The sequence below is a fragment of the Methylobacterium persicinum genome (genome assembly GCF_022179525.1).
GTDB classification, from domain to species: domain Bacteria; phylum Pseudomonadota; class Alphaproteobacteria; order Rhizobiales; family Beijerinckiaceae; genus Methylobacterium; species Methylobacterium persicinum.
This window is the reverse complement of the sequence record NZ_BPQX01000013.1, coordinates 1-46,632: the sequence shown is the minus strand read 5'-3', so window position 1 is coordinate 46,632 and position 46,632 is coordinate 1. Positions and strand designations below refer to the sequence as shown.

The window sequence follows — 46,632 nt, the reverse complement described above, 5'->3', positions numbered from 1 at the left end:
GAAGGCCTCATCCTGAGGTGCGGCGAAGCCGCCTCGAAGGAGGGCTCCAGCCTGCCGCGCGATCCCTGGAGGGCTCCTTCGAGGCCCGCTGATGCGGGCACCTCAGGATGAGGAGGAGGGAGGGATCGCCTCAACCTGATCGACACCGGCCCTAGGCCGTATTGGGAAGGGACCAGGACATGACTCAGATGCGCATCGGCTTCATCGGCCTCGGCATGATGGGCGCGCCGATGGCCCGGCGCCTCGCCGAGGCCGGCCATGCCCTGGTCCTGAACGACGCCGACGCGGAACGGACCCGGACCCTGTGCGACGCCCTCCGGGCCGAGCCGCTCAGCCCGGAGGCCGCCGGGTCCCTCGATGCGCTGATCACCATGCTGCCGAATTCGGCGGTGGTGGAAGAGGTGCTGATCGGCCGGGGCCTCGCGGACGCGCTGCCCCGCGGGGCGACGGTGAGCGACATGAGCTCCTCCGAGCCGGTGCGCTCCCGGGCCCTGGGGGAAGCCCTCGCGGCCAGGGGCCTCGGCTACCTCGACGCGCCGGTCTCCGGCGGGGTGAAGCGGGCCGTCGACGGGTCGCTCGCCATCCTCGTGGGCGGCGACGGCGCCCTGCTCGAACGTCTCCGCCCGGTGCTGGAGGCCATGGGTCGCTCGATCCTGCATATCGGCGCGGCGGGAGCCGGGCACGCGGCGAAGGCCCTGAACAACTTCGTCTCCGCCGCCGGCCTCATGGCCACGGTGGAGGCCCTGCACGTGGCCCAGCGCTTCGGCATCGACCCGGACGTCATGACCGATGTACTCAATGCCTCGACGGGTCGCAGCAACACCTCCGAGAACAAGGTGAAGCCGTTTATGCTGAGCGGCAGCTTCGCCTCCGGCTTCTCCCTGAAACTGATGGACAAGGATCTCGGCATCGCTCAGGCGCTGGCGCGGTCCGTCGACTACCCCCTGACCTTCGGCCGGCACGGCATCGGCCTCTGGCATGCCGTCGCGGAGAAAGCCGGCGCGGCCTCCGACCACACCGAGATGTACCGCTTCCTGGCGGACGAAGCGGACTTCGAATGAGCCGCCAGGTCTCCGCCCGCTGCAAGGCGTCCTTTGTCGGCGGTGCGTGCGCCGCGAAGCGATCCGGGGCTGCGCCACCTTCGCAAAAATCCCGCTGTCTGGATGGCTTTGCTGTGCTCGCAAGGACGGCCGTCATCATAAATGAAGAAAGTCGACCCGATGAGCGATGAGACGATGTTCCAGAACGGCTTCGAGAACCGCAAGACGGTGCTCGGCGCCGCCCATGTCGAGAAGTCATGGGCGAATGCCGACGATTTCAACCGTCCGGTGCAGCGCCTCGTCACCGAATATTGCTGGGGCGAGGTGTGGGGCGACGAGCGCCTGCCGTTCAAGACCCGTAGCATGCTCAACATTGCCATGTTGACGGCCCTCAACCAGCACCACGAGCTGTCGGTCCACGTGAAGGGCGCCCTGACCAACGGCGTCACCAGGGACGAGATCCAGGCGGTGCTGATGCAGGCCCTCGTCTATTGCGGTGCCCCGGCGGCGCTGGCCGCCTTCCGCACCGCCTCGGCGGCCATCGCCGACTGGGACAAGGAGCACCCGGCCGGCTGAAGGCCGGGGCACGGACAGGCCGCGGAGGCGCCCGTCAGAGGCACCCCGCGGCACGATCGACGTCCATTCGGAGGAACGCCTTGACATCGACATCCGCCGCGGCATTGCCGGGCCGGGAGGCAAGAGCCGCCCTCGCCGACGATCACGGGGAGAAGCGCCGCAGCGCGATCCGCGGGGCGTTCTTCTCCGAATACATCGACATGTTCGACATCTACCTGCCGGTGGTGGCGCTGGCGCCGGTGATGTTCCTGTTTCAGCCGAAGGGCCTCTCGCCCCAGGTCGAGACCGTGCTGGCCTCCCTGGTCTTCATCACCACCCTGCTCGGGCGTCCGGTGGGGGCGCTGATCTTCGGCATCGTCGCCGACAAGGTCGGGCGGAGGGCGGCCTCGATCTACTCGGTGGCCGGGTTCGGCGTCATCACCCTCCTGATCGGCCTCCTGCCCACCTACGAGACCCTGGGGCTCGCCTCCTACCTGCTCCTCGTCTTGCTGCGCTTCCTCGACGGCGTCTTCCTCGGCGGCGGTTATACCGGGGCGATCCCGCTGGCCATCGAGTATTCGCAGAAGGAGCGGCGGGGATTCGTTGGCGGGTTGATCCTCGCCGGGTTTCCGGCGGCCTATGTGAGCATCAACCTCATCACGATGCTGATGTTCACGCTGTTCCCCCTGGCCGGCCCAGGCTCGCCCTACACCGTTTGGGGCTGGCGCATCCCGTTCCTCGTCGGGGCGGCCCTCGCGGGGCTTCTCGCCCTTTACTACATCCGTAAGGTCTCCGAATCCGAAGTCTGGAAGACGAAGACCAGGGACGGCACGGCGCAGGCCGAGACGCTGCCCCTGTCGAGTCTGCTCTCGGGCAAGGGCGGGCGCGACCTGCTCCAGGTCCTGCTGCTGATGACCGGTTTCTGGACCACGCAGAACCTCGTCACGATCTACATGCCCACCGGCCTCCTGGTGAAGACCCTGCACCTGAGCGGGATCGCGCTCACCGCGACGCTGATGATCTGCTACACGGTACTGTTCTTCAGCTATATCGGCGCGGGATTGCTGGGACAGGCGATCGGGCGGCGGCGCTTCTTCGCCATCATCGGCCCGGTGATCGCGACGGCGGGCGCGGGGATCCTCTACGTCCTCACCGTCACGCCCGACCTTGCCTTCGGGCCGAGGGCGCTGCTGGTGACCCTGCTCGCGGTGATCGTGACCTCGCCCTGGGGCGTCATCGTCACCTACATCAACGAGCGCTTCGCCACCGACGTCCGGGCGACCGGCTTCGGCATCGGCTTCAGCCTGTCGGTGGTCATCCCATCCTTCTACGCCTTCTACATGGACTGGCTGAGCGCCCTCATGCCGCTCGCCCTGACCCCCGTGGTGCTGATGATGATCGGCGGCCTCGTGGGCATGGTCGGTGCCCTGATCGGCCCCGAGACCCGGGACGTCGATTTCGGCCCCGGCCACTGACGGCCCCGCAGCGGGAGGATCGCCATGAGCATGGATCGGATCGGCTTCATCGGCCTCGGCAACATGGGCGGGCGCATGACGCGCCGCCTCGTCGGGGCCGGGATCCCGGTGACGGGCTACGACGCGGATTCGGGCGCCGCCGCCCGGTGCGGCGCCGGGGCGGCGGCCTCCGCGGCGGAGGTGGTGCGGGGTTCCGACATCGTCCTGATGTCCCTGCCCGACAGCCGGGTGGTCGAGGCGGTGGTCGAGGGGGAGGGCGGGGTTCTTTCCGCCTGCCGGGCGGGGCAGGTCGTGGTGGATCTCAGCACGGCCTCGGCCAGCTCAACCCGGCGGCTCTCGGCGCTCCTGGCGGAGCGGGGCGTGGCCTACGTGGATGCGGGCATCTCGGGCGGCGCCGCCGCCGCGGAGAAGGGGAGCCTCACCCTGATGGTCGGCGGCGATGCGGCGGCGGTGGCCCGCCTCGCCCCGGTCTTCGCGCCGATCGCGGCCAAGGTCGTCGTCATGGGCGGCAGCGGCGCCGGCCACACGACAAAGCTCCTGAACAACTTCCTGAACGCGGTGAGCCTCGCCGCCACCGCCGAGGTCATGGTCGCCGGCAAGAAGGCCGGGCTCGACCTGCACCGGCTCCTCGAGGTGCTGAACGCGTCGAGCGGGGTCAACTTCGCCACCCTCAACCGCTTCCCCCGGATCGTCGATGGCGACTACCTGGAGGGCGGCCTGACGGGCAAGCTCATGACCAAGGACGTCGTGCTCTACGCCGACCTCCTGCACGAACTCGGCGTCGCCTCCCTGAACGCCTCCGGCCCACTCGCGAGCTTCGGCCTCGCCACGGCGCTGGGCTACGGCGACGTCATCTCGAACCGGGTCGTCGATGCCATCGGCGACGTCTCCGGCGGCATCCGCCTACACGAAGGATAGACACCATGCAGATCTTCCACGGCCGCGCCCCCGATGCGCCTTCCGAGAGCCGCGGGGCGACCTTCACGGGGCAGGTCTGGGCCGATCCGGTCATGCCTGCGACCGGCGGGGTCATGGTCAACAACGTGTTCTTCACGCCCGCCGCCCGGACCCACTGGCACACTCACGGCCAGGGGCAGGTGCTCCAGATCCAGGCCGGGAAGGGCTGGGTCTGCGTCGAGGGTCAGGCGGCGCAGGCCATCCGGCCGGGCGACACGGTCTGGATCCCGGCGGGCGAGCGCCACTGGCACGGAGCCGCCGCCGACAGTTTCCTCCTGCACACCGCCATCTCGGTCGGTGGCACGACTTGGCAGGATGCCGTGACCGACGAATCCTACCGGAGCGCGACGGAATGAGCGACGACCTTCGCCGGGACGTGGAATCGCAGCACGGCTACTGGGAGGAGGGCCAGGAGGCCCTCGCCGAGCTGTCGCCGGGCTTCCTGGCCGCGTGGCACCGCATGGCGGGCGTGCCCGTGCGCGGCAACCATCTGGGCGACAAGGGCCGGGCGCTGATCGGGCTCGCGGCCTCGGCCGCCGCCACCCACCTCTACGCCCCCGGCATCCGCCGCCAGATCCGCAACGCCCTGGCGGCGGGGGCCTCGAAGGATGAGGTGATGGAGGTGATCGCCCTCACCGCGACCCTGGGCATCCATGCCTGCAACATCGGTGTGCCCCTCCTGCTCGAGGTGCTGGACGAGGCCGGCCAGCGCACCGGTCCCGCCCCCCTCAGCGAGCGCCAGGAGAGGCTGAAGGCCGACTTCACCCGCGACCGGGGCTACTGGCACACGTTCTGGGACGGGTTCCTGGAACTCGATCCCGACCTGTTCGAGGGCTACCTCGACTTCTCCGCCTATCCCTGGCGGCACGGGGTGCTGGAGCCCAAGATGAAGGAGTTCGTCTACTGCGCCTTCGACGCCGCGGCGACGCATCTCTACGTGCCGGGGCTCAAGCTGCACATGCGCAACGCCCTCGGCTACGGCGCGACCCGGGAGGAGCTGATGGAGGTCCTGGAGATCGTCAGCCTCATCGGCATGCACGGGGCCGAGATGGCGGCGCCGATCCTGCGCGAGGAGCTGGCACGCCAGGGCGCCGCTCGGGCACGCTCCGTCCCTTCCCCGTCGTCGTTCTGAGGGTCCGCCGGGCCAGTCCGGCAGGCCGGACTGGCGGTTTCCGTCCGAGGCCTCCGTGGCCTTCGCGAAGACGGCCACCTTGCCGCGACGCCGGGAGCTATGCCAACGCTGCCTCCACCCTGCCCGAACCGCTCCCCATGGCCAAGATCAGCCTCATCCAGCCGGACACCCTGCGCCAGAAGGTCGAGAACGCCGTCCGACAGGCGATCACGTCGGGGGTCTACGCCCCGGGCGAACGGCTGATCGAGCGCGAACTGTGCGAGGGCCTCGGCGTCAGCCGCGCCTCCGTCCGGGAGGCCCTGCGCCGGCTCGAGGCGGAGAAGCTCGTGCAGATCGTGCCGCATCGGGGGCCGATGGTCGCGGCGATCTCGGTCGAGGAGGCCCGTCAGCTCTACGCTCTGCGCGCCGTGCTCGAGGGCTACGCGGCCCGGGAATTCGCGGCCAAGGCGAGCGAGGCGGCGGTCGGCGACTTCGCGGCAGCCGCCCGGGACCTCCGGGAGGCCGCCGGCAGCGGCGAGACGGAGCAGGTCCTCCAGGCCAAGAGCCGCCTCTACGACGTGATGCTCGGCCAGTGCGGCAACGACCTCGTCTGCGAGATCCTCCGGGGAATGCATTCGCGGATCAACCTGCTGCGGGCGACGTCGCTGATGCATCCGGATCGCCTGCCGCAGAGCCTCGCGGAGATCGACGCGCTGGCGGATGCCTTCCGTCGCCGGGACGCGGCGGCGGCTGAGGCCATGGCCAATCTGCACGTGACCAATGCCTGCGAGGTGGCCCTTAAGCAGCTCCGGCTGCGGGAGGAGCAGGGCCGCCGCACGGCCAGCCGGTAGCGGCGCCTGCCCCTGCGATCAGCGCCTCCACCTCCGCGACGATGCGGTCCTGGTGGAAGTGGTGGAGCATGTGGCCGGTCCCCCGCAGCCACGCGAACCGGGCACCGGGCATCAGGGCCGAAGCCACGGCGCCGTGCAGGGCGTTATTGACGACGATGTCGGCCGTGCCGCCCAGGATCCGCACCGGCACCCGGCAGGTGGGATAGGCCGCTGCGGCCCGCCCCATGGCTGTCCAGATGCTCACGGCATCCTCGCCCTCGGCGATCATGCGTTCCGGGCCTGAGGCGTAGGCCCAGGGGAAGCGTTCCGCGAAGCCGGGAGGCACCGCCTGCGGCAGGAAGATCGCCCGCCGGAGGAGGGGCAGCATCCCCCGGTCCAGGGTCCGCGCCAGGATCGCCGCGAGTTCGTCCCCGGTCCCCGGGACGGCGCGCGGGCCGAACAGCACCTGTTCCAGGCGGGGCTCCGGGAAGCAGAGGGGCGCCAGCGCCACCACGCCCGACACCGCCTCGGGGGCGGACAGGGCGAGGCACAGGGCCACGGTGCCGCCGAAGGAATGGCCGACCACCACCGAGCGGCGGATGCCGAGCCGGTCCATGGCCTCGCGGATCGCCTCCGCCTGTCGCCAGGGCGAGGCATCAACGAACCGCCGCCTCGCGCTGAAGCCGTGGCCCGGCCGGTCGAAGGCCACGACCCGGTGCCTCTCCGAGAGAAACGGAGCGAGGGGCAGCCAGACATCCTCCAGGGCCATCAGCGTGCCGTGGATCAGCACCACCGGCGTCCCCGTTCCTGCCTCGACGTAGGCGATGTCGCCCCCCGTCACGGGAACGGACCGGCGCGCCACCCCGCGGCCGGCGGTGTCTCTTTCGGGAGCTGCGTCCATAATCAGTGAGGCCGCCCCCGGCGCCCCGGCGAGAGCAGCGCGGCCGCGGCGAGGCCGAGGCCCACCACCGCCGAGGCCGTGGCCAGGGGGTGGAGGCTCGCCCGCGTGTAGGCGCTCGTCCGCAGCACCGGGAACGGCTGGTCGCCGTGAACATGGCCCGTGTCGTCCTCCTGGGGGGCGTGGAGCGCCCCTTCGGGCCGGCGGGGCTCCATGGTCCGCTTCTGGAGGGCGGCGATCTGCCCGGCGAGGTGATCGTAGGCCCCGGGTGCGAATTCCTTCCCCGCGACGAAGAGCTTGCCGGCCCCGCCGACGACGATGTCGCGCTGCGGGTGAACGGCGGCGTGCAGGATCGCGTGGGCCACTTCCTCCGCCCGGTAGACGGGGGGCGGCAGCATGGGCTCCCGGTCCATGTAGTTGCGGGCCCGCCGGGGGAGGGGCGTGTCGATGGAGGTGGGCTTGACCAGGGTCACCGAGATCGGCGCATCGGTGAGGCGAAGCTCCATGCGCAAGGCGTCCGTGAAGCCCTTCACCGCATGCTTCGAGGCCGAATACATGCCCTGGTAGGGGAAGGCGAGATCGGAGGCGACGGAGCCCACGTTGATGAGCGCGCCGCCACGGCGGTTCATGCGTGCGACGGCCACCAGCGATCCGTTTACGGTGCCCCAGAAGTTCGTGCGCATCAGGCGCTCGTGATCCTCCTCGCTGACCTCGGCGAGGGGGCCGTAGATCGTCAGCCCCGCGACGTTCACCCAGGTGTCGATGCCGCCGAACGCGGCGACGGCCCGGGCAGCGATCTCCTCCACCTCCGCCCGCACGCCGACATCGGCCCCCACGGCGACGGCCTGCCCGCCCTCGCGGACGATGTCGTCGGCGATCCGGTCGAGGGCGGCACCGCTACGGGCGGCCAGGACCACCCGCGCCCCCCGGGAGGCGGCCATCCGGGCCGTGGCGAGGCCGATCCCGGACGAGGCGCCCGTGACGACGATCGTCTGGTCGGCGAGGGGTTTGTGCTGCATGGCGTGTCGGGCTTTCGACCGGGCGGAGAGGCTCCGCGTCCTTTCGCTATCTCCAGGGAGCCGCCGAAGTTTCCCCCGCGCGGATTTCGCGCACCGGCCTGGGTCCGGCGGAATCGCGATCCCACTGCGCCGGCCGGGGACGATCCCGGTATTGGAGCCGGATAGGTTCTCCCCCCTCCCGGCCCGAAAGACGCGGCGGATACACGCGACGTTTGCATCGGCGCCGGTATGAGATCGATGCGGCTGCGTGTATCCCGCCGTGATATCGGGACGATTCGGCAATTCGGTCACGGGGGGTCCAGGTGGGCCAAGCACGTCGGGTCCTGCTCACCGGAACGCTGCTCGCCATCCTGGCGGCCGGCGCCCTGGCCGTGACGCAGGCGGGGGAGCGCACCGCCGGACTCTCCGCATCGCTGGCCGGCCTGCGGGAGTCCCTCGAGGCGGTCATGCCCGGCCGGGGGGGCGCCCCGGAGGCCCGGCTTCCGGCTCCGCGCACGGCGATCGAGGATGGCCGCACCGTCGTGCATCTGACCGAGGCGGAGCGCGCCCGGATCGGCATCGTCACGCAGGTCCGGAGGGCCCTGCCGCATCCGCGGGAGGCGACCGCCTTCGGCAGCGTCCTCGACCTCGCCCGCGTCACGGAGCTGACCAACAGCTATGCGGGCGCGGTGGCCGCCCTGCAGACCGCCCGCGCCCGGGCGGAGGTGTCGGTGAATGCGGCCCGGCGCCTGAAGAGCCTCGGGGCGGCGGCCATCGCCACGGCGCATATCGAGACCGCGGAGGGAACGGCCCTCACCGACCAGGCCGCGGTGACGGCCGCCGAATCGCAGGTCCGCACCCTGGCCGCCACGGCCCGGCAGGAATGGGGCGCGGTGCTGGGCAAGGCGATCATCGAGCGCGGGCCGCCGGTGACCCGGCTGATCGAGCGCGACGACTTTCTGATGCAGGTCACCCTGCCGCCGGGCGAGAGCCTGTCCGACCCGCCCGCCACGGCCTTCGCGGAGGTGCCGCCCCAGAGCGTGCGGGTGCCCCTGCGCCTCGTCTCGCCCGCGACGCGGACCGATCCCCGGATCCAGGGGCAGAGCTTCTACTATCTCGTCTCCGGCGACAGCGGGCTGCTGCCCGGCATGAGCGTCATGGCCTTCCTCCCCACCGGGCGGGGGGCGACGGGCGTGCTCGTGCCGGAGGACGCCCTGGTCCATGCCGAGGGCGGCACCTGGGTCTACAGGGGGCTCGGCGGCGACAGCTATGTCCGCCACCCCGTGCGGCCCGACGCGCCGATGTCCGCCGACAGCTTCGTCGTGGAGGACCTGCCCGACGGGAGCGAGATCGTCCTGTCCGGCGCGCAGGCGCTCCTGTCGGAGGAGCTGCGCAGCCGCATCCGCGTCGTCGGCGACGACGATGACTGAGCGCCCGGCCGAACCGTCCTCCGGCCTCCAGGGCGCCCTGGTCGGGTTCTCGGTGCGGCTGCCCCGGGTGGTGCTGGCGCTGGCCTGCGCCCTCATCGTCTTCGGGCTCTATGCCCTGGCGGGGGCGCGCTTCGACGTGTTCCCCGAATTCTCGCCGCCCACGGCAACCATCCAGACCGAGGCGCCGGGCCTCGACCCGGAGCAGGTCGAGGTCCTGGTCACTCAGGTCGTGGAAGGCGCCGTGGCGGGCCTGCCGGGGCTCGAGACGCTGCGCTCCTCCTCGATCCAGGGCCTGTCGGTGGTCACCGCCACCTTCCGGGCGGGCAGCGGGGTCGATCAGCTGCGCCAGCGGGTCAACGAGCGCATCGCCGCCCTTCCCGGCCGCCTGCCGCAGGGCGTCTCGGCGCCTTCCATGACCCCGCTCACCTCCTCGACCCTGACGGTGCTCCTCGTGGGCCTCACCTCGGATCGCCGGGACGCCATGGCGCTGCGCACCGTCGCGGACTGGACCGTGCGCCCGCGTCTCCAGGCGGTGCCGGGCATCGCCCAGGTCTCGGTTTATGGCGGGGCCGTGCGCTCGCTGCAGGTGCAGGTGCGGCCCGACGACCTGATCCGCTTCCAGGTCGGCCTGAACGACGTGCTCGCCGCCGCCCGCAAGGCGACGGGCGTGCGCGGGGCGGGCTTCGTGGACACCCCCAATCAGCGGGTCGTCCTGCGCACGGAAGGGCAGTCCCTCACCCCGGAGGCGCTCGGCCAAACGGTCCTCGCCAACGACGGGGGCGCCAGCGTGGTCCTGTCCGACGTCGCCACCGTCACCGCCGCCCCGGAGCCGGCCATCAGCGGCGCCCTCGTGGACGGCAAGCCCGGCGTCCTCCTCATGGTCGGCGCGCAGGTCGGCGTCGACACCCTTGCCGTCACCGCCCGCCTCGAGGCCGCCATCGACGAGTTGCGCCCGGCCCTGGAGCGGGAGGGCGTGAGCGTGCGGCCCGACCTGTTCCGCCCCGCCGACTTCGTGGGCGTCGCCACCGGCAACGTCCTCCAGGCGCTGGCCTTCGGCGGCGTGCTGGTGGTGATCGTGCTCCTCGTCTTCCTGGCCGACTGGCGCACCGCCCTCATCAGCGCGGCGGCGATCCCCCTGTCCCTCGTCGCGGCGGCGCTGGTGCTGCAGGCCTTGGGCGAAAGCCTCAACACGATGACGCTCGGCGGCCTCGCCCTGGCGATCGGCGAGGTGGTGGACGACGCGGTGATCGGCGTGGAGAACGTCACCCGCCGCCTGCGGGAGGCGGGGCGGACCACGCCGGGGGCCCGGGCGCGGCTGGTCCTCGCCGCGATCCTGGAGGTCCGAAGCTCCGTCGCCTACGCGACCCTGGCCGTGCTCCTGATGTTCCTGCCGGTCCTGGCCCTGACCGGCGTGGCCGGGCGGCTGTTCGGGCCCCTGGCGATGGCCTACATCGCCGCGGTCGTGGCGTCCCTCCTCGTGGCCCTGACGGTGACGCCGGCCCTGTCCCTGCTCCTCCTCGGCGGCAAGGCGGGACGGGGCGGGACGGTGGCCGATCCCCCGGCGGTGCGCTGGAGCCGGGCGCTGTATCTCGCCATCCTCCGCCGGGCCGGGCGGGCCCCGCGCACGGTCATGGCCGCGGGCCTGCTGGCGACGCTCGCCGGGGCGGCCCTGGTGCCGACCCTCGGCCTCTCGTTCCTGCCCGACCTCCGGGAGGGGCACCTGATTCTCCACATGGTGGCCGCGCCGGGGACGTCCCTGCGGGAATCGCAGCGGCTCGGGACGCTGATCACCGCCGATCTGAAGGCCATCCCGGGCGTGCGCTCGGTCGCCTCGCAGATCGGCCGGGCCGAGGCCGGCGAGGATACGGCGGGACCCCATTACAGTGAGATCCATATCGATCCCGGCCTCGGCGGCGCCGCCCAGCGGGCGATCGAGGGGCGGATCCGCGAGCTGATCGCCGGGTTTCCGGGGCCGGCCTTCTCCCTCAAGTCCTTCCTGACGGAGCGGATCGAGGAGGTCATCTCGGGCTTCACCGCCCCCGTCGTCGTCAACGTGGTGGGCAACGACCTCGACCGGATCGAGGCCACCGCCCGGGCGGTCTCCCGGGAATTGGCCGAGGTCCGGGGCGCCCGGGACGTGCAGCAGGCGGCCCCCGCCGGGCTTCCGCAGGTGACGGTGGCACTGCGCTCCGTGGACCTGCGCCACTGGGGCCTCGACGCCGTCGAGGTTCTGGAGGCGGTGCGCACCGCCTACCAGGGCGACACGGTGGGCCAGACCTACCGGGGCAACGCGGTCTTCAACGTGGTGGTCATCCTCGACGGGCGGACCCGGGAGCGCCTGAGCAACATCGGCGACCTGCCCCTGCGCACGCCGGGGGGGCGCTACGTCCGCCTGTCGCAGGTGGCCGACGTCTACGAGAGCACGGGCCGTTATCAGGTGCAGCACCAGGGGGCTCAGCGGGTCCAGGCGGTGACCGCCAACGTGGTGGGGCGGGACGTGGCGGGCTTCGTGGCGGCGGCCAAGCGCAAGATCGCCAAGGAGGTGCGGCTGCCGGCGGGGGTCTACGTCACCTTCGCGGGCGCCGCGGAGGCCCAGGCGCGGGCGCGGCGCGACCTCCTGTTCCACACCGCGTTGGCCGGGTTCGGCATCCTCGTGCTGTTGGCCATCGTCACCGGGTCGGCGGCGAACCTCGTCCTCGTGCTCGCCAACCTCCCCTTCGCCTTCGTGGGGGGCGTCGCGGCGGCGGTGCTGGCCGGCGGAACGCTCTCGCTGGGCTCCGTCGTCGGCTTCGTCACCCTGTCGGGCATCTCCCTGCGCAACAGCGTGATGATGATCGCCCATTACGAGCAGATGGTTTCCGGCGAGGGCCGCCCCTGGGACGCGGCCACGGCCTACGAGGGCGCCGCCGACCGGATGGTGCCGATCCTGATGACCTCGCTCGTCACCGGCCTGGGGCTTCTGCCCCTGGCGCTGGGGGCGGGCGAGCCCGGTCGGGAGATCGAGGGCCCGATGGCTGCCGTGATCCTCGGCGGGCTGGTGACCTCGACGGTGCTGAACCTGCTGATCCTGCCGCTCCTCGCCCTGCGCTATGCCCGGTTCGGGCGGGAGGAGGGGGTTCGCGCGGCGGCGTGAGGGGGGGCGTGGGATCAGGGCCTTCCCTAAGAACATTTGTGAAAATCGCTTATTGAGGATAGTCGTCACTCTGACGGCGAGGTCCGCTATGGCGACGATGACCATTTCCCTGCCCGATCCGATGAAGGAATGGATCGAAGCGCAGATCAAACAGGGCGAGTACGCCAGCACCAGCGACTATGTCCGCGACCTCGTGCGCCGCGATCGGGAGCGGCGGGCCAAGCCCGACCTGACCCTGGAAGACCTGCGCAGGATCGTGGATGATTCCCGCGCGAGCGGACTGAGCGGGGCCAAGGTCTCCGACATTCTCGCCCGCGCGAGGATGAAGGTGGAAGGCGCTACGCCGCAGGATGAGTGACTACACGCTTACGCGGAAGGCGGAGGCGGACCTGTTCGAGATTGCTGTCCACGGGTACCGGCAGTTTGGCGTTCGCCAGGCGGAGGCCTATGCGGCCGGCCTGGACCAGACCTTCGCACTCCTCGCCGACAATCCCGGCATGGGCCGGAGAGCCGACGCGATCCGGCCGGGCGTGCACCGCCACGAGCACGCCTCCCACGTCATCTTGTATGAGAGGGTGGAGGGTGGCGTCCTGATCCTCGCCGTGGTCCACCGCCGAAGCGTGCGGCGTCTGTCAGACCGGGCGCTCGGAGGTCCCTAGCGCCCCCGCCACGGCCCGCGCGATCATCTGCGAGACCCGCACGTTCGATTCCACCGTCACCCCGGCGATGTGCGGCGTGAGGATCAGGTTCGGGCAACCCGCGAAGACCGCCCCGGCTTCCGCCGGCAGGGGCTCCCGGTCGAACACATCGAGGGCGGCACCGCCGAGGTGGCCCTCCTTGAGGGCCTCGGCCACGGCGGCCTCGTCCGCGACGCCGCCCCGGGCCGCGTTGATCAGGATCGCTCCCTTCGGCAGCCGGGCGAGCATCGCCGCATCGATGAGCCCCCGCGTCGCATCGGTGAGCGGAACATGAAGCGAAAGCACGTCCGCCCCCGCGACGAGGTCGTCCAGAGGCAGGCTCGCGACCCGGCCCCAGGACGGCGACCACGCTGGATGCCCGGCCGGCAGGAACGGATCGTAGGCCGTGACCTCCATGCCCAAGGCGGCGGCCCGCTGGGCGGTCTCCCGGGCGATGGAGCCGTAGCCCACGAGGCCGAGGCGCTTGCCGGCAATCTCCCGGCCCATCAGCCTGCCCCGGGGCCACGCTCCGGCGGCGACGTCCGCCGTCGCGCCGTAGGCCCCGCGCAGGAGGAGCATCGCCGTGGCGATGACGTACTCGGCCACCGAGACGTCGTTCGCCCCCGTCGCCGGGATCACCGTGATCCCCCGATCCCGGCAAGCCCCCTGATCGATGTTGTCGAGGCCGACGCCGAGGCGGCCGACCACCCGCAGGGCGGGCCCGGCGGCGAGGAGGGCGGCGCTCACCTGCGTCCGGTTGCGGACAATCAGCCCCCGCGCCCCGGCGAGCGCCGCCCGGAGGTCGTCGGGCCGGTCCACCAAGCCGGGGTCGTAGGCCACGTCGAAACCCGAGAGGGCCTCGCGGATCGCATCCTCGTCCATGAACTCCGTGATGACGATGTCCGGCATGGGAGGATCCTCTCAGGAAGATTGGCCAAAATCGTCATTGCGAGCGTAGCGAAGCAATCCAGGGACACGCCACAGTCGGAAGTGGCCCGCCCGCCCCTGGATTGCTTCGCTGCGCTCGCAATGACGGCGCAGGGGAGCCTCAGATCGCGGCGATCTCGGCCAGGAGCTTGGGGTCGACGGCCAAGCCCTCCCGCTCGGCCTTGCGGCGCAGGCCGAGGCGGCGCTGGCCGGGCAGGCGGGCGCCGGGCTGGTCCTCGATGGAGGCGGCGAGCAGGGCAAAGCGGTCCAATGTGCCCTCTCCGAAGGCTTCCGGGGCGAAGGCGAGGATCAGCTGGCCGGTGCCGGGCGGGCCACCCTTGTCGTCGAGGAAGGACGAGGCGTCGGCCGCGAAGGTCGAGCCCGTCAGGCCGGCGGCCAGGAGCTCGACCATGAGCGCGAGGGCCGTGCCTTTGGCGTCGCCCAGGGGCAGCATGGTGCCGGCGAGCGCCGCCGTGGCGTCGGTGGTCGGGCGGCCCTCCGCATCGACGGCCCAGCCCTCGGGGATCGGCTCATTCCGCTGCTTGGCGGCGACGATGTTGCCCCGGGCCACCTTCGATAGGGACAGGTCCACAACGATCGGCTCCCGCCCCGGCAGGGGGCAGGCGAAGGCGATCGGGTTCGTGCCGAACACCGCCCGCTTGCCGTTCCAGGGGGCGATGGCGGCCGGCGTGTTGGCGAACAGCAGGGCGACGAGACCCTGGCTCGCCAGATCCTCCACGAACAGTCCCGCCGCGCCGCAATGGTGGGAGCGGCGGATGGCGGCGGCCGCGAGCCCGCTGTCCCGCGCCATGGCGGGGAGCGCCGTAAGGGCGAGCGCCAAGGCCGGGTAGGCGAAGCCATGCGCGGCGTCGATGGCCGCCACCGCCGGGCGCGGGCGCTCCAGGGTGGGCGTCGCGTGGCCGTCGATCTTGCCGGCCTTGGCCTGGGCCGCGTAGCTCGGCACCCGCGACAGGCCGTGACCCTTCAACCCGTCCGCCTCGGCCCGCACCAGGGCGGAGGCGACGTACCGGGCATTGTCCGGCGCTGTGTTCGCCCGGACCAGGGCGTCGCTCACCAACGTCTCGGCGTCCGGGATCGTGAGGGTGTCGGCCATGATGCCCTGCTGCGTTCAGTTGTCCGTCGTGATCCCACACTCGTCCTCATCCTGAGGTGCTGCGGAGCAGCCTCGAAGGAGATCTCCAGATCGCGCGCGATCCCTGGAGCCCTCCTTCGAGGCCCGCCGAAGCGGGCACCTCAGGATGAGGGGTGGGGTCGGATCAGCCTAACGATGTGCGAGACCGGAGGCGTCACGCACTGCGATAGAGCTTCGTCATCACGAATTCCCGGTGGCCGAGGGATTCGGCCGCCGTGAGCCGGCCGTTGGCCGTGCGCACCACCATGTCGATCAGCGCGTCGCCCGCCGCATCCAGCGTCATGTCCCGGCGGAGCACGCCGGTCACGTCCACGTCGATGTGCTCGCCCATCGTGCGCAGGGTCTTCGGGTTGCCGCTGATCTTGATCACCGGCACGATCGGGTTACCGATCACGTTGCCCTGGCCCGTCGGGAAGGTGTGGATCACGTAGCCCGCCGCCGCCATCAGGGTCACGCATTCGGCCGCCGCCGAGGACGTGTCCATGTAGTAGAGGCCCGGACCCTTGGCCGGGGCTTCCGCCGGCTGCAGGGCGTCGATGTAGCGGCACTCCCGGCCGATCTTCTCGAGGTTGCCGAGGGCCTTTTCCTCGATCGTGGTCAGGCCGCCTGCGATGTTGCCCTTGGTCGGCTGCGAATCCGACAAGTCGTCGGTCTTGTGCGCCTCGATCACGTCTTCCTGGTACGCTTTCCACATCGCGTACCACTTCTCAGCGATTTCGGGGCTGGCGGCCCGCTCGCGGCAGAGGTGCTCGGCGCCGGTGATCTCGGAGGTCTCGCCGAACACGCCGTAGATCCCGTGGGGGATCAGCTTGTCGTACATGTTGCCCACCGTCGGGCAGGAGGCGAGGCCCGTCGTGGTGTCGGACTCGCCGCACTTGGTCGAGACCCACAGATCAGTGATCGGGCATTCCTCCTTGGGCAATTCGCTCGCCCATTGCAGGAGGCGCTTGGCGGCGTAGCTCGCCTTGGCGATGGTGGCGATGTCGCCGTGGCCCTCGATGCCGAAGCCCACCACCGGCTTGCCGGTCTTGGCGATGCCCTCGACCACGCGGGAGGTCCAGCCGTCCTCGATGCCGATCACCACCACGGCGGCGACGTTCGGGTTCGAGCCGATGCCGATGAGGGTGCGGAAATGGATCTCCAGATCCTCGCCGAACTGCAACCGGCCATAGGCGTGCGGCAGGGCCATCGTGCCCTTCACGTTGTTGGCTACCGCCTCGCAGGAGGCGTTCGACAGGTCGTCGAGGGGCAGGAGGACGACGTGGTTGCGCACGCCGACCCGCCCGTTCTCCCGGCGCCAGCCCATGAAGGTGGCGTTGGCGTAGTCCGCCGAGGCGCGCGTCGTCGGCAGCGCCTTGGTGGTGAACTGGTCGGGGGCCCCGCCGGCATAGGCGGCGGGCATGGAATGCTCGAAGGCAGCCTGCAAGCTCATGGGATCCTCACCACCGCTTCGTCTTGAGATTGTGGGTGTGGACGTGCTCGCCCTTGGCGATGTCGGCCACGGCCTTGCCGATGTCCTGGCCGTACTTCCACACCGTGTCGCCGGACTTGATGTCCTTGAGGGCGACCTTGTGGCCGATGGGGATCTCCTGCTTGGCCGTCAGCCGGAAGTCCGAATTGTCGTGCGTGACGACGCACAGCATGTCCGTTCCGGCATTGAGATTCTCGACCACGACGACACCCACCGAGTCCTTGGGGTCGTGGACGAGGAGTTGGGGAACTCCCATTGCGCGCCTCCCGCTGCTTTGGTCCGCCGGTCTTGTATAAGACCTAAGAATGGGCGGTCAAGGCCGAAGGCGGCCTCCGCCGCGATTGTAGACGAAGGGGGTCGTGTCGCGACGCCGCCCCGGGAACCTCACGCCCGCGCGTCGTCGGCATCGATGATATCGGCCGAGTAGCGGTTCTCCCGGGTGTCGCAGCGGCTGATGCGCAGTTCCACTGGGCGCCCGCTCACGTCGAAGGCGACACGGACGATCTCCAGGAGCGGCGACCCCTCCGGCAGGCCAAGGGCTTCGGCCTCCTCCTGCCCGGCGGCGATGGCCTGAAGCCGCTCCTGCACGCGGGTAATCAGGATGCCGTGGCGCTCCTGATAGATTACGTACATCTCCTCGCTCATCTCTTCCGTCGTCGGCAGGTCGAGGACGGGGATGATCGCGGCCGGCACGACCACGAACTCGTAGATCGACGGGGTGTCGCCGAAGGTCCGCACCCGTGTGACGGCGTGCAGGGGCTCGCCCTCGGACAAGGCCAGCTGCCGAGCCTCCTCGGCCGTCGCCGGGCGGATTCCTTGGGCGATCAGCCGGCTCTTGGGGGAAAGCCGCGTGCCCTCGGGCGTGACGATGCGGAAGAAGCGGAACAGCACCGTGTCGCGGGCGTGGCGGGCGACGTAGGTGCCGACGCCCTGTCGCCGGACGATCAGCTTCTCGCCCTCGAGGGCGATCAAGGCCTTGCGCACGGTCCCCTGGCTTACCCCGTATTCGGCGGCGAGTTCGTGCTCGGTCGGCAGCAGGTCGCCCGGCTTCCAGGCGCCCTCCGCGATCCGCGTGGTGATAAGGGACTGGATCTGCGCGTAAAGGGGCCTCAGCTCCGGCTTGAAGGGGGCGGTGGGATGGTCGTTCATCGCGGACTCGGGAGGACGGCGCAGCGGGGCCTTGACGACGTCAGATATCTTATATAAGACCTCTCGACCAGCGCCATGGCAGACCCCCGGACAAGGGGGCGCAACGATCCGGCCAAGCCGGTTCTACCACAAGGTATCCTGGGAGGGAGCGATGAGGCGAAACGCCGGCATCGGCGGGGGCAAGCGCCCCGCCCGCATGCATGATCATTCCCGGCTCCGATGCATCGGTGTCGTGCATCGCCGCGTCCTCGATCTTCCTGCCGATCCTTCCGCCCCGTATTATTCCTAGCGCAGAGCCCCGCCGCGACCGAAGCCGCGCCTGCGACGGGACCCTCAGACATTCGCCTCCGGCCCGCTCCCGGTTCGGGAGACCGCGGCCGGACGCTTCGCGGCCCTTGCCCTCAGCCCCGGAGTCGTCGAGACATGACAGCGAACGCCCCCTCTTCCCCGCCCCGCCGGGAAGGGACCGACCGCAGGACCATCGCCCTCCTCGCCTTCTCGGCGACCTCGGGCGTGCTGGTCGAGTTCTACGACTTCTTCATCTTCGGCTATGCGGCGGCAAGCGCCTTCCCGCACATCTTCTTCCCGAACATCTCGCCGACTTGGGCGCTGATCTTCTCGTACCTGACCTTCGGCGCCGGTTTCCCGGCCCGCCTGCTCGGGGCCTTCCTGTTCGGACATTTCGGCGACCGGGCGGGGCGGAAGACGTCCTTCCTGATCAACATCCTGATCGTCGGGGCCACGACCTTCATGGTGGGGCTGCTGCCGGGCTACGACACGATCGGCATGGCCGCGCCGATCCTGCTCATCACCCTGCGGATCATCCAGGGGATCGGCCTCGGGGGCGAATTCGGCGGCGCGGCCTCCCTGCTCGCGGAGTTCGGTGCCACCCGCAAGCACCGGGCCTTCTGGGTGTCGCTGGCCAACCTCGGCATCCCCGGCGGGGCGATGGCGGCGAGCGCGGTGCTGTTCCTCCTGGCCGACAGTTTCTCGACCTACGGCTGGCGGATCGCCATGCTCCTGTCCGTGGTCGTGGTGGTGCCGGGCCTCCTCGCCCGCTCCAAGCTGGCGGATTCACCCCTCTTCGAGCAGCTCAAGGCGAAGGACGAACTGTCCAAGATGCCGAGCCTTGATGTCACGCGGACGCACTGGCGGCCGATCCTGCTGCTCGCCCTGTTCTGCGCCTTCCAGCAGATGGACGGCTATGTCAGCGGCACCTATGCCATCTCTTTCATGAAATCGGCGGGGATCCCCCTCGCGACGACGGCGGTGATCATCTTCGTCGCGCGGATCGGCGACATCCTCGGGGTGGTGATCAGCGGCCCCGCCGCCGACCTGATGCGCCGCAAGACCGTGGGCTACCTCGCCGTGGTCCTGACGGCGATCCTGTCGGTCCCCTACGCCCTGGCGATCCTCCACCAGGAGGTCTGGCTGGTGCTGGGCCTGCAGTTCGTCATCACCCTATTGGGGGTCGGGATCCTGCACGGGCTGGCGCCGATCCTCACCTCCGAGAGCTTCCCCACCAAGTACCGCTATTCCGGCGCGGGCATCTCCTACAGCCTTTCGGCGATCCTTGGCGGCGGCATCGCGCCGCCCTTGCTGGCCGGGCTCATCGGGACGGACGTGGCCGGGAACTGGTATTTCATCCCCGTCGTGTACGGCATCTACGCGGTGATCGCCGTCGCGGCCCTTTCGCTGACGCCTGAAACACGCCACCGCCGCCTTGACGAGACCCCCGAGGCGGGCGAAGCGCCGGAGACGATGCGGGCGAAGATCGTGCGCGGATCGCCCGCGTGAACACAGCGCCGGCCGGAGGAGACGAGCGATGATCGGCAGGCGAGATGTCCTGAAAGCCCTGGCGCTCGGCGTGGGAGGTGCGGGCCTCTCCGGGCGGAGCGTGCTGGCCGGCGAGGTCACGCTGCCCTTCGGCAACGGCGAGCGGTTCCTGGTCGCCTATCCCGGCAAGCGCCCGCTCCTGCAGATGACGGCCCGGCCGCCGCAGCTGGAGACGCCGTTCTCGGTTTTCGACGAGGGGGCGATCACCCCCAACGACGCCTTCTTCGTCCGCTACCACCTCGCCGACATTCCGACCCGGATCGACCCGGTCGCCTTCCGCGTCGAGGTGAAGGGCCATGTCGATCGGCCGCTCTCCCTGTCGCTTGCCGACCTCAAGGGGATGGGCGGCACGGAGGTCGTGGCGGTCAACCAGTGCTCGGGCAATTCCCGCGGCTTCTTCACGCCGCGCATGGCCGGCGGGCAGCTCGCCAACGGCGCCATGGGCTGCGCCCGCTTCACCGGCGTGCCCCTGAAGGCGGTGCTCGCCAAAGCCGGCGTGAAGGCCGGCGCCGTGCAGGTGTCCTTCGAGGGGCTCGACGGGCCGGTCCTGCCGGAGACGCCCGACTTCGCCAAGGCCCTCACCCTCGACCACGCGAGCGACGGCGAAGTGATGCTGGCTTGGGGTATGAACGGGCAGGACCTGCCCTGGCTCAACGGCTTCCCCCTGCGCCTGGTCGTGCCGGGCTATTACGGCACCTACTGGGTCAAGCACCTCAACGCGGTGACCGTGCTCGACAAGCCCTTCGAGGGCTTCTGGATGAAGACCGCCTACCGCATCCCGGACAATGCCTGCGCCTGCACCGAGCCGGGCAAGGCACCGGACAAGACCGTGCCGATCGGCCGGCTTAACGTCCGCTCGTTCGTGACGAACCTCAGCGACGGGGCGCAGGTGAAGGCCGGGCGGGCGAACCTGCGCGGCATCGCCTTCGACGGCGGCTCGGGCATCAAGGCCGTGGAAGTCTCCGCCGACGACGGCCAAACCTGGAGCGGGGCGACGCTCGGCCAGGATCTCGGCCGCTACGCCTTCCGCACCTGGACCGCGGACCTCGACCTGACGCCGGGGGGCCATGCCCTGCGCGTCCGGGCGACGGGCAACGACGGTGGCACGCAGCCGATGGAGCCGCGCTGGAACCCGGCCGGGTACATGCGCAACGTGGTCGAGACCACCCGCGTCACGGCGGCTTGAAGGGGGACAGGATGACGAGGTTTGTCGGATCGGTGGCGTTCCTCCTCGCCCTCGGCGGCCCCCTGGCCGCGGCGCCGCAGGATATGGCCCTGCCCGAGCCCACGGCTCAGCTGAAAGCTCCCGCCGACCAGGGCCACGCGGCGGGGTTCGAGGCGGCGCAGGGCAATTGCATGACATGCCATTCGGTCGATTACATCGCGATGCAGCCGCCGGGGAAGGGACCGGCCTTCTGGGAGTCCGAGGTGACCAAGATGGTCAAGGTCTACAAGGCGCCCGTCGCGGAGGCGGACGCGAAGGCCATCGCCGCCTATCTTGGGGCGACGTACTAGACATACTAAGAGTCCGGCCGGACAGCCGATTTTCCCTCACGCCCCCTGAACCTCAGGACGAGGTCGAGGGTGAAAGAACCACTGACTTCTCGGTTGGATATTGAGGGCGGCGCGCCCTCACTGCACGCGCATGATCTGGATGACCGCCGGGGTGATGATGACCACGAAGAGCACCGGCAGGAAGAACAGGATCATCGGCACGGTCAGCTTCGGCGGCAGGGCGGCGGCCTTCTTCTCGGCCTCGATCATGCGCAGGTCGCGGCTTTCCTGGCTGAGCACCCGCAGGGCCTGACCCACGGGGGTGCCGTAGCGCTCGGCCTGGCTGAGGGCGGTGGCCACCGCCTTCACCGGCTCAAGCCCGGTGCGCATCACGAGGTTCTCGTAGGCGAGGCGCCGGTCCGGCAGGAACGACATCTCGGCCACCATCACGGCGAGTTCCTCCGCGAGCACCACCGAGGAGACCGCGATCTCGGTGCTCACCTTGCGGAAAGCGTTCTCGATCGCCATCCCCGATTCGACGCAGATCAGGGTCAGGTCGAGGGCGTCGGGCCACGCCTTGCGGATCTCCGTCTGCCGCTTCTTGGCGGCGTTGACGAGGAACAGTTCCGGCGCCTTGATGCCGAGGAAGGCCGCGGCGATCACCATGGCGAAGCGCATCAGGTAGGAGACGTCGATCGCTTCCAGGATGAAGAGGTAGAACACCGCGGCAATGAAGGCGCCGACCGGTGCCACGAGGCGGAAGAACAGGAAGGCGGTCTCCGCCCCTTGCCCGCGATAGCCCGCCATGAGGAGCTTGCGCTTGGCGGTGTCCGTGCCGAGCCAGCGGCGCAGATTGTACCGCTCCACGATGTCCTTCATGTAGGCCTTGGGCTCGGTGCGCAGGCTCCCCTTGGTGGAGACCTTCTCGCGCTCCCGCCGTCGGATGATCTCGCGCTCGTCGCTCACGAGCTTCATCCGCTTGCCGAGCTTGTCCGGCTCCAGGAAGGACTGCGCCAGGGCGAAGGCGGTGACGGCCGCCGCCAGGGCCGCCAGCACCATGCCCACGAAGTGCGGGTCGAACAGCTTGTCGGCGATCGCGTCGATCATGGCGTTCCCGTCAGATCTCGAAGGCGATCATCTTCTTGATGACCAGGATTCCCAGGGTCATCCAGATCGCCGAGCCCACGAGGGCGATCTTGCCGGCATCGGTGGTCCAGAGCAGCGAGATGTAGTCGGGGCTCGTGAGCGTGGTGATGCCCGCCACGCCGAAGGGCAGGGCCGCGATGATGGAGGCCGAGGCCTTCGCCTCCATGCTCATCGCCTGGATCTTGCCGCGCATCTTGGCCCGGTCGCGGAGCACCCGGGACAGGTTGTTCAGCGCCTCGGAGAGGTTGCCGCCCGATTGCTGCTGGATGTTGATCACGATCGAGAAGAAGTTGACCTCCGCGGTCGGGACCCGCTCGTGCAGGCGGGAGACCGCCTCACCGAGGGACAGGCCCAGCGCCTGGGTCTCGACGATGGTGCGGAACTCGCTGCGCAGGGGCTCCTCCGCCTCGCGGGAGACCATGCGGAAGCAGTCGCCCACGGGAATGCCGGTCTTGATGCCGCGCACCACCACATCGACGGCGTTGGGCAGTTCCTTGTTGAACTTCGCCACCCGGCGGAGGCGCAGGCGGCGCAGGAGCAGGGGCGGCAGGCCCAGGCTTCCGAAGAACACGCCCCCCAGGGCGGCGAACGGGCTGTCCGTCATCAGGAACAGGATGAAGCCGACGACGAATCCGCTCCCGCCCGCGAAGGTCCAGTAGGTCCGCTTCGACCAGTCGAGCCCCGCCCGGGCGATCTTGAGCTCCAGGGTGACTTTGGTGGCGCCCTTGGCCTTGGCCTCGATCTCGCTCAGGGTCTTGGCGACCTGGTCGCGCCGGTTCACGCCGCCGCCCCGGCCCGACGCCGTGGTGGGGGTGACGGCGATGAGCTTCAGCCGCCGGTTCGCCCGGCGCTCCCCGGGTAGCAGGGCGATGATCCCGGCATAGGTCATCAGGGCGACGGCGACCCCCACGAGACCCGTGGCGATGGGCAGGCCGGGCAGGAGCGCGCCGAGATCGGGCATCGCCTCATGCCCCTTCGACGACTTCGGCCGCGTCGAGGGCCGCGCCGAGGCGGGCTTCGAGGCCGTAATAGCGGGCCCGCTCCCAGAATCGGGGGCGGCCGACGCCCGTCGCCCGGTGGCGGCCGATGATCTTCCCGTTCGCGTCCTCGCCGAGGATGTCGTAGAGGAAGATGTCCTGGGTGGTGATGACCTCGCCCTCCATCCCGAGCACCTCGGTGATGTGGGTGATGCGCCGGGACCCGTCGCGCAGGCGCGACGCCTGGATGATCACGTCGATCGAGCCGCAGATCATCTCTCGCAGGGTCTTGGAGGGCAGGGTGAACCCGCCCATCGAGATCATCGACTCGATACGCGACAGGCATTCCCGCGGGCTGTTGGCGTGGAGCGTGCCCATCGAGCCGTCGTGGCCGGTGTTCATGGCCTGGAGGAGGTCGAACGCCTCCGGGCCGCGCACCTCGCCGACGATGATCCGTTCGGGCCGCATGCGCAGGCAGTTCTTGACGAGGTCGCGCATCGTCACCTGCCCCTGGCCCTCCATGTTGGGCGGGCGGGTTTCCAGGCGGACCACATGGGGCTGCTGCAGTTGCAGCTCGGCGGCGTCCTCGCAGGTGATCACCCGCTCGTCGTGCTCAATATAGGCCGTCAGGCAGTTCAGCAGGGTGGTCTTGCCCGAGCCGGTACCGCCCGAGATCACGACGTTGCAGCGGGATTGCCCGATGACCTTGAGCACCTCCGCCCCCTCCGGCGAGATCGCGCCGAAGCGGACGAGCTGGTCGAGGGTCAGCTTGTCCTTCTTGAACTTACGGATCGTCAGGGTCGGGCCGTCGATGGAGAGCGGCGGCGCGATGACGTTGACGCGGGATCCGTCGGGCAGGCGCGCGTCGCAGATCGGCGAGGCGTCATCGACCCGGCGTCCGACTTGGCTCACGATGCGCTGGCAGATGTTCATCAACTGCTGGTTGTCGCGGAAGCGCACGCTGGTAAGCTGGATCTTGCCGGCGACTTCGATGAAGGTCCGCCCGGCGCCGTTGACCATGATGTCGGCGATGTCGTCCCGGGCAAGCAGCGGCTCCAGGGGGCCGTAGCCGAGGACGTCGTTGCAGATGTCGTCGAGCAGTTCCTCCTGCTCGGAGATCGACAGGACGATGTTCTTGAGGCCGATGATTTCCGTGACGATGTCGCGGATTTCCTCGCGGGCGGTCTCCGCGTCGAGGTGGGCGAGCTGGGTGAGGTCGATGGCCTCGATCAACGCGCCGAAGATCAGGCTCTTGGTACGATAGTACTCGTCAGAACGCGCGGCCTCGACCACGATCGGGGCCGGGCGCGCCGGTTGCGGTGCCTCCCGCGACGCCGCGGGCAGCGGGGCAGGGGCGGGCTGGACGAACCGCGGCTGCGGGATAGGGGCAGGCGCGGGCGCCGAACCGGTTTGCCGTCTACCGAACATGGAGATCACGGACCCGCATCACGAGGCCTTGCGGCGGGGGGCGAAGCGCGCGAGCAGCGGCTCGAACAGGCTGGAACTGGTCTTCCGCCGCCCCTCGGTCCGGCCGATGGCGCTGGCGGCGAGGTCGGCGAACAGCTCCGCGACCTTCGAGCCCGGCTGCACTTCGGCGATCATCTGGCCGTTATTGGCGGCGGTGCCGAACAGGACCGGGTCGAAGGGGATGGTCGCCGCCAGCGGCGCGTCGAGGGCCTTGCCGAATTCGACCGCGCCGATCTCCGGCCGCTTGGCCATGCCGCTGCCGTTCAGGATCACCCGCGGGGGGGCATCGTTGGGACGGCCGTTCTTGAGGGCGCCGAGGAGGTTCTTGGCGTTGCGCAGGCTGGCGAGGTCCGGCCCGGCCACGACGAAAATCTCGTCGGCGGCTGACAGAACCCGCTTCGTCCAGGCGTTCCACTGGTGCGGCACGTCGAGGACGAGGCAAGGCACGCTCGCCCGCAGGTGCTCGATGAGCACGTCGAAGGCCGGCTCGGAGAGGTCGATCGTCCGGTCGAGGCTGGCCGGGGCCGAGAGCAGGCTGAGGTTGTCGCTGCACTTCGAGAGCAGGCGCTCCACCAGGGCGGCGTCCAGGCGCTCGGGGGCGAAGACCGCCTCGGCGATACCCTGCGGCGGGTCCTGGTTGAAGTTGAGGGACGCGGTGCCGAAGGCGATGTCGAGATCGGCGATCACGGTCGGAACGCCCTGGCCCCGGGCGATGGACCACGCGAGATTGTGGGACACGGTCGAGGCGCCGATCCCGCCCCGGACGCCGAACACGGCGATGGAGCGGCCGATGGGCTTCACCCCCGCCGCGGTGAACATCTCGGAGATCGCGGCGATCAGCGTCAGCGGATCGACCGGCGCCATCAGGTAGTCGGAGACCCCCCGCTGGAGGAGCTGGCGGTAGAGCGTCACGTCGTTCAGGTGGCCGATCACCAGAACGCGGGTGCCCTCGTCGCAGACCTCGGCCAGGGCATCCAGGCATTCCAGCGGCTTGGAGCGGGAGCCCTGCACTTCGATGACGATCACGTTGGGGGTCGGCGCTTGGCGGAACGCCTCGATGGCCGCCGCGCCGCCGCCCATGCGGACCTTCACCCGGGCGCGCTGCATGCGCCTGTCCTCGGCGGCCGCCTCGATCATGGCGGCCGTCTCGGACACCTCGCAGAACGCCTGGATCGTGATCCGGGGCACCGGGGCGATCACCCGCTCGGCTGCCTCGCTCTGCTCCGCCATCACAGGACTCTCGGGTTGAACACGCATCGGTTTCGCCGGGATCGGACGACCCCGGCGGGACATGGTCGTCGGGCGGCCCTGGATGCGTCCTCCATCCCCGAGGGATGACAGAAGGCGCTTAAGGTCGTCTGTCTTTCCGCGTCATCGCCCGACGCACCTGTACCCGATACGGCGGACGACGGTTTAGTTGCCCACCTGGGCCTTCACGGAAGTCTGCCCATCTTGGCGCCACTGGGTTGACGGATCCTTGCCATCGCGCAGCTGGCCGACGTCGCGGATGCGCTTGACGGCGTCGATCCGGCCCTCCTGGCGTCCGCGGACGAGATCGACCGGGTCGGCGACCTGGGCGGCGACGGCCGTCTGGGTCGAGCAGCCGAAGTTCCACACCGGGCGGTTGCTGTTGTCGAAGGCGAAATCGCTGCCGCCCAGGTCCTGGGGCCAGGTCCCGCAGGCGTCAGCCACCTTGGCCTGCATCCGGGTGAAGCTCAGGCGGATCGGCGCTGCGAGGTCGGGGGCGGCGACGGCGTAGGGGCTCGCGACGATGTCGCTGCGCCCGACGCCGTCCTGCCCCGCCCGCTGCAGGACGAGGCCGGCGGTGCGCGCGGTGGCCGCCGCCCGGGCCGGGGGCAGGCCGCGGGGCACCTCCATGAGCACGCCCCCCCGGCCGAAGCGCCGGTATTCGAGCATGAACGCATCGACGTCGTCCGCCTGCCGCGGATCGAGGTGGCCGGGGCCGGTGGGGAAGATGTCGAGGCTGCGGCCCGCATCCGTGAGGACGATCGGGTGGCGGGCCCGGTAGTCGCTGGTGCCGATCGCCCCGGTGACCGGGGGATCGCCCTTGCAGGCGCCGGCCAGGGCCGCGAGGAGGCAGGCGGAGAGCAGGCGCATCCCGGCGCGGGATGGGGCCGGCGAGGGGGCGGGCGGCGGGCGTCCGGTCATCGGCATCCTCGGCGGCGGCGGCCGCTCTGGGGGGAAGGGCAAGGGCGGATCACGGGTGGATCACGGGCTACTCGACGATGAAGCCGACGCGGCCGCGGTAGGTCGGGGCCAGCGGCTGCGCGCCGGCCTTGCCGTAGAGGCGGTTGAACTGGCCGAGCAGGATGGCCTGCGAGTCGGACGTGTCGACGAAGTTGTCGTCGGGCCTCGTGGCCTGGCGCGGTTCCATGGGCTTGGCGATGTAGGGGGTGACCATGATCATCAGCTCCGTCTCCTGGCGCTGGTAGTCGCGGGAGCGGAACAGGGCGCCGAGGATCGGCAGGTTGATCAGGCCCGGCAGGCCGGTCAGCGCCTGCTTGTTGACCTGCTGGATCAGGCCCGCGGTCATCATCACGCCGCCGGAGGGCAGTTCCACCGTCGTCTCGGAGCGGCGGACCCGGGTGCCGGGCACGGAGACCGAGGCCGAGCCGAACGTGTAATTGAAGCTCTGCTGCGGATCGATCTCGGTCACGTCGGTGGCGACGCGGATCGAGATGCGGTTGTCGGCCAGCACCACGGGGGTGAACGACAGGGCCACGCCGTATTGCTTGAACTCGATACCCGGGGTGCAGGAGCCGGTGGTGCAGGCCGCCGAGGACGGGACAGGGAACTCGCCGCCCGCCAGGAACTTCGCCGCCTCGCCGGAGATGGCGGTGAGGGTCGGCTCGGCCAGGATGCGCGAGACGCCGGCCTGCTCCAGGGCCTTCAGGGTCGCGGTGAGGGAGAAGCCCGCCCCCCGCGCCGAGGCCTGGAACTGGCCGCTGCCCGTGCTGCCGCCGGTGATCGGGAAGGCCGTGGGGTTGGACAGGCCGGTCAGGGTGGGATCGGCGATGTTGCCGAGGGGATTGATCGCCGACCAGTTGCCGTTGAGGTTCACGCCGAACTGCTTGATGACGTTGCGCGAGACCTCCATCACGGTGACGCGGAGCATCACCTGATCCTTGTTGCGGATCGTGAGGTTGTTGATCACCGCACCGCGCACGCCGGCCGCGACGCCGCCGGTGGAACCCCCGCCCGTCGCCCCGCCGCCGCCGAGCCCGACGAAGGCGTTGGAGATGTCGATGGCCTGCTGCGCCTCGGCCGAAGAGTTCACCGAGCCCGACAGGAGCACCGAGGCGCCGGACGAGCGCACGTCGAACCGCCCCGCCGGGATGCTCTGCACCAGCAGGTCGCGCAGGGTGGTGAGGTTGAGGTCACGGGCCACCGTGACGTCGAGGGCGGCGATCTGCCGGCCCTCCGCATCCATGATGAAGATGGTGGTGGCACCGTCGGCCATGCCAATGACGAAGACCTTGCGGGTCGAGCGGACCACCGCGTTGGCCACGGCGGGGTTGGCCACGAACACTTCCTTGGCGTCCCGCGGCAGGTCCACGATGATCGAGCGACCGGCGGTGAGTTCCACCCGGCGGCTGGTATTCGCCTCCGTGGCGCCCACGGTGACCACCGGCGCCGGCCCGATGGACCCGCGGTCCTGCGATCCGCGCAGCTGCGCTGAGGCCGGCCCGGCGGGCAGGGCGGTCAGGGCGGCGAGCGCCAGGGCGCCGAGGCGGCGCGGCCGGGCGGCGGCCCGGAGGGGGGTGGCGCGGAGGGAGGCTGCGCGAAGGTTCATGGCGCGGTCTTTCATGGCGCTCACGGCGTGTGCTGCTGGGCGATGCCGAAGCGGACCACGGTTAGCCCCCGGTCGATGGCGGCCTGCTCGGTGGCGGGCGCATCGGCATCGGCGGTATGGCCCGCATCGGCGAGGCTGCGCAGGGACAGGGAGAGCGAGCCGATCTTCTGGGCGAGCGTCACCGTCTCCGCCTGGGCGGGGGTCAGGGCCAGCGTCGCCGTCTCCCCCGTGACGACGTTGGTGCCGTTCTTCTCCTGGATGAGCTGGCCCACGGCCAGCACCCGGATGTCGCGCAGGATGGTCTGCGACATCTGAACGTCGGAGCCGGCGGCCTTGGAGGCGGCGTCGTCGCGGTAGGTGCGGATCACGTCCACCCGGTCGTTGGGCAGGATGAAGCCGCCGGCGGAATTGGTGCCCCGGCTGTCGGTGACGATGGCCACGGCCCGCATGCCGGAGGGCAGGATCGCGGCCATGAAGCCGCTCTCCGGGCGCACCAGCTTCTGGGCGCGGATCGGCTCGCCTGCCAGGAAGGCGGACCGGACAGTCGCGCCGATCGTGGTTTCCAACGCCTGAGGGTTCGTCTTGCGGGTGACGAAGCCGGGGGAGAGGGCCGAATCGGGCCAGGGCTGCCAGCGCAGGTCCGCGGCCTGGAGCACCTGCCCCATCGGCTCGTCCGCCGCCGCCACCAGCACGTCCGTCGTGGGCGGGGGCGGTGCCTGCACGACCTTCTCCGTCGGCGGCGGAGGCGGGGGGCTTCCGCCCATGAGGTAGGCCGCCCCGCTGCCCGCGAGGAGGGCGATGCCGAGGACGGCGAGGCGGGCGGGTTTCATCGGGCTTCCGGTCGGACCTGGATATTACGGAGCGCCGGATCGGCGGATGGACCGGAGGTTGCGCCCGATTGGTGTAAACATGGTTAAATCTCCCTCACCGGACGCTGCGCGTGGCTTTCCGAAAATGGCGCGAGGGGAGGTGCAAACCGTCACCGTTGCGCGGTCCCCGCCGTGGCGCAGCCTTCGCGCTTGTCCTACCCTCGCGGTCGACCCGGCCCGTCAGCAGGCCGGGGAATCACGACGACGGGATGGGACGCATGGTGAAGGCAATCGGCGGCGCGGCGCTCGCGGCCGCCCTCGCGGGAACGGTGCTCGGTTCGGGCCCCGCCGCGGCACAGGCCCCCGCACAGGGGGCCTTCTCCGGCAACGTGGTGCGGATCGGCATCCTCAACGATCAATCCGGCCTCTATGCCGAGTTCGGCGGGGTCGGCTCGATCGAGGCGGCAAAGATGGCCGTCGAGGACATGGGCGGGAAGGTCGGCGGCGTGCCGATCGAGATCGTCTCGGCCGACCACCAGAACAAGCCGGACATCGCATCGGGAATCGCCCGGCAATGGTACGACCGCGATGGGGTCGATGCCATCATGGAGCTCACCACCTCCTCGGTGGCGCTGGCCGTCCAGGGCCTGTCGAAGGAAAAGAAGAAGATCACCATCACCACGGGGGCCGCGTCCAGCGACCTCACCGGCAAGGCCTGCACCCCCTACGGCTACCACTGGGCCTACGACACCCACGCGCTGGCCGTCGGCACCGGCGGGGCCCTGACCCGGGCGGGGGGCAAGACGTGGTTCTTCCTCACGGCCGACTATGCCTTCGGCACGGCCCTGGAGAACGACACCTCTGCGGTGGTGAAGGCCAATGGCGGCTCGGTGGTCGGCTCCGTGCGTCATCCCCTGTCGAGCCAGGACTTCTCGTCGTTCCTGCTCCAGGCGCAGGGCTCGAAGGCGCAGGTGATCGGGCTGGCCAATGCCGGCCTCGATACCTCGAACTCCATCAAGCAGGCGGCCGAGTACGGCATCACCGACGGCGGCCAGAAGCTCGCCGCGCTGCTGTTCACCCTGTCCGAGGTCCACGGCCTCGGCATCAAGGCGGCGCAGGGCCTGACCCTGACGGAGGGCTGGTACTGGGATCTCAACGACGAGACCCGCGCCTTCGGCCAGCGGTTCATGAAGCGCACCGGCCGGATGCCGAACATGATCCAGACGGGCACATATTCGGCGGTGCTTTCCTACCTCAAGGCGGTCAAGGCAGCCGGCACGGACGAGACCGATGCAGTCAACGCCAAGTTGAAATCCCTGCCGGTGGACGACGTGTTTTCCCATAACGGCCACGTCCAGCAGACGGGGCTGATGGTGCACGACATGTACCTGTTCGAGATCAAGAAGCCCGCCGATTCGAAGGGCGAGTGGGATCTCTACAAGTTGGTCTCCACCATCCCCGGCAAGGAAGCCTACGCGACGGAAGCCGAGAGCGGCTGTCCGCTGGTGGCGGGGAAGTAGGGACGGCAACCAAAAGCCCGCACCCGGGCGCAGGATGGTCATCCCCTCTCCCCGTCTTGCGGGGAGAGGGGGACCCGGGCTTTCTGCGATCAGAGATTGGAAACACGGTTCCGGCGGGGCGCCCGCCTCACCGCTACCCGGCCCAGACCTCCCGGTACAGCACCGCGATCTCCTCGGCTCCCGGCACGCGCGGGTTGTTGCCCGGCGAGCCGGAGGCCAGCGCCTGCTGGGCCATGGTGGGGATCAGGGCCTCCCACCGTGCGGCGTCGAGGCCGTATTCCTGCGGGCTCGGCACGTCGAGATCGTCGTTCAGGGCGCGCAGTTCCGCCACCAGGGCCTCCACCGCCGCCTCGTCGCCGGTCCCGGCCTTGGCCACGCCCATGGCCCGGGCGCAGGTCGCGTACCGGTCGATGGCGCCGGAGGCCGAGTAGGCGGTGACCGCCGGCAGCAGCATGGCGTTCGACAGGCCATGCGCCACATGGAAATGCGCGCCGATCGGCCGGCTCATCCCGTGGACCAGGGCGACGGAGCTGTTCGAGAAGGCGATGCCGGCCTGGGTCGCCCCGAGCATCATCGCCTCGCGGGCGGCCCGGTCGCCGGGATCGGTCCAGACCCGGCGGAGGTTCGGGGCGATCAGCCTCATCGCCTGGAGGGCGAGCCCGTCCGAGAACAGGTTGGAGCGCCGGGAGACATAGGCCTCGATGGCGTGGGTGAGGGCGTCGATGCCCGTATCCGCCGTGAGGCGCTTGGGCTTGGTGAGGGTCAGCTCGTAATCCACCAGGGCCGCCACGGGCAGGTAGGCGAGGCCGATGCAAAGCATCTTCTCGTCACTGGATTCGTCGGTGACGATGGTGAAGCGCGTCGCCTCCGAGCCGGTGCCGGCGGTGGTCGGGATGGCGATGACCGGCAGTCCGGCCTCGTCCTGCAGATGGGGGGCCTTGTAGCGGCGCATCGGACCGCCGTGGCGGGCCAGCACCGCCACGGCCTTGGCGGTGTCCATGGGGCTGCCACCGCCGAAGCCGACGACGCAGTCGTGGTCTCCCGCCTGGAGCGCCGCCAGGGCCGCCTCGACGGAGGCCACCGTCGGATCGGGCACCGTGTCGGCGAAGGTCCGCGCGGAGATGCCGCCCGCGGAGAGGCGCTCGGTCAGGGTCCCCACCGCGCCGCTGCCGGCGAGGAAGGGGTCGGTGACGACGAGGGGGCGGGACAGGCCGAGCTGCCCGAGCACCTCCGGCAGGAGACGGGACGCGCCGGCGCCGATGCGCATCAGCCGGGGCAGGGCGATCGAGGCGACCATGGTTTCTCCTCCATCCGGGTGGCCCGGCTCCGCGGGACCTTTCGGACCCATCCTTAGGCGCCGTGCGGGCCGTGGGAAACAGGGGGCGCTGACAGGACCGCCCGAGGCTCGCGGCGAACCTGAAGGCGCGGCCGCGCGTTTCGGGGGGGATTGCTGCATTGCAAAAAACGGCCGTTGCGACGGCCGTGCTTCATCCCGATCTTGCCGAACTGACCTGACGCGAGTCGAAACAAGGAGGCCGACATGGGCGCGCATCCCCACGGCGACCAGCCGCACAACCCCAGCACCGTCATTCCCGAACGCTCCCCGGACATGGTGGAGCCCGATTCCTCCCGGTTCGCGGGCCACACGCTGGCGGGCCCCCGGGCCGAGAAGCCGGTCGCGCTGGCCCTGCAGGGCGGCGGCGCGCACGGCTCCTTCACCTGGGGCGTCCTCGACGCGCTGATCGAGGACGGGCGCCTCGCCTTCGAAGCCCTGACCGGGGCCAGCGCGGGGGCGATGAATGCCGTCGTGATGGTGGACGGGTGGCTGAAGGGCGGACCGGACGGCGCCCGCGAAGGGCTCGAGCAATTCTGGCGGGAGGTCAGCCTGGACGGCGACCTCGGGCCGACCCAGCGGGGCGTCGTCTCCGGCCTGCTCAGCCTGTGGAAGGGCAACCCCGTGGCCGAGTTCTGGGCCAAGGCCCTGACGCCGAGCCCCTACGTCTCGAACCCGCTCAACATCAACCCGCTGCGCAAGGCCCTGGCGAGGCAGGTGGATTTCGACCGCCTGCGCGACGCGCCGACCGCGGGCCTGTTCGTGTCGGCCACCAATGTCTGGACGGGCAAGCTCGCGGTGTTCGAGCGGGACGCGCTCACCGTCGATCACCTCATGGCCTCCGCCTGCCTGCCGACGGTGTTCCAGGCGGTGGAGATCGAAGGCGTGCCCTATTGGGACGGGGGCTATCTCGGCAATCCGCCGATCTATCCCCTCTACCGGGGCGCGCGAACCCGGGACATCCTGCTGGTGCAGATCAACCCCGTCGAGCGCCGGGAGACCCCGCGCACGGAGGCCGAGATCCGCGACCGTTTGAACGAGATCACCTTCAACGCCAACCTCATGCGCGAACTGCGCGCCATCGACTTCCTCGATGGGCTGATCGAGGAGGGGACCCTGGGCAAGACCGGGTTCGAGCCGGTGCTGCTCCACCGCATCGACGGCACCGACGCCCTGGAGGACTACAACGCCGCCTCCAAGCTCGATGCCCGCTGGAAGGTGTTCCTGCGCCTGCGCGACAAGGGCCGCGCCGCCGCCCGGGCGTGGCTCGACACGCATTATGGGCAGGTCGGGAAGGAATGCAGCATCGACCTACGGCAGGCGTATCAATAGGGGCGGGATTAATCCCCGAGCCGGGGCGTTCACCCCATATGCCCGACAAGAACGCCCTTCCGGACATCGTCGACCTGCTGGTTCCCCTCCGGCGCTATGCCCGCGCCCTCACGCGGGATTCCCTGAAGGCCGACGACCTCGTCCACGACACCCTGGTCCGGGCGCTGGAGGCGAAGGGGACCCTGCGCCCCAACACCAACCTGCGCACGTGGATGATGACGGTGCTGCACAACGTCTTCATCGACGAGCAGCGCCGCCGGCAGGTCGAGGTGCGGCACGCCGACGCCCTCGTGCGCCTCCATGAGGAGACGACCCCGCCCGCCCAGGAGGGTCAGGTACGCCTCGCCCAGATCCGGGAGGCCTTCGCCACACTGCCCGAGGAACAGCGCGCCGCCCTCCACTTGGTGACCATCGAGGGCATGGCCTATGCGGATGCCGCGGCGGTGCTCGGCATCCCCATCGGCACGCTGATGTCCCGCCTCGGCCGGGGACGCGCGGCCCTGCGCGCCTTCGAGGAGGGGGCGCGGCTCGTCCGGGATCCGAAGGAGACGCCGGACCCCGCCCGCGGAGACCGGCCGCCCCTGCGCCTCGTCGCCGGCAACGGCGCCCCCCGGCGGGCCGCGGGCGAATCCTGATCCGACGGCGCCGGAGCCGCCCCGTCCCGGCCAAGCCGTCACACCAGACGGGACGCCGGCAGCCTTGAGGACTTCACCGATGACCGATCCGATCACAGACAGCGATCTCATCGCCTTCGTCGATGGGCAGATCGACCCCATGCGCCGGCTCGAGGTGGAGGCCCACCTCGCCGCGCATCCCCAGGCCGCCGCCCGGGTCATGGCCGATTTCCACGACAGGGATGCCCTGCGCGCCAGCTTCCGCGAGCGCCTCGGGCCGGGACCCGACCGTAACGTCGCCCTGGCCCGGCGCCTCGACCGCTCCCTGCGTTGGAGCCGGGTCGCCTCGCGGATGAAGCGGGCCGCCGCCATCGCGGTGCTGGTCGGCGCCGGCTGGCTCGCCCATGACGAGATCGGCCGCTTCGGCGTTCCGGACACTCTCGCCTCCACCGTGGATGCGAGCCTCGTCGAGGATGCCCGCCAAGCCCGCGCCGTGGCGCAGCTCCGCACGGTGACGGCGGCGGACGCGGCCTCCTACGACCGGAACCGCCTCCAGCAAGCCACGGGCGTCGAGTTGCCCCCGCTGCCGGCGGGCTGGCGGGTGCGCGACCTGGAGGTCTTCCCGTCCCGCCACGGCACGGGCATCGAGGTGTCCTTCGAGGCCGAGAACCTGGGCGAAGTGTCGCTCTTCGCCACCCGGTCCGACGGGCGATCCGGCCCGGCGATGCTCGGCGACACCGCCGGGGGGCGCGTCTTCACCTGGACGTCGGGGGGCAACGCCTACGCGGTCAGCGGGCCGCAGGGTGACGCGGTGCTCCAGCGCGCGGCGAGCCTGCTCGGAGGGTGACGGCGCGGACGGGGCGGGGCGGGCCTCCCCCCGTCCAGCCGAAGCCGCCTGCCGGACCCCGGATCGGCGAGGTCGATCTCGACAGGGCGGCCCGCTTGGTGCGAAACAGGCGGCATGCGGGCGGGATCGGAAGACGACGGGCTCGGCGCCCTGTTCGAGGCGGCGCTGGCCGCCCGGGGGCGAGCCTACGCCCCGTATTCGCGCTTCACCGTCGGGGCCGCACTCCGCGACGAGCGGGGCGCCATCCATTCCGGTTGCAACGTCGAGAACGCGGCCTACCCGGTGGGGACCTGCGCCGAGGCGGGGGCCATCGCCGCCATGATCGCGGCCGGCGGCCGGCGGATCGCGGCGATCCTCGTCTGTGCGGATGGGGCCGTGCCCGTCACCCCCTGCGGCGCCTGCCGTCAGCGCATCCGTGAATTTGCCGGGCCGGACGTGCCGGTCCATGCCGCCGGTCCCGGCGGCCCGCTCGCCTGCCACACCCTGGAAACCCTGCTCCCGGCCTCATTTGGGCCTGAGACCCTCGGGGGCGAGCCGTGAGCGGCGCGGCTCTGAGGGGCCTGCGGGAGGCCGGGTTCACCGGGCCTTATGCCTGCGCCGTCGTAGTGGGGACTGGCCTCGGGGCCCTCGCCGCCGGCCTCGACGCCGCCGAGGGGCTCGACTACGCGGAAATCCCCGGATTTCCGGGGGCGGGCGTCAGCGGCCATCGCGGAAGGCTGCACCGGGGCCGGATCGCCGGGCGGCCGGTCCTGGTCTTCGAAGGCCGTGCCCATGCCTACGAGGCGGGCGACCCGGCAGCGATGCGGGTGCCCCTCACCTGCGCCCGGGACCTCGGGGCGCGCTGTTTGCTCCTCACCAATGCCGCCGGCTCCCTGCGGCCGGAGGTGGGGCCTGGCCGCCTCGCCATGCTCACGGACCACATCAACCTGTCGGGCCTCAACCCCCTGATCGGCGAGGCGAGCGACGCCCGTTTCGTGCCGATGACCGACGCCTACGATCCCCGCCTGCGCGCCCGCCTCGCCGGGGCGGCCCGGGCCACGGGCATCGACCTCGCGGAGGGGATCTACGCGTGGTTCTCCGGCCCGAGCTTCGAGACCCCCGCCGAGGTCCGGATGGCCGGGATCCTCGGCGCCGACCTCGTGGGCATGTCCACGGTGCCGGAAACCATCCTCGCCCGCTTCCTCGGCCTGCCCGTGGCCGCCGTCTCGGCGGTGACGAACCTCGCGGCGGGGATCGCCGGCGGGGCCCCCCACCATGCCGAGACCAAGGCGGTGGCCGCCGCCGCGGCCGGCGACCTCACGCGGCTCGTGCACGCCTTTGCCGCCGCCCTGCCGGATCCGGGAGACGCCCCATGACCGCCGACGAATCCCGTGCCGTCGCCGACCGGGCCCTCGCGCTCCTCGACCTCACGGACCTGACCGACACCTGCACGGACACGAAGGTCGATGCCCTGTGCCGCAACGCCCGCGCCGGGGGCGTGGCCGCCATCTGCGTCTGGCCCTCGTTCGTCGCACGGGGCGCCCAGATTCTGGCGGGCAGCGGAGTGCGCATCGCCACGGTGATCAATTTTCCCGCGGGCGGGGAGGATGCGGCCCGCGCCGCGGACGACGCCGCCGAGGCGTGCCGCGACGGGGCAGGGGAGATCGACCTCGTCCTGCCCTATCGCGCCTTCCAGCGGGGCGACGAGGCGGCGGCCCGGGACGTGGTCGAGGCCGTGCGCGAGACCTGTCCCGACACCCTCCTCAAGGTCATCCTCGAGACCGGGGAGTTGCGCCATCCGGACGCCATCCGCGCCGCCGCCGACCTTGCGCTGGCGGCCGGGGCCGACTTCCTCAAGACCTCCACGGGCAAGAGCCCGGTCTCGGCGACGCCGGAGGCCGCCCGGATCCTCCTCGATGCGGTGCGGGCCTCCGGGCGTCCGGCCGGGGTGAAGATCTCCGGCGGCCTGCGGACCGTCGAGGATGCCGCCGCCTACCTCGCCCTGGCCGACCGGGCCATGGGCCCAGCCTGGGCCCGGCCGGCGACCTTCCGCCTCGGCGCGAGCAGCCTGTTCGACGTGCTCGTCCGGGCGCGGGAGGGCTGAGGCATGCGCCTGCCGCAGGAGACGATCCGCACCAAGCGCGACGGCGGCACCCTCGAAGGGGCGGCCATCGCCGAGTTCGTCGCCGGCCTCACCGACGGCAGCGTGACCGAGGGGCAGGCCGCGGCCTTCGCCATGGCCGTGTTCTTCCGCGGCCTGTCGGTGCCGGAGCGGGTGGCCCTGACCCGGGCGATGACCGAATCCGGCACGGTGCTCGCCTGGGATCTCCCCGGGCCGGTCCTCGACAAACACTCGACGGGGGGCGTCGGGGATGCGGTGAGCCTCGCCCTGGCGCCGATGGTGGCGGCCTGTGGCGGCTACGTGCCGATGATCTCCGGCCGGGGCCTCGGCCATACCGGCGGCACCCTCGACAAGCTCGCGAGCATTCCGGGCTACGAGGTCGCCCCCGATCCCGACCTGTTCCGGCGGGTGGTGGCCGAGGTGGGCTGCGCCATCATCGGCCAGACGGACCGGATGGCCCCCGCGGACAAGCGCCTCTACGCCATCCGCGACGTGACCGGCACGGTCGAATCCCTCGACCTGATCACCGCCTCGATCCTCTCGAAGAAGCTCGCGGCCGGGCTCGGCGGCCTCGTCATGGACGTGAAGCAGGGCTCCGGCGCCTTCATGGCCGGGCTACCCGAGGCGCGGGCCCTTGCCGGGAGCATCGTCTCGGTCGCCGTCGGCGCCGGCCTGCCCACCGTGGCGCTCATCACCGACATGGACGCGCCGCTGGCCTCCGCCGCCGGCAACGCGGTCGAGGTCGCCTACGCCCTCGACTACCTGACCGTCACCCGCCGGGAGCCCCGCTTCCACGCCGTCACCCTGGCGCTGGGGGCGGAGATGCTGGTGCTGGGGAAGCTCGCCGGAACCCGGGAGGAGGCGATGGCCCGGCTCGAGGAGGCCCTGGCCTCCGGCCGGGCGGCGGAGCGCTTCGCCCGGATGGTCGCGGCCCTCGGCGGCCCCGCGGACCTGTTGGAGCGGCCGGCGGCCTCCCTGCCCGCCGCGCCCGTCCGGCGCCGGGTCGAGGCGGCCGGGACGGTCGCCGCGGTGGCGACCCGGGATCTGGGTCTCGCGGTGATCGGCCTCGGCGGCGGGCGCACCCGCCCGCAGGACGGCATCGACCCGGCGGTCGGCCTCACGGACCTCGCCCGGCCGGGGGACGCGACAGGCCTCATCGGCATCGTCCACGCTGCCGACGAAGACGCCGCCGACCGGGCCGAGGCCGCCCTTCGCGCCGCCTACCGGATGGGCGAGCCCCCCGGGGAGCGGCCGGCGGTGATCGAACGCGTCGGGGACTGACCCGCGCCTTTTCCACACCTGTCCCATCCATCCCCCTCATCCTGAGGTGCTGCGAAGCAGCCTCGAAGGAGGGCTCCAGGGATCGCGCGGGACCTGGAGCCCTCCTTCGAGGCCCGCCGAGGCGGGCACCTCAGGATGAGGATGGGGGTGGGATCACTCTCGCAGCGATCCCCGCAGGGCGGGAAGAGGGGTGAACGACTGCAGTCCACGAAAGAGGGCGGTGGTCGGCCGCCTCTCCCATCCATCCCCCTCATCCTGAGGTGCTGCGAAGCAGCCTCGAAGGAGGGCTCCAGGGATCGCGCGGGACCTGGAGCCCTCCTTCGAGGCCCGCCGAGGCGGGCGCCTCAGGATGAGGATGGGGGTGGGATCACTCTCGCAGCAGTCGCCGTGAGGCGGGGAGAGGAGAGAACGGGCCGCCTCAACGAAAAAGGGCCGGCGTCGCCGCCGGCCCCGAACAGAACACCTCATCCCAGCGCGTTCAGCGCTGGACGATGACCTTCGTGCCCACCTTGGCGTGGGTGTAGAGGTCCATGACGTCCTCGTTGGTCATGCGGATGCAGCCCGAGGAGACGGCGGTGCCGATGGTCTCCGGCTCGTTGGAGCCGTGGATCCGGTACATGGTGCCGCCGAGGTACATGGCGCGGGCGCCCAGCGGGTTCTCGACCCCGCCCTTCATGTAGCGCGGCAGGTCGGGCCGACGGCGGATCATCTCGGCCGGCGGGCGCCAATCCGGCCACTCGCGCTTCATGGTGATCGTCTGGACGCCGCCCCAGGTGAAGCCCGGACGGCCGACGCCGACGCCGTAGCGCAGGGCCTGCCCGTTGCCGAGGACGTAGTACAGGCGCCGCTCGGCGGTGGAGACCACAATGGTGCCGGCGCCGTACGGGCCGTCATAGGCCACCGTCTCACGCGGGATCGCCGACATCTGCGGGACGGCGGCGTTCTGCGAGAGCGGGTCGGCGGTGGTCAGGGAGGCGTTGACCACCGGCACGGCCACGGGCTCGATGGCCTGGGGCCGAACGCGCACGGTCAGCACGTTGTCGATGGGTTGGCGGGTGAGAGGATCGATCTCGTAGGCGAAGGCGGGCACGGCGAGAACGGCCGCGCCGGCGAGACCGGCGAGGGCGGGAAGGAAACGACGCATCAAGGCCTCACGAAGGCAGGCGCGGAATAGGCGGACGACGCAGGGACGCTGGCGGACACGATGCCGTGCCGATCCTCACCAAGGCCTAAACGCTCCCGCCCCAAAGCCAAGCCTGAAACCCGCTTCGGTTGTTGTTCCGCTGCCGCCGTGATGTCGTGGCAACAGTGTGGCAGCTTGGCCATAAACCCGCTGCAACCGTGGCAAGAACTGTTTTGTGCGTGAGGTGCGCGCGGGAAACCTCTCACACCTCGTCGGCGGCGGGGATCCACACAGCGGGCTCCCGGGCGGCCGGGCGGGCGGGCGAGGCCGGCACGCCGCGGATCTGGGCGAGTTCGGCCAGTTCCTGTGCCTGGGCCGTGTCGTCCGAGGTCAGGAAGAGGCCCCAGGACCGGGCAGCCCGTCCAAGGTCCGACCGGCTCGTCCAGACGCTCTGGGCCGGACTCGTGAGCAGGGCGAGCGCTACGGGTGCGAGCCACAGGCCGAGCCACAGGTTGCCGGCCCAGGTTAGGCCGAGCAGCATCAGCGCGCCGACCACCACGGCATCGGCCTGGAGCCGGAACGCCTCGGCCCAGGAGACCCGCCGGTCGTCCCGGTCCTGGGTCTCCCACCGCACCACCCGGCCGAGAAAGGTCGCCGCCACGGCGCCCGCCGTGAACAGGGTCATCACCGGCCACAGGAACACCCACACCGCCTGTTCCAGGGCGGCGCTGGCCAGCAGCCGGCCGGTGCCGCCGAAGGCCGCCCGGCGCTGGCGGGACAAGAGGACGTGGGCGAGGCTCAGGAGCTTCGGCGCCGCCAGCGCGGCGATGCTGAGGGCCGCCAGGGCATGGGCGGCCGGTCCGGTCCCGCCAAGCCCGTAGGCCAGCAAGCCGAGGTCGCCGCTGCGGGCGGCCTGCCACGCGCCGAAGCCGAGGAAGGCGATCCACAGGGGCAGGATCCCGTAGGAGAGGATGCCTACCACGATATGCCAGCGGCTCGATGCCGCGAGGCCCTTCCACGGCAGCACGCGCAGGTGCTGCAGGTTGCCTTGGCTCCAGCGGCGTTCGCGGCCGAGGAGATCGATGAGGTTCGTGGGCATCTCCTCCCAGGTGCCGCCGAATTCCGGCAGGAGGCGCACCTCCCAGCCGGCGCGCACCATCAGCGCCCCCTCCACGATGTCGTGGCACAGGATCTCGCCCCCGAGGGGCGCCCGCCCGGGCAGGACCGGCAGGCCGGCATGGGCGGCGAAGGCCTCGATCCGCAGGATCGCGTTATGGCCCCAGTAGCTCCCCTCCGGCCCCTGCCAAGTCTCCAGGCAGCGCAGCGCCAGGGGCGCGTAGAGACGCACCGCGAATTGCTGCACCCGCGCGAACAGGGTGTCGCGCCCGGCGGCGTAGGAGACGGTCTGGATCAGGCCGGTCCGCGGGCTCGCCTGCATCAGCCGCACGAGGCGGGTCATCGCCGCGCCGGTCATCAGGCTGTCGGCGTCCAGGACGATCATGAAGGCGTAGTCGCGTCCGTGGCTCTCGCAGAACTCGGCGACGTTGCCGGCCTTCCGGCCGATATTCTCCCGCCGACGCCGGTAGCGGATGCGCGGCAGGGCCGGATCCGCCTCCGCCCAGGCCTGGATGCGGGCGAATTCGTGCTCCTCCACCGCGGCGATGGCCCCGTCCCGCGTGTCGGACAGCACGAAGATATCGATGTCCTGCGTGCCTTCCCGGGCCAGGGACCGGGCCATCACACGAAGCCGCGCGAACACCGCTACGGCGTCCTCCGCATGGATCGCCACGATGGCCGCGGTCCGCCCCTCGCCCCGCGGCGGCGAGGCCGGGGCCTCGGAGGCGAGTTCCAGGGCGGATTTCGTCCGATCCCCGAGCAGGCCGGCGACGAACCCGTAGGCGTATTGCCAGGCCGTGAAGGCCTGCCAGCCCATCACGAGGGAGAAGGCCACCAGCACCGCCAGGGCCAGGGCGTCGTGCGCGGGATAGCTTCGCGCCGCGAGCCACACTATGGCGGCGGTGAGGGCAAGGCTCGGTCCGGCCAGGGCGAAGCGCCGGAACAGGAGAGCCCGCGGTGCCCCGTGCCACGCTTCGCGCAGGAGCGGCGCCGGCGCGGTCTGCGGGTCGCGGTGAGAGGGGGCGCGGTGGAACATGGGCGCGGGTACTCGACCGTGGCGGGCATACGGCGCGCCGGCCGGGCGGGCGCCTGGGACAGGAACCGTCGGCGCAGGGCGAGGACTTCGCACCCCCGGCGACGCCGGAAGCCGACCGATCGATCCCCCCATGCCGCCACCGCGATGCGTGCGAGGTCTCGCACCGGGCGGTCGGTAGAACTTTGGGTAGCAGCATCGTCCTGAATAAGGACAGAACGACGGCGCAAGCTGCCGTTGGGGCGGGATGTTTCGACGCGGGGGTTTCCCTGTCGTGTCCGCAGCGCGGGGAATTGGTGTGCTGCGCACACTCCCCCTCTCCCCGCAAGACGGGGAGAGGGGAGGGCCACGCGGCGCAGGGCGAGTCCGGTCCGCGCCTCAGGCGATCATGTCCTCGACGCGGATCGGCAGGCTCCGCCGACGATGGCTGGTGGCGTGGTAGACGGCGTTGGCGATGGCGGCGTTGACCCCGATGACGCCGAGTTCCCCGAGCCCCTTCAGCCCGAGCGGGTTCACCCTCTCGTCGGGGTCGGGCACGATGAGCGCTTCGATCGTGCCCACGTCGGCGCAGGTGGGCACGAGGTACTCCGCGAGGTCGGGGTTGCGATAGGTCGGCCCGTCCCGCACCGTCTCCTCCAGTAGGGCCGAGCCGAGGCCCCAGATCATCCCGCCCTTCAACTGGCTGAGGGCGGTGAGGGGATTGAGCACCCAGCCCGCCGCGAAGGCCCCGGTGAGACGCGGGACCCGGATCTCCCCGGTTTGCGCATGGACATGCACCTCAGCGAATTGTGCGCCGAAGGCCCAGGACAAGGCGTCGTCGGGGAGGGTGAGGCCGATATGGCCCTTGCGCAGGGCGTCGAGGGCGTCCGGCTTGCCGCCCTGGGGCGCGAATTCGGCGAGAATCTCCACGGCCTGCGGATCGACGAGGCGCACGGCCTCGGCCAGGGGCAGCCCCGGGCCGTCGGGGCCGGCGAGGGTCCCGGACGTCAGGCGCAGGCTTTCGGGCGGCCGCCCGGCGAGGGGCGCTCCGGGGGCGGTTGCCGCATCGGCGAGGCGGCGGGACACCTGCCGGCAGCCGAGGGCGAGGGCGTTCATGAGGCAGGTCGTGGTGCTGGATCCGCCGGAGATCCCGGCCGGCGGAAGGGCGGTGTCGCCGAGGCGGACCTGCACCTTGTCGACCGCGACGCCGAGCCAGTCGGCGGCGCCCATGGCGAGCAGGGTGGTGATGCCGTTGCCGATCTCGTGGTGGGCGGTGGCGATCTCGGCCGACCCGTCGGCGGCGAGGCGCACCCGCATGGTGGCGGCGGCGATCTTCACCGGCCGCACCGAGGCGGCGCAGCCGAGGCCGATCTGCCAGGGCCCGTCGCGGAGCGCCCCGGGGCGCGGCACCCGGCGCGCCCAGCCGAAGGCCTTCGCCCCGGCATCGAAGCAGGCCATGAGCGGGCGGGACGAGAACGGCTTGCCGCTGACGGGGTCTTTCGCCGTGTCGTTGCGGCGGCGCAACTCGATCGGGTCGAGGCCGAGCTTCCACGCCATCTCGTCGATGGCGCTCTCCAGGGCGAAGAGATAGGGCACCTCCGGCGGCGCCCGCATGGGCCCGGGGGTGTTGCGGTCCACCCGCACCGCCCGCTCCTCGGTGCGAATGGCGGGGCAGGCATAGAGGCTCGCGGTAACATCCGCCCCCTCCATGGCGAAGGCGTCGAAGCGAGAGGTCACCACCTCGGCCTCGTGCACTAGGGCGGTGAGGCGGCCATCGCCGTCGGCGCCGAGATGGATGGCGTGGCGCGATTCCGGCCGATAGTTGGCAATGGTGAAGCATTGCCGCCGGGTGGGGACGAGGGAGACCGGCCGCTCCAGGCGGCGGGCGGCCAGGGCCACCAGGGCGGTGTGCTGGGACAGGGCGAACTTCGATCCGAAATGGCCGCCGAGCAGGCCCGAGACCACCCGGACCTTCGCCGGATCGAGCCCGAGTTGCGCCGCGAGCCCGTGCTGCACGGCGCCGACGTAGCGTGTCGGCTCGTGGACCGTGAGCCGGTCCCCGTCCCAGGCGCAGCGGGTGGTGAACAGCTCGATGGGGTTGTGGTGCTGCGTCGGCGTCTCGTACCGCGCCTCGATTCGGTGGGCGGAGGCCGCCAGCGCGGCCTCGGCATTGCCGGTTCGGATGTCCTCGTGGTGGGCTTTGAGGTCCTTCAGCTTGACGGTCTCGGCGCCAGGCGAATCGAAACCGGCGGCGGCGGGCGCTGCCTCGTAGGCGACCCTCACCGCGGCGGCGGCCTCGTCCGCGGCTTCGGTGGTCTCGGCGACCACGAGGGCGACGATCTGACCGGCATAGGCGATCTCATCGGACTCGAGGGGCCGGTGCCCACTGTTGACATAGCCGCCGGCCATCAGGTGCGGCACGGGCGCGACCGCCCCGGCGAAATCGCGATGGGTGAACACGGCGAGGAGACCCGGCACGCGCTGGGCCGCGGAGAGATCGAAACCGGTGATCCGCCCCCGGGCGATGGCGCTGGTGACGAGGGCAGCCTGAGCCGGGCCGCCCTCGGCCCCGGGAAGGGGTGGATCGGAGGCGTAGATGGCCGTACCGGTGACCTTGGCCGCCCCCTCGACCCGGCTGAGGGGTGTTCCAAGCAATGCACCCATCTCATCCTCCGCTGCCTTGCGCCGACGGGAAACCGCCCGGGCTCCCGCGGGGCTCCCCGCCATCGCCCCCCTGCGGCGCAAAGCCCTTCAGGACCGATCCCCGCGGCACCAAGCCCTTGCCCTCCGCGCGCGGGGCGACTATGAGCGCGTATCCGCAGAGATCGACGGTCGTGCCCCGTGCCCGGCCTTCCTTTTCGGTGGCGCACGACCCACGCGGCGGCATCCCGATGCCTCCCACGGGGCCGGGCTGGAGAGGTGGCAGAGCGGTTGAATGCACCGCACTCGAAATGCGGCATGGGTGCAAGCCCATCGGGGGTTCGAATCCCCCCCTCTCCGCCAGTTACCCCCTAACCCACTGCAATGACGGTATCTTTCTGATATCGTGGGCTTCTAAGCGCGCTCCTGCTACGAAGGAGTGCTACGAAGCCATGAGGCAGATGGTGGGCTTGGTTCAGCGTCGCGGCATCTTCTATTTTCGTCGCACCATCCCGGAAGCGCTGCGTGCCGCCATGCCGGCCGTGCTTGGAACGGCGGGGCCAGGTATCTTCGACGAGAGCGCTTCCGTCTCGCTCAAGGGCAGTCGGGCCGGCCGGGAATTCTGGGTCAGCCTCGCAACCCGCGATGAGGATGAGGCGCGAAGCCGAGCTCGCCGACTGGATGGCGAAGCTGACGCTCTATTCCGTATGGCCACGTGTCGGTTGACGCTTAGTGCCAAGCCGAAAATTTCGGAACTCGACGACGTGGCCATACAGGGCTTGGTCGAAACCTTTCGCCATCGGAAACTCGCTGCAGATGAGGCTCAGCGACGCGGTACTGATGCGCTGAGCCGCGAAGCGTTCGACGCCCTCGGGCAGGCCATCGCGGTGAGAGAGGCTGAACTACGCGACGCGAACGCGCGCGGCGATTGTGGCGCCACTCATTTCGACATCGATGCGATGAGGACTGTCGGCGATGCAGGATTGAACATCGAATTTGGATCACCCGCGGATCGACGCCTCTATATCGCATTCGTCGAAGCCGAGATCGAGGTGATGACTATCATCCGAGATCGACAGAGGGGGCTCACTCGACCGACTCCGGCTCTTCCGTCGAGTGATCTTTCTCGAAGCCCGGAGCGCAATTCTCGGTCGGCTCCCGGGAGGGCGGATGTACCGACTCCTGAAGAGATTCTCGGGTGGTGGAGAAACGACCAAAAGCCGACGGATAAAACGTTCTACACCTTCTCGAGCAAAATCCGCCGGTGGACCGCCTTCCTGGCGGAGCGTGGTGTCGCCTTCCATCGGGCGACCCTGTCGGATGCATCGGATTGGAAGATCGCCTCTCTCGGTGAACGCTCTGTGAAGAGTGTCTCCAATGATCTCCATGCGGCTAAAGCGATCTACGGATGGGCCGTGGCGAACGGGAAATGCCCGATCAATCCGTTCTCCGGTCTGAAACAGCCTCGTCCTGCCGTGAAAGGGCAGCGACGGTCCACAAAGCGTGATTACACCGAAGAGGAAGCCACGCGTATTCTCGTCGCTGCACGGGACTATAGTGGCTACCGACGTTGGGTTCCGTGGATCGCCTGCTTCACTGGCGCCCGTATATCGGAGATCTGTCAGCTGGAGCGATCCGACATCGTATCGTCCAATGGCATCCACTATCTCCGGATGACGACCGAGCAAGATGTCAGGAACGCCGAACGTCAGGCGCCCGATCTTGATAAAGTCAAAAAGAGGCTCAAGAACCATAGCTCGAAAAGAATAATACCTATCCATCCCAGACTAATTGAAGAAGGTTTTATCGAATTCGTTGAGGCATGCAAGCATAGAGATGTATTCTCTGATGCGACCCCGGATCGCTTTGGCATTCGCGGAGGCAATGCTACTAAGGTAATCAGCCGATGGGTGCGGGATAAATTAGAAATAACAGATCCACGCATCAGTCCTAGCCATTCCTTCAGGCACAGATTCTCAACAATCTGTAAAAATTTTTACGTCCCGTCGGAAATGAGAGACAGGTTGATGGGGCACAGCAGCGGCGAAGCTAGCGAACTTTACGGCGAGGACTACTGGATTTCGACCCTGGCTCCACAGATCAGTAAACTGCCTGTGCCGCGTGGACTAGATTAGAAATTGCTAGTGGTCTGGCTGGGGCGCCAGGATTCTCAGCCAAAACCGGAGGGGTACAACATTAAGGGGTTAGAGCACAGGCAGTTTACTGATCTGTGGAGCCAGGGTCGAAATCCAGTAGTCCTCGCCGTAAAGTTCGCTAGCTTCGCCGCTGCTGTGCCCCATCAACCTGTCTCTCATTTCCGACGGGACGTAAAAATTTTTACAGATTGTTGAGAATCTGTGCCTGAA

At 70.3% G+C, this 46,632-nt stretch carries 41 protein-coding genes and 1 tRNA gene; 24 read left to right on the top strand and 18 right to left on the bottom strand.

What is annotated here, in order from left to right:
- Positions 1-179: 179 nt before the first annotated feature.
- The 7 genes from MFF22_RS04605 (at position 180) to MFF22_RS04575 (ending at position 5,989) form a co-directional block, all read left to right on the top strand.
- Positions 180-1,061 (top strand): NAD(P)-dependent oxidoreductase, encoded by an 882-nt coding sequence (locus tag MFF22_RS04605; RefSeq protein WP_238247751.1) that lies wholly within the window; start codon positions 180-182, stop codon positions 1,059-1,061.
- Positions 1,062-1,202: 141 nt separating this feature from the next.
- Entirely contained in the window at positions 1,203-1,616 is a 414-nt protein-coding gene (locus MFF22_RS04600) for a carboxymuconolactone decarboxylase family protein (protein WP_373320182.1), read from the top strand.
- Between the two features lie 80 nt (positions 1,617-1,696).
- Positions 1,697-3,070 (top strand): MFS transporter, encoded by a 1,374-nt coding sequence (locus MFF22_RS04595; protein ID WP_238247750.1) that lies wholly within the window; start codon positions 1,697-1,699, stop codon positions 3,068-3,070.
- 24 nt (positions 3,071-3,094) lie between these two features.
- A complete protein-coding gene (locus tag MFF22_RS04590) occupies positions 3,095-3,988 on the top strand; it encodes an NAD(P)-dependent oxidoreductase (RefSeq protein WP_238247748.1) in 894 nt (297 codons plus the stop codon).
- 5 nt (positions 3,989-3,993) lie between these two features.
- The gene (locus tag MFF22_RS04585) at positions 3,994-4,383 is read left to right on the top strand and encodes a cupin domain-containing protein (RefSeq protein ID WP_238247746.1); all 390 of its coding nucleotides are present in this window, start codon (positions 3,994-3,996) and stop codon (positions 4,381-4,383) included.
- Positions 4,380-5,159 carry a carboxymuconolactone decarboxylase family protein gene (locus MFF22_RS04580; RefSeq protein WP_238247745.1) on the top strand — a complete coding sequence of 260 codons (780 nt, stop codon included), beginning with the start codon at positions 4,380-4,382 and terminating at the stop codon, positions 5,157-5,159. Before MFF22_RS04585 ends, MFF22_RS04580 begins: the two co-directional genes overlap by 4 nt.
- Before the next feature lie 137 nt (positions 5,160-5,296).
- The gene (locus MFF22_RS04575) at positions 5,297-5,989 is read left to right on the top strand and encodes a GntR family transcriptional regulator (RefSeq protein WP_238247744.1); all 693 of its coding nucleotides are present in this window, start codon (positions 5,297-5,299) and stop codon (positions 5,987-5,989) included.
- Here the strand turns inward: MFF22_RS04575 and MFF22_RS04570 are convergent.
- Both MFF22_RS04570 and MFF22_RS04565 read right to left on the bottom strand, forming a co-directional pair.
- The gene (locus MFF22_RS04570) at positions 5,937-6,809 is read right to left on the bottom strand and encodes an alpha/beta fold hydrolase (protein ID WP_238247743.1); all 873 of its coding nucleotides are present in this window, start codon (positions 6,807-6,809) and stop codon (positions 5,937-5,939) included. The two genes, MFF22_RS04575 and MFF22_RS04570, sit on opposite strands and share 53 nt — an antisense overlap.
- A 62-nt stretch (positions 6,810-6,871) precedes the next feature.
- Positions 6,872-7,885, bottom strand: coding sequence for an SDR family oxidoreductase (locus MFF22_RS04565; RefSeq protein WP_238247742.1), 1,014 nt, complete (start codon positions 7,883-7,885; stop codon positions 6,872-6,874).
- Between the two features lie 302 nt (positions 7,886-8,187).
- Between MFF22_RS04565 and MFF22_RS04560 the strand changes: the two genes are divergently transcribed.
- From MFF22_RS04560 to MFF22_RS04545, 4 genes are all read left to right on the top strand, one after another.
- On the top strand, positions 8,188-9,294 hold the full coding sequence (locus MFF22_RS04560; RefSeq protein ID WP_238247741.1) for an efflux RND transporter periplasmic adaptor subunit: 1,107 nt from the start codon (positions 8,188-8,190) through the stop codon (positions 9,292-9,294).
- Positions 9,287-12,427, top strand: coding sequence for an efflux RND transporter permease subunit (locus MFF22_RS04555; RefSeq protein ID WP_238247740.1), 3,141 nt, complete (start codon positions 9,287-9,289; stop codon positions 12,425-12,427). The genes MFF22_RS04560 and MFF22_RS04555 overlap by 8 nt, the downstream gene beginning before the upstream one ends.
- An 88-nt stretch (positions 12,428-12,515) precedes the next feature.
- A complete protein-coding gene (locus tag MFF22_RS04550; protein WP_238247738.1) occupies positions 12,516-12,785 on the top strand; it encodes a type II toxin-antitoxin system ParD family antitoxin in 270 nt (89 codons plus the stop codon).
- Positions 12,778-13,086, top strand: a complete 309-nt coding sequence (locus MFF22_RS04545; RefSeq protein ID WP_238247737.1) for a type II toxin-antitoxin system RelE/ParE family toxin — start codon at positions 12,778-12,780, stop codon at positions 13,084-13,086. Before MFF22_RS04550 ends, MFF22_RS04545 begins: the two co-directional genes overlap by 8 nt.
- Here MFF22_RS04545 and MFF22_RS04540 read toward each other — a convergent pair.
- The 5 genes from MFF22_RS04540 to MFF22_RS04520 all read right to left on the bottom strand — a co-directional run bounded on the left by MFF22_RS04540 (position 13,060) and on the right by MFF22_RS04520 (position 17,804).
- Positions 13,060-14,013 (bottom strand): hydroxyacid dehydrogenase, encoded by a 954-nt coding sequence (locus MFF22_RS04540; RefSeq protein ID WP_238247736.1) that lies wholly within the window; start codon positions 14,011-14,013, stop codon positions 13,060-13,062. The genes MFF22_RS04545 and MFF22_RS04540 overlap by 27 nt on opposite strands.
- Positions 14,014-14,152: 139 nt before the next feature.
- Positions 14,153-15,145: an Ldh family oxidoreductase gene (locus MFF22_RS04535; protein WP_238247735.1), complete on the bottom strand. Its 993-nt coding sequence runs from the start codon at positions 15,143-15,145 to the stop codon at positions 14,153-14,155.
- Between the two features lie 193 nt (positions 15,146-15,338).
- Entirely contained in the window at positions 15,339-16,616 is a 1,278-nt protein-coding gene (locus tag MFF22_RS04530; protein WP_283206152.1) for a UxaA family hydrolase, read from the bottom strand.
- A 7-nt stretch (positions 16,617-16,623) separates the two neighbouring features.
- Positions 16,624-16,911 carry a UxaA family hydrolase gene (locus MFF22_RS04525; protein WP_238247734.1) on the bottom strand — a complete coding sequence of 96 codons (288 nt, stop codon included), beginning with the start codon at positions 16,909-16,911 and terminating at the stop codon, positions 16,624-16,626.
- A gap of 128 nt (positions 16,912-17,039) precedes the next feature.
- Positions 17,040-17,804 (bottom strand): GntR family transcriptional regulator, encoded by a 765-nt coding sequence (locus MFF22_RS04520; protein WP_238247733.1) that lies wholly within the window; start codon positions 17,802-17,804, stop codon positions 17,040-17,042.
- Between the two features lie 423 nt (positions 17,805-18,227).
- Between MFF22_RS04520 and MFF22_RS04515 the strand changes: the two genes are divergently transcribed.
- Genes MFF22_RS04515 through sorB form a run of 3 tightly spaced genes read left to right on the top strand, consistent with a single transcriptional unit; the run spans position 18,228 to position 21,155 of the window.
- A complete protein-coding gene (locus MFF22_RS04515) occupies positions 18,228-19,601 on the top strand; it encodes an MFS transporter (RefSeq protein ID WP_238247732.1) in 1,374 nt (457 codons plus the stop codon).
- Positions 19,602-19,629: 28 nt separating this feature from the next.
- Positions 19,630-20,826, top strand: a complete 1,197-nt coding sequence (sorA, locus tag MFF22_RS04510; RefSeq protein ID WP_238247731.1) for a SorA family sulfite dehydrogenase catalytic subunit — start codon at positions 19,630-19,632, stop codon at positions 20,824-20,826.
- An 11-nt stretch (positions 20,827-20,837) separates the two neighbouring features.
- A complete protein-coding gene (gene sorB, locus MFF22_RS04505) occupies positions 20,838-21,155 on the top strand; it encodes a SorB family sulfite dehydrogenase c-type cytochrome subunit (protein WP_238247730.1) in 318 nt (105 codons plus the stop codon).
- Positions 21,156-21,272: 117 nt separating this feature from the next.
- Here the strand turns inward: sorB and MFF22_RS04500 are convergent, their stop codons facing one another.
- The 7 genes from MFF22_RS04500 to cpaB all read right to left on the bottom strand — a co-directional run bounded on the left by MFF22_RS04500 (position 21,273) and on the right by cpaB (position 29,368).
- Entirely contained in the window at positions 21,273-22,241 is a 969-nt protein-coding gene (locus MFF22_RS04500) for a type II secretion system F family protein (protein ID WP_238247729.1), read from the bottom strand.
- Between the two features lie 10 nt (positions 22,242-22,251).
- On the bottom strand, positions 22,252-23,241 hold the full coding sequence (locus MFF22_RS04495; protein ID WP_238247728.1) for a type II secretion system F family protein: 990 nt from the start codon (positions 23,239-23,241) through the stop codon (positions 22,252-22,254).
- 4 nt (positions 23,242-23,245) lie between these two features.
- On the bottom strand, positions 23,246-24,685 hold the full coding sequence (locus MFF22_RS04490) for a TadA family conjugal transfer-associated ATPase (protein ID WP_238247727.1): 1,440 nt from the start codon (positions 24,683-24,685) through the stop codon (positions 23,246-23,248).
- Positions 24,686-24,703: 18 nt separating this feature from the next.
- Positions 24,704-25,954, bottom strand: coding sequence for a CpaE/TadZ family protein (locus MFF22_RS04485; RefSeq protein ID WP_238247726.1), 1,251 nt, complete (start codon positions 25,952-25,954; stop codon positions 24,704-24,706).
- Positions 25,955-26,137: 183 nt separating this feature from the next.
- Complete coding sequence (locus MFF22_RS04480; protein WP_238247725.1) at positions 26,138-26,893, bottom strand: CpaD family pilus assembly protein; 756 nt, start codon at positions 26,891-26,893, stop codon at positions 26,138-26,140.
- Positions 26,894-26,960: 67 nt separating this feature from the next.
- Positions 26,961-28,538 (bottom strand): type II and III secretion system protein family protein, encoded by a 1,578-nt coding sequence (locus tag MFF22_RS04475; RefSeq protein ID WP_238247724.1) that lies wholly within the window; start codon positions 28,536-28,538, stop codon positions 26,961-26,963.
- A 20-nt stretch (positions 28,539-28,558) separates the two neighbouring features.
- Positions 28,559-29,368: a Flp pilus assembly protein CpaB gene (cpaB, locus tag MFF22_RS04470; protein WP_238247723.1), complete on the bottom strand. Its 810-nt coding sequence runs from the start codon at positions 29,366-29,368 to the stop codon at positions 28,559-28,561.
- A 257-nt stretch (positions 29,369-29,625) separates the two neighbouring features.
- On the opposite strand from cpaB, the gene MFF22_RS04465 reads away from it, so the two are divergent.
- Positions 29,626-30,867 carry an ABC transporter substrate-binding protein gene (locus MFF22_RS04465; RefSeq protein ID WP_238247722.1) on the top strand — a complete coding sequence of 414 codons (1,242 nt, stop codon included), beginning with the start codon at positions 29,626-29,628 and terminating at the stop codon, positions 30,865-30,867.
- Positions 30,868-31,000: 133 nt separating this feature from the next.
- Here the strand turns inward: MFF22_RS04465 and MFF22_RS04460 are convergent, their stop codons facing one another.
- Entirely contained in the window at positions 31,001-32,164 is a 1,164-nt protein-coding gene (locus MFF22_RS04460) for an iron-containing alcohol dehydrogenase (protein WP_238247721.1), read from the bottom strand.
- A gap of 243 nt (positions 32,165-32,407) precedes the next feature.
- Between MFF22_RS04460 and MFF22_RS04455 the strand changes: the two genes are divergently transcribed.
- From MFF22_RS04455 to deoA, 7 genes are all read left to right on the top strand, one after another.
- The gene (locus MFF22_RS04455; RefSeq protein ID WP_238247720.1) at positions 32,408-33,532 is read left to right on the top strand and encodes a patatin-like phospholipase family protein; all 1,125 of its coding nucleotides are present in this window, start codon (positions 32,408-32,410) and stop codon (positions 33,530-33,532) included.
- 38 nt (positions 33,533-33,570) lie between these two features.
- Positions 33,571-34,167, top strand: coding sequence for a sigma-70 family RNA polymerase sigma factor (locus MFF22_RS04450; RefSeq protein ID WP_238247719.1), 597 nt, complete (start codon positions 33,571-33,573; stop codon positions 34,165-34,167).
- Positions 34,168-34,246: 79 nt separating this feature from the next.
- Complete coding sequence (locus tag MFF22_RS04445) at positions 34,247-34,993, top strand: anti-sigma factor family protein (protein WP_238247718.1); 747 nt, start codon at positions 34,247-34,249, stop codon at positions 34,991-34,993.
- 114 nt (positions 34,994-35,107) lie between these two features.
- Positions 35,108-35,533 (top strand): cytidine deaminase, encoded by a 426-nt coding sequence (gene cdd / locus MFF22_RS04440; RefSeq protein WP_238247717.1) that lies wholly within the window; start codon positions 35,108-35,110, stop codon positions 35,531-35,533.
- Positions 35,530-36,348 (top strand): purine-nucleoside phosphorylase, encoded by an 819-nt coding sequence (locus MFF22_RS04435; RefSeq protein ID WP_238247716.1) that lies wholly within the window; start codon positions 35,530-35,532, stop codon positions 36,346-36,348. The genes cdd and MFF22_RS04435 overlap by 4 nt, the downstream gene beginning before the upstream one ends.
- The gene (deoC, locus tag MFF22_RS04430; protein ID WP_238247715.1) at positions 36,345-37,076 is read left to right on the top strand and encodes a deoxyribose-phosphate aldolase; all 732 of its coding nucleotides are present in this window, start codon (positions 36,345-36,347) and stop codon (positions 37,074-37,076) included. The genes MFF22_RS04435 and deoC overlap by 4 nt, the downstream gene beginning before the upstream one ends.
- Before the next feature lie 3 nt (positions 37,077-37,079).
- Positions 37,080-38,375, top strand: coding sequence for a thymidine phosphorylase (gene deoA, locus MFF22_RS04425; RefSeq protein ID WP_238247714.1), 1,296 nt, complete (start codon positions 37,080-37,082; stop codon positions 38,373-38,375).
- Between the two features lie 478 nt (positions 38,376-38,853).
- Here deoA and MFF22_RS04420 read toward each other — a convergent pair whose 3' ends face one another.
- The 3 genes from MFF22_RS04420 to MFF22_RS04410 form a co-directional block, all read right to left on the bottom strand.
- Positions 38,854-39,519 carry a L,D-transpeptidase gene (locus tag MFF22_RS04420; RefSeq protein ID WP_238247713.1) on the bottom strand — a complete coding sequence of 222 codons (666 nt, stop codon included), beginning with the start codon at positions 39,517-39,519 and terminating at the stop codon, positions 38,854-38,856.
- A gap of 241 nt (positions 39,520-39,760) precedes the next feature.
- Positions 39,761-41,650, bottom strand: a complete 1,890-nt coding sequence (mdoH, locus tag MFF22_RS04415; protein ID WP_238247712.1) for a glucans biosynthesis glucosyltransferase MdoH — start codon at positions 41,648-41,650, stop codon at positions 39,761-39,763.
- Positions 41,651-42,025: 375 nt separating this feature from the next.
- Positions 42,026-44,290 (bottom strand): xanthine dehydrogenase family protein molybdopterin-binding subunit, encoded by a 2,265-nt coding sequence (locus MFF22_RS04410; RefSeq protein WP_238247711.1) that lies wholly within the window; start codon positions 44,288-44,290, stop codon positions 42,026-42,028.
- A gap of 249 nt (positions 44,291-44,539) precedes the next feature.
- On the opposite strand from MFF22_RS04410, the gene MFF22_RS04405 reads away from it, so the two are divergent.
- Together MFF22_RS04405 and MFF22_RS04400 are read left to right on the top strand one after the other, a co-directional pair.
- A tRNA-Ser gene (locus MFF22_RS04405) sits at positions 44,540-44,629 on the top strand.
- A gap of 89 nt (positions 44,630-44,718) precedes the next feature.
- Positions 44,719-46,401 carry a tyrosine-type recombinase/integrase gene (locus tag MFF22_RS04400; protein WP_238247710.1) on the top strand — a complete coding sequence of 561 codons (1,683 nt, stop codon included), beginning with the start codon at positions 44,719-44,721 and terminating at the stop codon, positions 46,399-46,401.
- Positions 46,402-46,632: the final 231 nt, after the last annotated feature.

Excerpts from the sequence above, each read along its gene's own strand:
- MFF22_RS04535 (WP_238247735.1), bottom strand. The coding sequence starts at position 15,145 with ATGGCCGACACCCTCACGATCCCGGACGCCGAGACGTTGGTGAGCGAC.
- MFF22_RS04400 (WP_238247710.1), top strand. The coding sequence starts at position 44,719 with ATGAGGCAGATGGTGGGCTTGGTTCAGCGTCGCGGCATCTTCTATTTT.
- MFF22_RS04465 (WP_238247722.1), top strand. The coding sequence starts at position 29,626 with ATGGTGAAGGCAATCGGCGGCGCGGCGCTCGCGGCCGCCCTCGCGGGA.
- MFF22_RS04545 (WP_238247737.1), top strand. The coding sequence starts at position 12,778 with ATGAGTGACTACACGCTTACGCGGAAGGCGGAGGCGGACCTGTTCGAG.
- MFF22_RS04565 (WP_238247742.1), bottom strand. The coding sequence starts at position 7,885 with ATGCAGCACAAACCCCTCGCCGACCAGACGATCGTCGTCACGGGCGCC.
- mdoH (WP_238247712.1), bottom strand. The coding sequence starts at position 41,650 with ATGTTCCACCGCGCCCCCTCTCACCGCGACCCGCAGACCGCGCCGGCG.
- MFF22_RS04575 (WP_238247744.1), top strand. The coding sequence starts at position 5,297 with ATGGCCAAGATCAGCCTCATCCAGCCGGACACCCTGCGCCAGAAGGTC.
- MFF22_RS04450 (WP_238247719.1), top strand. The coding sequence starts at position 33,571 with ATGCCCGACAAGAACGCCCTTCCGGACATCGTCGACCTGCTGGTTCCC.
- MFF22_RS04475 (WP_238247724.1), bottom strand. The coding sequence starts at position 28,538 with ATGAACCTTCGCGCAGCCTCCCTCCGCGCCACCCCCCTCCGGGCCGCC.
- MFF22_RS04445 (WP_238247718.1), top strand. The coding sequence starts at position 34,247 with ATGACCGATCCGATCACAGACAGCGATCTCATCGCCTTCGTCGATGGG.
- MFF22_RS04540 (WP_238247736.1), bottom strand. The coding sequence starts at position 14,013 with ATGCCGGACATCGTCATCACGGAGTTCATGGACGAGGATGCGATCCGC.
- MFF22_RS04495 (WP_238247728.1), bottom strand. The coding sequence starts at position 23,241 with ATGCCCGATCTCGGCGCGCTCCTGCCCGGCCTGCCCATCGCCACGGGT.
- MFF22_RS04490 (WP_238247727.1), bottom strand. The coding sequence starts at position 24,685 with ATGTTCGGTAGACGGCAAACCGGTTCGGCGCCCGCGCCTGCCCCTATC.
- MFF22_RS04410 (WP_238247711.1), bottom strand. The coding sequence starts at position 44,290 with ATGGGTGCATTGCTTGGAACACCCCTCAGCCGGGTCGAGGGGGCGGCC.
- MFF22_RS04550 (WP_238247738.1), top strand. The coding sequence starts at position 12,516 with ATGGCGACGATGACCATTTCCCTGCCCGATCCGATGAAGGAATGGATC.
- cdd (WP_238247717.1), top strand. The coding sequence starts at position 35,108 with ATGCGGGCGGGATCGGAAGACGACGGGCTCGGCGCCCTGTTCGAGGCG.
- MFF22_RS04555 (WP_238247740.1), top strand. The coding sequence starts at position 9,287 with ATGACTGAGCGCCCGGCCGAACCGTCCTCCGGCCTCCAGGGCGCCCTG.
- MFF22_RS04420 (WP_238247713.1), bottom strand. The coding sequence starts at position 39,519 with ATGCGTCGTTTCCTTCCCGCCCTCGCCGGTCTCGCCGGCGCGGCCGTT.
- MFF22_RS04485 (WP_238247726.1), bottom strand. The coding sequence starts at position 25,954 with ATGGCGGAGCAGAGCGAGGCAGCCGAGCGGGTGATCGCCCCGGTGCCC.
- MFF22_RS04455 (WP_238247720.1), top strand. The coding sequence starts at position 32,408 with ATGGGCGCGCATCCCCACGGCGACCAGCCGCACAACCCCAGCACCGTC.
- MFF22_RS04515 (WP_238247732.1), top strand. The coding sequence starts at position 18,228 with ATGACAGCGAACGCCCCCTCTTCCCCGCCCCGCCGGGAAGGGACCGAC.
- MFF22_RS04525 (WP_238247734.1), bottom strand. The coding sequence starts at position 16,911 with ATGGGAGTTCCCCAACTCCTCGTCCACGACCCCAAGGACTCGGTGGGT.
- sorA (WP_238247731.1), top strand. The coding sequence starts at position 19,630 with ATGATCGGCAGGCGAGATGTCCTGAAAGCCCTGGCGCTCGGCGTGGGA.
- MFF22_RS04585 (WP_238247746.1), top strand. The coding sequence starts at position 3,994 with ATGCAGATCTTCCACGGCCGCGCCCCCGATGCGCCTTCCGAGAGCCGC.
- MFF22_RS04480 (WP_238247725.1), bottom strand. The coding sequence starts at position 26,893 with ATGACCGGACGCCCGCCGCCCGCCCCCTCGCCGGCCCCATCCCGCGCC.
- deoA (WP_238247714.1), top strand. The coding sequence starts at position 37,080 with ATGCGCCTGCCGCAGGAGACGATCCGCACCAAGCGCGACGGCGGCACC.
- MFF22_RS04605 (WP_238247751.1), top strand. The coding sequence starts at position 180 with ATGACTCAGATGCGCATCGGCTTCATCGGCCTCGGCATGATGGGCGCG.
- sorB (WP_238247730.1), top strand. The coding sequence starts at position 20,838 with ATGACGAGGTTTGTCGGATCGGTGGCGTTCCTCCTCGCCCTCGGCGGC.
- MFF22_RS04520 (WP_238247733.1), bottom strand. The coding sequence starts at position 17,804 with ATGAACGACCATCCCACCGCCCCCTTCAAGCCGGAGCTGAGGCCCCTT.
- cpaB (WP_238247723.1), bottom strand. The coding sequence starts at position 29,368 with ATGAAACCCGCCCGCCTCGCCGTCCTCGGCATCGCCCTCCTCGCGGGC.
- MFF22_RS04580 (WP_238247745.1), top strand. The coding sequence starts at position 4,380 with ATGAGCGACGACCTTCGCCGGGACGTGGAATCGCAGCACGGCTACTGG.
- MFF22_RS04600 (WP_373320182.1), top strand. The coding sequence starts at position 1,203 with ATGAAGAAAGTCGACCCGATGAGCGATGAGACGATGTTCCAGAACGGC.
- MFF22_RS04500 (WP_238247729.1), bottom strand. The coding sequence starts at position 22,241 with ATGATCGACGCGATCGCCGACAAGCTGTTCGACCCGCACTTCGTGGGC.
- MFF22_RS04530 (WP_283206152.1), bottom strand. The coding sequence starts at position 16,616 with ATGAGCTTGCAGGCTGCCTTCGAGCATTCCATGCCCGCCGCCTATGCC.
- deoC (WP_238247715.1), top strand. The coding sequence starts at position 36,345 with ATGACCGCCGACGAATCCCGTGCCGTCGCCGACCGGGCCCTCGCGCTC.
- MFF22_RS04460 (WP_238247721.1), bottom strand. The coding sequence starts at position 32,164 with ATGGTCGCCTCGATCGCCCTGCCCCGGCTGATGCGCATCGGCGCCGGC.
- MFF22_RS04590 (WP_238247748.1), top strand. The coding sequence starts at position 3,095 with ATGAGCATGGATCGGATCGGCTTCATCGGCCTCGGCAACATGGGCGGG.